At 67.0% G+C, this 55126-nt stretch carries 63 protein-coding genes and 1 tRNA gene (1 of these 64 cut by a window edge); 23 read left to right on the forward strand and 41 right to left on the reverse strand.

Annotated elements, in window-relative coordinates; translation table 11 throughout:
• The first annotated feature begins 263 nt into the window (after positions 1-263).
• Positions 264-665, forward strand: a complete 402-nt coding sequence (locus VMV28_00600) for a hypothetical protein (GenBank protein HUZ79114.1) — start codon at positions 264-266, stop codon at positions 663-665.
• A 76-nt stretch (positions 666-741) separates the two neighbouring features.
• The gene (locus tag VMV28_00605) at positions 742-1572 is read left to right on the forward strand and encodes a hypothetical protein (protein ID HUZ79115.1); all 831 of its coding nucleotides are present in this window, start codon (positions 742-744) and stop codon (positions 1570-1572) included.
• Here VMV28_00605 and VMV28_00610 read toward each other — a convergent pair.
• Positions 1511-3622 (reverse strand): thioredoxin domain-containing protein, encoded by a 2112-nt coding sequence (locus VMV28_00610; GenBank protein ID HUZ79116.1) that lies wholly within the window; start codon positions 3620-3622, stop codon positions 1511-1513. The two genes, VMV28_00605 and VMV28_00610, sit on opposite strands and share 62 nt — an antisense overlap.
• A 137-nt stretch (positions 3623-3759) precedes the next feature.
• On the opposite strand from VMV28_00610, the gene psmA reads away from it, so the two are divergent.
• The 11 genes from psmA to VMV28_00665 all read left to right on the forward strand — a co-directional run bounded on the left by psmA (position 3760) and on the right by VMV28_00665 (position 14177).
• Positions 3760-4515: an archaeal proteasome endopeptidase complex subunit alpha gene (psmA, locus tag VMV28_00615; GenBank protein ID HUZ79117.1), complete on the forward strand. Its 756-nt coding sequence runs from the start codon at positions 3760-3762 to the stop codon at positions 4513-4515.
• Positions 4516-4551: 36 nt separating this feature from the next.
• Positions 4552-5247 (forward strand): ribosome assembly factor SBDS, encoded by a 696-nt coding sequence (locus tag VMV28_00620; GenBank protein HUZ79118.1) that lies wholly within the window; start codon positions 4552-4554, stop codon positions 5245-5247.
• Between the two features lie 37 nt (positions 5248-5284).
• The gene (rrp4, locus tag VMV28_00625; GenBank protein ID HUZ79119.1) at positions 5285-6100 is read left to right on the forward strand and encodes an exosome complex RNA-binding protein Rrp4; all 816 of its coding nucleotides are present in this window, start codon (positions 5285-5287) and stop codon (positions 6098-6100) included.
• 26 nt (positions 6101-6126) lie between these two features.
• Positions 6127-6879, forward strand: coding sequence for an exosome complex exonuclease Rrp41 (rrp41, locus tag VMV28_00630; GenBank protein HUZ79120.1), 753 nt, complete (start codon positions 6127-6129; stop codon positions 6877-6879).
• Positions 6876-7667 carry an exosome complex protein Rrp42 gene (rrp42, locus tag VMV28_00635; protein HUZ79121.1) on the forward strand — a complete coding sequence of 264 codons (792 nt, stop codon included), beginning with the start codon at positions 6876-6878 and terminating at the stop codon, positions 7665-7667. The genes rrp41 and rrp42 overlap by 4 nt, the downstream gene beginning before the upstream one ends.
• The gene (locus VMV28_00640; GenBank protein ID HUZ79122.1) at positions 7664-7933 is read left to right on the forward strand and encodes a 50S ribosomal protein L37ae; all 270 of its coding nucleotides are present in this window, start codon (positions 7664-7666) and stop codon (positions 7931-7933) included. The genes rrp42 and VMV28_00640 overlap by 4 nt, the downstream gene beginning before the upstream one ends.
• A gap of 30 nt (positions 7934-7963) precedes the next feature.
• Complete coding sequence (locus tag VMV28_00645) at positions 7964-8098, forward strand: DNA-directed RNA polymerase subunit P (GenBank protein HUZ79123.1); 135 nt, start codon at positions 7964-7966, stop codon at positions 8096-8098.
• A 94-nt stretch (positions 8099-8192) separates the two neighbouring features.
• On the forward strand, positions 8193-11408 hold the full coding sequence (locus VMV28_00650) for a hypothetical protein (GenBank protein HUZ79124.1): 3216 nt from the start codon (positions 8193-8195) through the stop codon (positions 11406-11408).
• 62 nt (positions 11409-11470) lie between these two features.
• The gene (locus VMV28_00655; GenBank protein HUZ79125.1) at positions 11471-12832 is read left to right on the forward strand and encodes an MBL fold metallo-hydrolase; all 1362 of its coding nucleotides are present in this window, start codon (positions 11471-11473) and stop codon (positions 12830-12832) included.
• A 25-nt stretch (positions 12833-12857) separates the two neighbouring features.
• Positions 12858-13532 carry a DNA repair and recombination protein RadB gene (gene radB / locus VMV28_00660; GenBank protein HUZ79126.1) on the forward strand — a complete coding sequence of 225 codons (675 nt, stop codon included), beginning with the start codon at positions 12858-12860 and terminating at the stop codon, positions 13530-13532.
• 42 nt (positions 13533-13574) lie between these two features.
• Entirely contained in the window at positions 13575-14177 is a 603-nt protein-coding gene (locus tag VMV28_00665; protein HUZ79127.1) for a methylated-DNA--[protein]-cysteine S-methyltransferase, read from the forward strand.
• Between the two features lie 187 nt (positions 14178-14364).
• On the opposite strand, the gene VMV28_00670 is transcribed toward VMV28_00665, so the two are convergent.
• Genes VMV28_00670 through VMV28_00680 form a run of 3 tightly spaced genes read right to left on the reverse strand, consistent with a single transcriptional unit; the run spans position 14365 to position 17692 of the window.
• On the reverse strand, positions 14365-16566 hold the full coding sequence (locus VMV28_00670) for an elongation factor EF-2 (GenBank protein HUZ79128.1): 2202 nt from the start codon (positions 16564-16566) through the stop codon (positions 14365-14367).
• A 20-nt stretch (positions 16567-16586) separates the two neighbouring features.
• Complete coding sequence (locus tag VMV28_00675) at positions 16587-17264, reverse strand: 30S ribosomal protein S7 (protein HUZ79129.1); 678 nt, start codon at positions 17262-17264, stop codon at positions 16587-16589.
• Complete coding sequence (locus VMV28_00680; GenBank protein HUZ79130.1) at positions 17261-17692, reverse strand: 30S ribosomal protein S12; 432 nt, start codon at positions 17690-17692, stop codon at positions 17261-17263. Before VMV28_00680 ends, VMV28_00675 begins: the two co-directional genes overlap by 4 nt.
• A 121-nt stretch (positions 17693-17813) precedes the next feature.
• On the opposite strand from VMV28_00680, the gene VMV28_00685 reads away from it, so the two are divergent.
• Together VMV28_00685 and VMV28_00690 are read left to right on the forward strand one after the other, a co-directional pair.
• On the forward strand, positions 17814-18380 hold the full coding sequence (locus tag VMV28_00685) for a uracil-DNA glycosylase (protein HUZ79131.1): 567 nt from the start codon (positions 17814-17816) through the stop codon (positions 18378-18380).
• A gap of 47 nt (positions 18381-18427) precedes the next feature.
• The gene (locus VMV28_00690; protein ID HUZ79132.1) at positions 18428-20887 is read left to right on the forward strand and encodes a DNA polymerase domain-containing protein; all 2460 of its coding nucleotides are present in this window, start codon (positions 18428-18430) and stop codon (positions 20885-20887) included.
• A 14-nt stretch (positions 20888-20901) separates the two neighbouring features.
• On the opposite strand, the gene VMV28_00695 is transcribed toward VMV28_00690, so the two are convergent.
• Positions 20902-21855, reverse strand: a complete 954-nt coding sequence (locus VMV28_00695) for a DMT family transporter (protein ID HUZ79133.1) — start codon at positions 21853-21855, stop codon at positions 20902-20904.
• Between the two features lie 80 nt (positions 21856-21935).
• On the reverse strand, positions 21936-23021 hold the full coding sequence (gene purM / locus VMV28_00700) for a phosphoribosylformylglycinamidine cyclo-ligase (GenBank protein HUZ79134.1): 1086 nt from the start codon (positions 23019-23021) through the stop codon (positions 21936-21938).
• Between the two features lie 56 nt (positions 23022-23077).
• Between purM and VMV28_00705 the strand changes: the two genes are divergently transcribed.
• Complete coding sequence (locus tag VMV28_00705) at positions 23078-24448, forward strand: amidohydrolase family protein (protein ID HUZ79135.1); 1371 nt, start codon at positions 23078-23080, stop codon at positions 24446-24448.
• A 1-nt stretch (position 24449) separates the two neighbouring features.
• On the opposite strand, the gene VMV28_00710 is transcribed toward VMV28_00705, so the two are convergent.
• The 4 genes from VMV28_00710 to VMV28_00725 are packed head-to-tail and all read right to left on the reverse strand — an operon-like array spanning position 24450 to position 28127.
• The gene (locus tag VMV28_00710; protein HUZ79136.1) at positions 24450-25145 is read right to left on the reverse strand and encodes a DedA family protein; all 696 of its coding nucleotides are present in this window, start codon (positions 25143-25145) and stop codon (positions 24450-24452) included.
• Between the two features lie 35 nt (positions 25146-25180).
• Positions 25181-25432, reverse strand: coding sequence for a hypothetical protein (locus VMV28_00715; protein ID HUZ79137.1), 252 nt, complete (start codon positions 25430-25432; stop codon positions 25181-25183).
• 54 nt (positions 25433-25486) lie between these two features.
• Positions 25487-26386, reverse strand: coding sequence for a thiamine pyrophosphate-dependent enzyme (locus VMV28_00720; protein HUZ79138.1), 900 nt, complete (start codon positions 26384-26386; stop codon positions 25487-25489).
• Positions 26379-28127 carry a 2-oxoacid:acceptor oxidoreductase subunit alpha gene (locus tag VMV28_00725; protein ID HUZ79139.1) on the reverse strand — a complete coding sequence of 583 codons (1749 nt, stop codon included), beginning with the start codon at positions 28125-28127 and terminating at the stop codon, positions 26379-26381. Before VMV28_00725 ends, VMV28_00720 begins: the two co-directional genes overlap by 8 nt.
• Positions 28128-28222: 95 nt before the next feature.
• Between VMV28_00725 and VMV28_00730 the strand changes: the two genes are divergently transcribed.
• A complete protein-coding gene (locus VMV28_00730) occupies positions 28223-28480 on the forward strand; it encodes a MoaD/ThiS family protein (protein ID HUZ79140.1) in 258 nt (85 codons plus the stop codon).
• Positions 28481-28693: 213 nt separating this feature from the next.
• On the opposite strand, the gene VMV28_00735 is transcribed toward VMV28_00730, so the two are convergent.
• The gene (locus VMV28_00735; protein ID HUZ79141.1) at positions 28694-28819 is read right to left on the reverse strand and encodes a hypothetical protein; all 126 of its coding nucleotides are present in this window, start codon (positions 28817-28819) and stop codon (positions 28694-28696) included.
• Positions 28816-30978 (reverse strand): acetate--CoA ligase family protein, encoded by a 2163-nt coding sequence (locus tag VMV28_00740; protein ID HUZ79142.1) that lies wholly within the window; start codon positions 30976-30978, stop codon positions 28816-28818. The genes VMV28_00735 and VMV28_00740 overlap by 4 nt, the downstream gene beginning before the upstream one ends.
• Before the next feature lie 70 nt (positions 30979-31048).
• Between VMV28_00740 and VMV28_00745 the strand changes: the two genes are divergently transcribed.
• Positions 31049-31921 carry an Mrp/NBP35 family ATP-binding protein gene (locus tag VMV28_00745; GenBank protein HUZ79143.1) on the forward strand — a complete coding sequence of 291 codons (873 nt, stop codon included), beginning with the start codon at positions 31049-31051 and terminating at the stop codon, positions 31919-31921.
• Positions 31922-31957: 36 nt separating this feature from the next.
• Here the strand turns inward: VMV28_00745 and VMV28_00750 are convergent, their stop codons facing one another.
• Positions 31958-32611, reverse strand: coding sequence for a DUF998 domain-containing protein (locus VMV28_00750; GenBank protein HUZ79144.1), 654 nt, complete (start codon positions 32609-32611; stop codon positions 31958-31960).
• A gap of 101 nt (positions 32612-32712) precedes the next feature.
• Here VMV28_00750 and VMV28_00755 point away from each other — a divergent pair, with 101 nt between their 5' ends.
• On the forward strand, positions 32713-33060 hold the full coding sequence (locus VMV28_00755; protein ID HUZ79145.1) for a hypothetical protein: 348 nt from the start codon (positions 32713-32715) through the stop codon (positions 33058-33060).
• Positions 33061-33067: 7 nt separating this feature from the next.
• Here the strand turns inward: VMV28_00755 and VMV28_00760 are convergent, their stop codons facing one another.
• Genes VMV28_00760 through VMV28_00770 form a run of 3 tightly spaced genes read right to left on the reverse strand, consistent with a single transcriptional unit; the run spans position 33068 to position 34580 of the window.
• Positions 33068-33859, reverse strand: a complete 792-nt coding sequence (locus tag VMV28_00760) for an ATP/GTP-binding protein (protein ID HUZ79146.1) — start codon at positions 33857-33859, stop codon at positions 33068-33070.
• Positions 33860-34162 carry a signal recognition particle subunit SRP19/SEC65 family protein gene (locus VMV28_00765; protein ID HUZ79147.1) on the reverse strand — a complete coding sequence of 101 codons (303 nt, stop codon included), beginning with the start codon at positions 34160-34162 and terminating at the stop codon, positions 33860-33862. It abuts the gene before it with no gap.
• A 19-nt stretch (positions 34163-34181) separates the two neighbouring features.
• Entirely contained in the window at positions 34182-34580 is a 399-nt protein-coding gene (locus VMV28_00770; GenBank protein HUZ79148.1) for a 30S ribosomal protein S8e, read from the reverse strand.
• A gap of 155 nt (positions 34581-34735) precedes the next feature.
• On the opposite strand from VMV28_00770, the gene rnhB reads away from it, so the two are divergent.
• Positions 34736-35401, forward strand: a complete 666-nt coding sequence (gene rnhB, locus VMV28_00775; GenBank protein HUZ79149.1) for a ribonuclease HII — start codon at positions 34736-34738, stop codon at positions 35399-35401.
• Positions 35398-35733: an SCP2 sterol-binding domain-containing protein gene (locus tag VMV28_00780; GenBank protein HUZ79150.1), complete on the forward strand. Its 336-nt coding sequence runs from the start codon at positions 35398-35400 to the stop codon at positions 35731-35733. Before rnhB ends, VMV28_00780 begins: the two co-directional genes overlap by 4 nt.
• A gap of 2 nt (positions 35734-35735) precedes the next feature.
• Here VMV28_00780 and VMV28_00785 read toward each other — a convergent pair whose 3' ends face one another.
• The 20 genes from VMV28_00785 to VMV28_00880 form a co-directional block, all read right to left on the reverse strand.
• Positions 35736-36239: a pyruvoyl-dependent arginine decarboxylase gene (locus tag VMV28_00785; GenBank protein ID HUZ79151.1), complete on the reverse strand. Its 504-nt coding sequence runs from the start codon at positions 36237-36239 to the stop codon at positions 35736-35738.
• A gap of 50 nt (positions 36240-36289) precedes the next feature.
• Positions 36290-36859 carry an SIS domain-containing protein gene (locus tag VMV28_00790; protein HUZ79152.1) on the reverse strand — a complete coding sequence of 190 codons (570 nt, stop codon included), beginning with the start codon at positions 36857-36859 and terminating at the stop codon, positions 36290-36292.
• Positions 36840-38048, reverse strand: coding sequence for a TIM barrel protein (locus tag VMV28_00795; protein HUZ79153.1), 1209 nt, complete (start codon positions 38046-38048; stop codon positions 36840-36842). The genes VMV28_00790 and VMV28_00795 overlap by 20 nt, the downstream gene beginning before the upstream one ends.
• 102 nt (positions 38049-38150) lie before the next feature.
• On the reverse strand, positions 38151-38792 hold the full coding sequence (locus tag VMV28_00800; protein HUZ79154.1) for an RlmE family RNA methyltransferase: 642 nt from the start codon (positions 38790-38792) through the stop codon (positions 38151-38153).
• 62 nt (positions 38793-38854) lie between these two features.
• Positions 38855-38929 (reverse strand) — tRNA-Pro (locus tag VMV28_00805).
• Between the two features lie 63 nt (positions 38930-38992).
• Positions 38993-39175 carry a hypothetical protein gene (locus tag VMV28_00810; protein HUZ79155.1) on the reverse strand — a complete coding sequence of 61 codons (183 nt, stop codon included), beginning with the start codon at positions 39173-39175 and terminating at the stop codon, positions 38993-38995.
• Between the two features lie 91 nt (positions 39176-39266).
• Entirely contained in the window at positions 39267-39968 is a 702-nt protein-coding gene (locus VMV28_00815) for a hypothetical protein (protein ID HUZ79156.1), read from the reverse strand.
• A 109-nt stretch (positions 39969-40077) separates the two neighbouring features.
• Complete coding sequence (cyoE, locus tag VMV28_00820; protein HUZ79157.1) at positions 40078-41010, reverse strand: heme o synthase; 933 nt, start codon at positions 41008-41010, stop codon at positions 40078-40080.
• 36 nt (positions 41011-41046) lie between these two features.
• Positions 41047-41622, reverse strand: a complete 576-nt coding sequence (locus tag VMV28_00825) for a COX15/CtaA family protein (GenBank protein ID HUZ79158.1) — start codon at positions 41620-41622, stop codon at positions 41047-41049.
• A gap of 13 nt (positions 41623-41635) precedes the next feature.
• Positions 41636-43315: a cbb3-type cytochrome c oxidase subunit I gene (locus VMV28_00830; GenBank protein ID HUZ79159.1), complete on the reverse strand. Its 1680-nt coding sequence runs from the start codon at positions 43313-43315 to the stop codon at positions 41636-41638.
• Between the two features lie 16 nt (positions 43316-43331).
• Positions 43332-43763 (reverse strand): hypothetical protein, encoded by a 432-nt coding sequence (locus VMV28_00835; protein ID HUZ79160.1) that lies wholly within the window; start codon positions 43761-43763, stop codon positions 43332-43334.
• A complete protein-coding gene (locus tag VMV28_00840; protein ID HUZ79161.1) occupies positions 43756-44025 on the reverse strand; it encodes a hypothetical protein in 270 nt (89 codons plus the stop codon). The genes VMV28_00835 and VMV28_00840 overlap by 8 nt, the downstream gene beginning before the upstream one ends.
• Positions 44018-45373: a cytochrome bc complex cytochrome b subunit gene (locus VMV28_00845; GenBank protein HUZ79162.1), complete on the reverse strand. Its 1356-nt coding sequence runs from the start codon at positions 45371-45373 to the stop codon at positions 44018-44020. Before VMV28_00845 ends, VMV28_00840 begins: the two co-directional genes overlap by 8 nt.
• Before the next feature lie 10 nt (positions 45374-45383).
• Positions 45384-46181: a Rieske 2Fe-2S domain-containing protein gene (locus tag VMV28_00850; protein HUZ79163.1), complete on the reverse strand. Its 798-nt coding sequence runs from the start codon at positions 46179-46181 to the stop codon at positions 45384-45386.
• Positions 46178-46360: a hypothetical protein gene (locus VMV28_00855; protein HUZ79164.1), complete on the reverse strand. Its 183-nt coding sequence runs from the start codon at positions 46358-46360 to the stop codon at positions 46178-46180. Before VMV28_00855 ends, VMV28_00850 begins: the two co-directional genes overlap by 4 nt.
• Positions 46357-46749 carry a hypothetical protein gene (locus tag VMV28_00860; GenBank protein HUZ79165.1) on the reverse strand — a complete coding sequence of 131 codons (393 nt, stop codon included), beginning with the start codon at positions 46747-46749 and terminating at the stop codon, positions 46357-46359. Before VMV28_00860 ends, VMV28_00855 begins: the two co-directional genes overlap by 4 nt.
• A 10-nt stretch (positions 46750-46759) precedes the next feature.
• Complete coding sequence (locus VMV28_00865; GenBank protein HUZ79166.1) at positions 46760-47593, reverse strand: twin-arginine translocase subunit TatC; 834 nt, start codon at positions 47591-47593, stop codon at positions 46760-46762.
• 105 nt (positions 47594-47698) lie between these two features.
• A complete protein-coding gene (locus tag VMV28_00870) occupies positions 47699-47920 on the reverse strand; it encodes a twin-arginine translocase TatA/TatE family subunit (protein HUZ79167.1) in 222 nt (73 codons plus the stop codon).
• Positions 47921-48023: 103 nt separating this feature from the next.
• Positions 48024-49064, reverse strand: a complete 1041-nt coding sequence (locus tag VMV28_00875) for an AbrB/MazE/SpoVT family DNA-binding domain-containing protein (protein HUZ79168.1) — start codon at positions 49062-49064, stop codon at positions 48024-48026.
• A gap of 93 nt (positions 49065-49157) precedes the next feature.
• Positions 49158-49883, reverse strand: a complete 726-nt coding sequence (locus VMV28_00880; protein HUZ79169.1) for a hypothetical protein — start codon at positions 49881-49883, stop codon at positions 49158-49160.
• Positions 49884-50029: 146 nt separating this feature from the next.
• Here VMV28_00880 and VMV28_00885 point away from each other — a divergent pair, with 146 nt between their 5' ends.
• Entirely contained in the window at positions 50030-50245 is a 216-nt protein-coding gene (locus VMV28_00885) for a hypothetical protein (protein ID HUZ79170.1), read from the forward strand.
• Positions 50238-50702 carry a cytochrome c oxidase subunit II gene (locus tag VMV28_00890; GenBank protein HUZ79171.1) on the forward strand — a complete coding sequence of 155 codons (465 nt, stop codon included), beginning with the start codon at positions 50238-50240 and terminating at the stop codon, positions 50700-50702. Before VMV28_00885 ends, VMV28_00890 begins: the two co-directional genes overlap by 8 nt.
• A 119-nt stretch (positions 50703-50821) precedes the next feature.
• Here VMV28_00890 and VMV28_00895 read toward each other — a convergent pair whose 3' ends face one another.
• From VMV28_00895 to VMV28_00915, 5 genes are all read right to left on the reverse strand, one after another.
• On the reverse strand, positions 50822-51865 hold the full coding sequence (locus VMV28_00895; protein ID HUZ79172.1) for a hypothetical protein: 1044 nt from the start codon (positions 51863-51865) through the stop codon (positions 50822-50824).
• Positions 51866-51943: 78 nt separating this feature from the next.
• Positions 51944-52807 (reverse strand): CBS domain-containing protein, encoded by an 864-nt coding sequence (locus VMV28_00900; GenBank protein ID HUZ79173.1) that lies wholly within the window; start codon positions 52805-52807, stop codon positions 51944-51946.
• Positions 52804-53397 carry an SIS domain-containing protein gene (locus tag VMV28_00905; protein ID HUZ79174.1) on the reverse strand — a complete coding sequence of 198 codons (594 nt, stop codon included), beginning with the start codon at positions 53395-53397 and terminating at the stop codon, positions 52804-52806. The genes VMV28_00900 and VMV28_00905 overlap by 4 nt, the downstream gene beginning before the upstream one ends.
• Entirely contained in the window at positions 53394-54371 is a 978-nt protein-coding gene (locus tag VMV28_00910; protein ID HUZ79175.1) for a GHMP kinase, read from the reverse strand. Before VMV28_00910 ends, VMV28_00905 begins: the two co-directional genes overlap by 4 nt.
• Positions 54368-55126 carry the 3' end of an ATP-dependent DNA helicase gene (locus tag VMV28_00915; GenBank protein ID HUZ79176.1) on the reverse strand. It continues 1302 nt past the right edge of the window, so 759 of the gene's 2061 nt are visible here — the last part of the coding sequence; the start codon falls outside the window, past its right edge; its stop codon occupies positions 54368-54370. The genes VMV28_00910 and VMV28_00915 overlap by 4 nt, the downstream gene beginning before the upstream one ends.

The following is a 55126-nucleotide window of genomic DNA, read 5'->3' on the forward strand; positions in this document are numbered from 1 at the left end:
GGGCGAGGGAGCTCGGGGTGGGGGAGGAGGTAGAGGGAGGTGCTGGCGGTAACGCAGGGCCTGGGCGCGGGCTCGGGCCCACTGGAGCTGGTCGGGAGTCGGGGCGAGGAGGGGGGTCGGAACTAATTTCCGTACTCCAGATACGTGCTTCTGCCGGCGGGTCCTCCGACGTCGAGCCGCGTTTCCGCTGAAACGGTCGTCTTTTACCCCGGGCCCCCGCTCCATCGAGTCGACCGCGGGGGCCGTAGGACGGTGTCGGGGCGATGAACGGTATACTGATCCTCTGGATCGGGGTGGTCGCCTTCGCCGCGATCCTCGTCTTCGGGACGGTGGTTCCCAGCCTCTTCCTGCGGCGGCGCCGGGGACGGGCCTCCGGGCCCTGGATCGCTCTTGCAATCTTTGCCGCCGGCGTCGTGCTCGTCGCCATCCTCGCGGTCGTTCTCGCCGATCAGCTCTCGGTCGTGCTCGCTTCGTACTGGGTCTGGTCGTTCCCGTTGTTCTTCATCCTCATCACGGTGTTCGTGAGCTGGTTCTTCCGCAACGCCGGATACCGCACCGACACGAAAACGCTCGGAATCCTGCTGGTCCTCGCGTTCGGTTCCGGCGTTTTCGCCTATCTCGTTCAGCCGGTGCCTTGGAACCTCGGCCACGTCGGGATCCCGTAACCCCGGCTCGCCTCCGCGCGATCGGGCGGTCCAGCGCGCCACGTTTCATGCCCCTATGCCGTTGCGAATCCTTGCCATGGTCGATCTCCGCCCGGTCCCGGACGCTCCGGCGCTGCGGCTCGCGAGCGCACGTCGCTCCGCACCGGTCGACCTGATCGTCTCGGACGTCCACCTCGGGCTGGGAGCGACGCGCGACCGGCCGTCCGGTCCCCCCGAGGCGTCCTCGGCCCATATCGCCGACCTCGTGATCGGCTGGGCGAGAACCGCCGGGGCGGATCGGATCGTCATCGCCGGCGACGCCAAGCATCCGATCGTCGGCACGCCGCCTCCCTTGCGTCCGGTGGTGTTCGCATTCTTCGGCCGTCTGCTCCAGGAGGACCTGGACGTCGAGCTCGTCCCGGGGAACCACGACGTCGGACTGACCCGCTACCTCCCGCGGGAGGTCGTCGTCCACGGTGCGGTCGGCATCGCTCGGGAAGGCGTGGGGATCTTCCATGGACACCGCTGGCCCTCGCCTGAGGTGCTCCAGTGCGAGCGGCTCGTCGCGGGCCATCTGCATCCCGGAGTCCGCTTCGCACCCACACGTCGCGATCCCCTCGCGAAGCGTCGATGCTGGGTGCGGGTGGAGTTCAGCGCTGCCCACCCGCTCCCGGCGCGACGTCGTCGGGATCCGCCGATAGGTGCTCGCGAGCTGATCGTGCTGCCAGCCCTGAACCCGATCGCAGGAACGGAGGCGCTCAACCGGGACCGCCCCACGCGCGGCCGGACCTTCCTCGTGAAGCGGTTCCTCGCACGCGGAACCGTGCGCGCCTACCTGCTCGATGGGACGGATGTCGGGCTGCTGCCTATCCCACGCTCGATCGACCGGCCTTCCCGATCGTCTCGCGCAGCGCGGCGCCGTCGGTGATCGGCGCAAGGCACGAAGTTCCGACGCATACGAGGGCCCGGACCGCGCTCGTACCGGACCGAGTCAGCCCTGGAGGAGAGAAGGGCGGAGGAGGAGTTCCGCGGAACACCCATCGGTTCGGGTGCCACGTGCGACGTGCGATCCTCTCGAGTTCGTGGGCTTCGGGGCCGGATCCCTCCACCACGATGGTGACGGCCGGAGTGTCGAGGAGGCCCGCCGCCCATGCCGCTCCGGCGCCGAAGATCCCCGCGCCCCCGATGCGGGAGGAGATCGGGAGGAGCAGAGCGGCCGCCTTCTCGCGCCAGCGGTCGTCGTGGACGAGCGCGGAGTAGCGCAGGAACGTGAGCGCGGCTGCGGAGTTCGCGGCGAGATGCGGGCTGTCCTCGAGGGGGTACGAGGGCTCTTGGAGGGAGCCGATGGTCGGCCCATCGTAGAGCGCGGGGACCAGATCGCGCAAGAGCCCGTCCTCGCCCCGGAACTCTCGGTCGACGAGCGATAGGATCTCGTCGGCGTGCCGGGCGTACTTCGGTTCGGCGGTCACTCCCGCGAGTTCGGTCAGCGCGCGGGCGATCTGGACCTGGTCGTCCAACAGGCCGAACCCGCTCGAGCCGGTCGGTTCGAGCCGGTGGGCCACTCCCCGGTCGGGTCGGTACGCCCCCTCGAGGATCCGATCGACCGTGGCGCGCGCATCGCTCACGATCTCGGCGTCCCCTAGGAACTCCCCCGCCCGAGCGAAGGCGAACGCCATCGCCCCGTTCAGATCGGCATGCCGCGCGTGGTCGACGATGGGTTGCGGCCGCCGGGCCCGGGCCGCCCGGAGCTTTTCGATGGACCGATCGAGCGACGCTCGGGCGCTCGTCTCGCTCACGCCGAGACTCGAGGCGACCTCGGCGATCGGCATGAGCCGGAAGAGCACGTTGCGCTGCGGGTCCTCGGGCATCCGCCCGTCGCTGCCCGCTCCGAAGAACCGGCTCGCCACCTTGAACTCGGGCTCCTCCAGCGCACCGCGCATCTCCGCTCGCGTCCACGTGTAGAAGCTCCCGTCGTCGCCGGGTGCGTTGTCGGCGTCCTGGCTCGCGCCGAAGCCGCCCTCGGGATCGAGCAGAGTTGCCCGCACCCAGTTGACGATCCCGCCGATCACCTGCTCGAAGCGCGGATCGGCGAAGCGCTGCGCGCCTTCCACGTACGCCGCGAGGAGCGCGGCGTTGTCGGAGGCCATCTTCTCGAAGTGGGGGATGTGCCAGGCCTCATCGACCGAATAGCGATGGAACCCTCCGCCGATCTGATCGTAGATACCGCCGTCCGCCATCCGCAGGAGGTTCTCCCGGGCCCGCTCGCCCGAGACGGGGGTCCGGCGAGAGTACTCCTCCCAAAGGAGTAGCGAGACGGCGGTCGGATGCGGGAACTTCGGCGCGAATCCAAACCCACCGTTCACGGGATCGTATCCCTGGTGGACCTGGGCGAGGATCCCCGAGACGAACTCCTCGAGGGATCGGCCGGCGGCTGGACGGGCCGAGCGCATCCGCTCGAGCGCGTCGCGGATGCTCTGCGCGTGCCGATGGAGCTGATCGGGTTCCTCCGTCCACAGGCGGGCGATCTCCGCGAGCAGCCGCCGGAAGCCCGGACGACCATGTCCGTCGGTCGGAGGGTAGTACGTTCCGCCGAGGAAGACGTCCCCGTCGGGGGTCAGGAACCCGGTGAGAGGCCAGCCCCCTTGGCCCGTGAGCGCGCCGACCTGGCGCTGGTAGCGCCGATCGATCTCGGGATAATCGTCCCGATCGACCTTGATGGCAACGAAGTGCGCGCCGAGCAGGCGAGCGACCTCGGCGTCCGAGTACGTTCCTTCGTCCATGACATGGCACCAGTGGCACCACGAAGCCCCGATGTCAAGCAGGATGGGGCGGCCCGTCCGTCGAGCGACGTCGAACGCCTCGTTGCCCCAGGGATGCCAGTCGATCGGTTGGTCGGACGCGGCGCGAAGGTAGGCCGAGGAGGAGCCCTCGAGCCGCCATCCACGCGGGCGACCGGGCTCCGGAGGACCTTCCGCCATCGACACGTACCGGGCCCGAAGGGACTTACAGTTGTCGCCGCGGTCTGCGGTACCGGCGCTACCGGCTGGTCTGAGTGCAACCGCCCTCGTTCCGCTTATAAGGGGCGCCCGAGTGTCCCGCGCCGGAGTAGCCTTCGATGGAGATGCAACCGGGCCAGATGGCCTACGACCGCGCCATTACCGTCTTTTCTCCGGACGGACGCTTGTTCCAAGTCGAGTACGCCCGCGAGGCGGTTCGCCGGGGAGCCACCACCGCCGGTGTGGTCTATGCGAACGGGGTCGTTCTGATCGCCGATCGGCGGATCCCGAATCCAAAGCTGGCCGAACCGGCGAGCCTCGAAAAGATCCACCAGATCGATGAGAACATCGCTTGCGCCACGGCCGGCCTGGTCGCGGACGCCCGCGTTCTGGTCGATCACGCGCGACTCTCGGCCCAAGTTCACCGGATCACTTACGCCGAGTCGATCCCGGTCGAGGTGCTGGTCCGCAAGATCTGCGACAACAAGCAACAGTACACCCAGTACGGAGGGGTCCGCCCGTTCGGGACCGCGCTCCTCGTCGGCGGCTACGACGATTCGGGCATTCATCTCTTCGAGACCGAACCTTCCGGCTCCCTAACGAGCTTCCATGCCACGAGCACGGGCGGCAACAAGGGCCCGGTCATGGAGCTCTTCGAGGCGAAGTACAAGCCCGGTCTCGATCGCGACGCGGCGATCCTCCTCGCCCTCGAAGGGCTGCGGACCGCTCTCGATGAAGGGGCGAGCCTGGCCCAGGTCGAGATCTGCACCGTTCAGCCCGGCGAGGGAATGCGCCGGCTCTCCGCCGAGGAAGTACAGAAGTACTCTAGCCGACTTCCCCCGGCCCCGAATCCCCCCAAGAGCGGCCGACCGTAGGCCACACCGCACCGAGAGGGGGGCGGGATCCGAACGATGGTCAAGGTCGACGACGCGGTGATCGCCCGATGGGAGCACGCGGGCTCGCGCTTCGAGGTCCTCGTCGATCCGACGGCGGTCCAGGACATCAAGGACGGCAAGGACATCGATCTTGCCGACAAGCTCGCCCTCGACCAGGTCTTCAAGGACGCGAAGAAGGGCGACAAGATCTCCGAGGAGCACCTCGAGAAGATCTTCCACACTCGCAACATCGCGGTGATCGCCAAGGAGATCGTCCAGAAGGGCGAGGTCCAGGTCACCACCGAGCAGCGCCACCAGCTCCAGGAGGTGAAGCGCCGGCAGATCGTCGCCACGATCGCCCGCAACGCGATGAACCCTCAGACGGGCGCGCCCCATCCGCCCGCGCGGATCGAGGCGGCGATGACGGAGGCCAAGGTTCACATCGATCCGTTCCGCCCCGTCGACGCCCAGGTCCAGGAGGTCCTCACCAAGCTCCGTCCCCTCCTCCCGATTCGCTTCGACGTCGTGCGGGTCCGCATCAAGGTCCCGGCGCAGCACTACCCGCGCGTCATCGGGGAGATCAAGGGAATGGGAAAGCTCTCGGACGAGCAGTGGGGCAGCGATGGATCCTGGAGCGGGATCCTCGAGATCCCCGCCGGCGTGCAGACCGATCTCTACGAGAAGCTCAATGCGCGCACGAAGGGGACCGCCGAGACCGCTTTGGTTAAATAGAGCACCATCGTCCAACGCGCCCGGTGCAGCATAAACAATGGACAGTGGACATCTGCCGGGCCACCGTACTCGTGGCCGCGAGGGTCGTTCCTCGCATCCCTCTGGGGATCGGACACTAGTACTTCCCGGGGAAGAGATCCCTTCCGATGGCCTTCGACCGGGCTCCGGTACCTACCGGGTCCACGGCAAGGTCTACGCGAGCGTGCTCGGTCTCGTGGCCGAGCGGCCGCCGTTCATCCAAGTACTCCCGCTCTCGGGACGCTACATCCCCAAGGCCGGGGACGTGGTGCTCGGGACCGTGACAGACGTTCAAGGTACATTCTGGCTGCTGGACATCGGCGCTCCCCGGTGGGCCCCTCTCCACATGACCGGGACCCCATGGAAGATCGAGATTGGTGAGACCGACCGCTACCTGCGGGTCGGCGACGCGGTCGCGGTGCGGGTCGAGAACCTCGAAGCGACCGGGCGCATCGGAGTGACGATGGTGGGCGATGGCCTCGGACGGCTCGAAGGCGGGACCATCATCACCGTCTCCCCCGCTCGCATCCCCCGTGTGATCGGCCGTGGAGGGTCGATGATCCAGTCCATCCAGAGCCTGACGGGCGCCAAGATGACCGTCGGCCAGAATGGCCGCGTGTGGGTCGATGGGACTCCGGAGGCCATCGGCCGCGTGCGCCAGGCACTGCGCATCATCGATCTGGACGGGCACCGCCCGGGGCTGACCGAACGGATCCAGGATCTGCTCGGATCGCGCTCGCCGGACGTTACTGTCCCGCGCCTGCCCGCTCCCCCGGCGGAACGGGAGATGGCGATCCCCGACGACGACGTGCCGGAACCCCCCGACGAGCCGTGAACTGATATTCCAAGGAGAAAACTACTATGGGAAACGTAGGTGCGAAAGAAGTCCCCGTCCTGTTGAGCCCCGAGGGGATCCGCGTCGATGGTCGCCGGCTGGACGAGCTGCGGCCGCTGAGAGTCGTGGCCGGGCCGCTCCATCGGGCCGACGGCTCCGCGTTCGTGGAGTGGGGAGCGAACAAGGTGATGGCCGCGGTCTATGGGCCCCGAGAGGTCCACCCGCGCCATCTCCAACAGAACAACAAGGCGATCGTCCAGTGCAAGTACAACATGGCGGCGTTCAGCGTCGACGAGCGCAAGCGCCCCGGCCTCGACCGCCGCTCGCAGGAGATCAGCAAGGTGATCGCCGAGGCGTTCGAGTCCGTGATCTTCGCGGAGGAGTACCCGAGGACGAGCATCGACGTCTACATCGAGGTGCTCCAGGCGAACGCCGGGACGCGCTGCGCCGGTCTCGTCGCGGCGTCCGTCGCGCTCGCGGACGCAGGGATCCCGATGGCGGACCTCGTGCCGGCCGTCGCGGTCGGCAAGGTCGCGGGCGAGATCGTGCTCGATCTGAACAAAGCCGAAGACAACTTCGGAGAGGCCGATCTTCCGATGGCGCTCGTGCCGCAATCCGGCCGCCTCGTCCTCCTCCAGATGGAGGGCCACATGACGCGCGAGGAGCTCTCCCGCGCCCTCGACATGGGCGTGAAGGGCTGCCATGTCATCTACGACAAGATGAAGGCGGCGCTGCGGGACCGCTATAGCGGGACCCGCCCGACGGAGGTCGCTGCATGAGCGAAGAGATCACCGCCGACATCCTGACGACGCACATCCTCGACCTCGCCGCGAGTGGCAAGCGCATGGATGGGCGGAGCGCCGATCAGTACCGCCCGGTCTCGGTCGAGATCGGCTTCGTGACGACCGCCGATGGTTCGGCGCTCGCGCGGATCGGAGACACCGCGGTCCTCTCGGGCATCAAGCTCGAGCCGGGCAAGCCGTTCCCGGACACCCCGAACGCGGGCGTCCTCACGACCAACGCCGAACTGATCCCGCTCTCCAGCCCAACGTTCGAGCCGGGGCCGCCGCAGCCCTGGGCGATCGAAGTCTCCCGGGTGGTCGACCGGGCGATCCGCGCCGCGGAGGCCATCGACCTGACCAAGCTGTGCGTGACGCCGGGGGAGAAGACGTGGGTCTGCTACGTCGATATCCACGTGCTCGATCACTCCGGGAACCTGATCGATGCGGCGATGCTCGCCGGGATCTCCGCGCTGCACCACGCGATCTTGCCGAGCAAGCGCTTCGGCATCGGGGAAGCGGACACCCCGCTCGACGTGCAGCACACCCCGATCGAATGCACCTTCGTGCGCCTCGGTGACGCGATCGTGGTCGATCCGAGCTTCGAGGAGGAACGCGCGGCGCAGGGCCGCCTTACAGTCGCGACCGATGAGACGGGACGCGTCGTGGCCATGCAAAAGGGTCTTGTGGGCGCCTTTTCTCCAGACGACATCCGCGCCACCGTCGAGCGGGCGTTCCACCACGGGGATCGCCTGCGCACCGTCGCCCGGAAGGGAGGCACCCTATGAGCAAGCGCACGAAGAAGGTCGGAAACACCGGCTGGATGGGGGCTCGCTACGGGATCCGCATCCGGCGTCGGGTCCTCGAACTCGACCGCAGCCGGGGCCACCGTGCGGCCTGTCCCCGATGCTCGACGGTAACGCTCTCACGGATCTCGAGCGGGGTCTTCGAATGCGGGCGCTGCGGCACCCGGTTTGCCTCGGGTGCCTACTTGTTCGCCCCACCGGGGCCCGTCAGCCGAGCCGAACGCGAACCCGTGGCGGGCAAGCCTTAAGGCCGCCGGGTTTCGTGGTAGGAGCGAGCCATGTTCCGGTGCATCCGGTGCGGGGAGGCCCTCCCCTCCGACGCGAACCTCTTCGGGGTTCGTTGCGACAACTGCGGCGGCAAGATCTTCACCAAGGAACACCCCAACGTCAAGAAAGTGCTGAAGGCACGCTGAGCCCGCCACCGCTTCCCGGCTCCCGCAGGGGGGTAATATACAGGTGGCCGGCCTAGTCGCGCGATCCGCGCGCTCGAAAGCGGGCGGGCGCTCGATGATGTGGCGAACCGACCGGCGACCCCGCGCTCCATTCGCAGTCGCCGCGGTTAGCGCGACGGCGATCCTGATCGTGCTCGGAGGCCTTCCGGTCGTGGGGGCGCCGGCTCCCGCCGCTCCCTGCGCGATGTGTTCTCCGCCTCCGGTGCATGCGCCCTCGGTGCCCGGCTCGATCAACGTCTACTCGATCACGCCGGGGGTCCAAACCCTAGACCCCGCCGTCGCGTCCGATCCGACCTCCGTGGAAGCGATCCTGAACATCTACCAGACGCTGATCACGTACGACGGCAACGCGACCTCTTCGTTCGTGCCCGAGCTCGCGGCGTGCGTGCCGGGGACCGCCCAGTGCCAGCAGCTCTTTGGGACTTCCCTCATCGTGAACGGATCGATGGGCTCGCCGCAGTCCTATACGTTCCCCATCGATCCCGCGGCCCGGTTCTACGACTCCAAGACCGGGGTGGGCTGGCCCGTCTACCCGTCCGACGTGCTCTTCTCCTTCGCGCGGCTTGAAGCCTTCGCGAACCTCCCGACCCCCGGGAGCACGCCGGGCTGGATCATCTCCCAGGCGCTTCTCCCGGTGGGAAACCCGAGCTGGGACGATGGGATCCACTATCCGTACAACAACACCCCCCAGAACGTCCTGTCGTCGATCCTCGTGAACGACTCGACCTATTGCCCGGCGTCCGCGCTCGCCGCGAGCGGATGCGTGACGTTCGTTGCGAACGGTAGCGGCACCTCCTGGCCGGCGTTGCTGAGCATGCTGGCGAGCCCGACCGGCACGAGCATCGAACCGTGCGGCTGGTTCTCGTTCGTCGGCGCGGGTGTCGATGGGTTCAATGGGACCACCGCCTCCTACGGGGATGGGCCGTGTCTCCTCCCGGGTGCCGCGACCGGCTCGAACGCGACCGGTTTCCAGGACTACCTCCGCACCGTTCCCTCCACCGCCTGGGACCGACTCGAACTCCTCGCGGATGTCCACCCGCTGACCCCCCAGCCGTCGGTAGAGTGGATCGCCGTGGGATCGGGTCCGTACTCGCTCGAGAGCATCGATCCGCGCACGGGCTACGTCCTCGGAGCGAGCCCGGTGTACCGATCCCCTACGGGCTGCGCCGGCACCATAGGATGCGAGCCTCTCCCGGGAACGTACTTTCCTACCGTGAACATGTTCTACGAATCAAACGATACCCTCGGCGTGAAGGAGTACCTCTCCGGTCGGGCCGCGGTCGCCACGATCGATCCTGCGGATGCCGCGGCGTTCGATGCGCTCTACACGGCCGGCAAGATCGGCGAGATGAGCGTCCCGACCCTTCGGACCAACTTCCAGACGTACAATCTGAATTTCGACGTGGTGAACGAACGCCAGATCGATCCGACCGGCTGGCTCAACGTCCCGGCGGATTTCCTCAGCTTCAACGGGCTGCGCGAGTTCCTCAGTCTGACCTATCCGTACACCTCCCTCGCGCCCACCCTTCGGACGAGCTACGGGGCGCTGTACGGGCTCGACTACGGTGGCGCGATCCCCCGGTACCTCGGTAACGAGTACCCTGCGAACGTCACGTGGCCGTCCGCCGATCCGGTGGCCAGCGCGAACGTTCCGGGGAGCGCTGCGTGGTACTGGGCGCAGACCACGCTGTCGACCTCGGGACTCTACGATCCCGAATTGAGCCAATGCTCCTCGGCCCACCCGTGCCGCTTCCCGATCATGTACTCGACCTCGCCCAGCGGGGCCGACTCGGGACCCCTTACCATCGGTCAGCTCACCGCTTGGAGCCAATCGATCGCCGACCTCAGCAATGGAGCCCTCCAGCCGTACGTGCTCGGGCCGGAGTGCGGAGCGTACAAGGTGGGTCCATCTCCCTGTACGTTCGCCCCGGGCCAGTCCCCGTACACGACCATCGGGGCCGGATCCACCGCCGCGTTCGCGGATCCAAACGCCGTGGTCGGCCGGCTCTATACGTCCAACGAGTCGTGGCCCTACTCCGACTCCTTGGCCCCGCAGCTCGCCCGCCCTCAGTTCGACAGCCCCACGTGCGGCTACGACGGCGGCTCGTGGGCGGATCTGATCCACTGGGCCGGCTCGTCGTTCATCGCCACGGAGTGCCAGGGCGTGGCGTACCGATCAATGGCGACATGGATCTCGACCGGGAGCCTGCTCGCCCCCGGCACGTACCGGACGCTGGTCTACAACGAGATCGAGCATGTCGCGAACCTGCTCGCGCTCTATGTGTACACCTACCAGGGATCCGATCCGCAGACCTACGCGTCGTGGGTCAATGCCGCGAGCCTTAACATGAACCCCGTGCTCGGCGGCGAAGGCATCGAGCCGTGGTACTCGCTCCGGGCGGTGGGTCCGGCCCCACCGACGGAGTACCCCGTCGCCTTTCACGAAGTCGGACTGCCCGCGAACGTGAACTGGTCGGTATCGGTGAACGGCTCGACGATCCGATCCGCGACCCTCTCCATCGTATTCGATGTTCCGAACGGTACCTACGACTTCTCGATCCAGGGCGTCGGAGGGTACACCGTGACGCCGGCGGCCGGAACGGTGGAGATGAATGGGACCTCCCGGACGATCTTCGTCTCCTACGTCCTGACGCCGGGCACCTACCTCGTCCAGTTCGAAGAGTCCGGCCTACCGACCGGGACCATCTGGTCGGTGACCCTGAACGGATCTCCCGAGGTCCGTACCTCATCCACGTCGATCTCCTTCAGTCTGACGAACGGTCGCTACACCTACGCCTTCGGGAGCGTGCGCGGGTTCACCGTAGCGGGGGCCACAGGTTCGTTCTGGGTGATCGACCTCGAGGAGAACATCTCGGTCCGGTATCTGGGGATCGTCGTGACGTACACGTTGCATGTGGAGGAGACCGGTCTGCCCGCCGGGACCCCGTGGAGCGTATCGGTCGGGCCGGCCACGCGCAACCTCTCCACCCCATCCACCGACTGGATGATGCCGAACGGGACGTACTCCTTCGCAGTGAATTCGAGCGGGTTCGACGCGACGCCAACGTACGGATCGATCGCGATCGACGGGAAGAACACGACCCTGAACGTCACCTTCGTCGCCTACCGATCGACCAACCCCTCGAGCTCGGGATCGGGCAGCGTTCCGTCCTGGGCCTGGGCCGCCCTGGCCTCGGCGGTCACCGTGGCCGCGGTCGGCGGCGCGTGGCTCCTGGTGCGACCGCGGCGGCCGCGGGGACTGGGGCCATGACCGTCCCCGATCGGCTCGAGCGCTAACCGCTAAGCGTCCACGGAGATTCCCCGGAACCGATCATGGCCCGCTCCACCGTCTCCTTCCTCGGCGGCGTTCGAGAGATCGGAGGGAACAAGATCGTCATCGAGGATAGCGGCGAACGCATCCTCTTTGATTTCGGCCCGTCCTTCTCGCCCGCGTTCGAGCAGTTCTATGTGGATTTCCTGCAGCCCCGGACCGCGAGCCCCGCCAAGGACCTGCTCGAGTTCGATCTCCTCCCACGCGTCGAGGGGCTCTACTCCGAGGCCGCGCTCTCGGGGGCGGACCTCGCGTACCGCGCACCGGAGTTCCAGGGGATCTTCCTGACCCACGCGCACGCCGACCACGCCGGGTACCTGCAGTACATCGACCCCGAGATCCCCGTCTACGTCGGGAAGGGAACGCGCGCGCTGCTCGAAGCGATCTCGCAGTCGACGGGACAGAAGTACGGGGAACACGACTGGCGGATCTTCGAGGACCGCACGCCCGTGCACGTCGGGGGGATCGAGGTCGTACCCCACCCGGTAGATCATTCGATCCCGTTCGCCTACGGCTACATCGTCCGGACCTCCGAGGGGTCGATCGCCTATACGGGCGACTTCCGCCACCATGGACCTCGCGCGGCCGACACGCACGCGTTCTTCGAGGCGGTCGAGGCCGAGAAGGTGGACGCGATCGCCATCGAAGGAACACGGGCGGGCAACGACCCGCGCATGAACTTCTCGGAGGACGGGGTGCGTCGCGAGGTCGACCGGGTCCTCGGATCCACGCACGATATCGCGCTCGCCTGCACGTACCCACGGGACGTGGACCGTCTCCTGACGCTCCACGCCGCCGCCCGGGCCGCCGGTCGCGAGCTCCTCGTCTCCTCTCGAACCGCCTTTCTGTTGAACTCGATGGCGCCGCTCTTTCCCGCGGGAGCGGTTCCGATCCCCGGGAAGAGCCCGGGCCTATCCGTCTACGCGCGCAAGAAGCGGATGACGTACCTGTGGGAGCGCCCGTTCCTCGATGCCGCGCTCCCCGCGGAAGAGGTCCGGCGGACCGGGGACCGCTACCTGCTGGCCCTCGACTTCTACCACTTCCCGGAGTTGATCGACCTGAGACCCCCCTCGAACAGTCCGTTCATCCACTCGATGAGCGAGCCGTTCAGCGAGGACGACGTCTCCGACGAGGTCCTGCACCGATGGCTCGATCATTTCGGCCTGACGTTCGTCCAGGCGCACGCGAGCGGGCACGCGAGCGGCCCGGAACTGATGTCGCTGCTCGATCAGGTCCGGGCCGGGACCGTCTTCCCCATCCACACGGAGAACCCCGAGGCGTTCCGGACCCACTCCGGCCGAGTGGTCCTGCCAGAGCTTCGTCAGTCCTATCCCATCGGTGGATCGGCCGGCGTGAGCCGTTAAGCTCACGTCCTGTGTAGTGGCTCCCGTGCCGGCCGATCGTTGCCCGACCGGAGCGGAGGCGATCGATCGCCTCCTCGGCGGAGGTCTCGAGACCGATTCGGTCACCGAGATCTACGGGGAAGGCGGCACGGGGAAGACGATCTTTTGCCTCGCCGTGGCCTGCCGCGTCGCTCGCACGGGTCGATGGGTGTTCTACATCGACACCGAGGGGGTCAGCGCGGACCGCCTGACCGCGACCGCCGGAGAGGACTGGGAGGCCGTGCTCTCTCGCCTCCTGCTCTCCTCCCCGAAAAGCCTGGAGGAACAGGGACGAGCGGTCGCGACCGCCTGCACACTCGCGCGGGAGGCGAAGCGACCGGTCGGACTCATCGTGCTGGACTCCGCGACGCACTACTACCGCCTCGCCCGCCCGGACGCGGTCGAGGACGAGGCGCGCCAGGCGCTCTCCCTCCAGATCGCGGACCTCGTCGCCACCGCGCTCGGGGTCGGCGTCCCCGTGCTCTTCACCAACCAGGTGTACCGGAGCATGCGGGAGGGAACGATCGAGCCGCTCGGCGGCTCGTTCCTCAACCACGCCGCGAAGACGATCCTTCGGTTCGATCGCGGGTCGGGGGATCGGCGTCGAGTGGTCCTCCTCAAGCACCGATCGCTGCCCGAGGGTTCGGCGGAGTTCCGCATCACCCCGTCGGGCGTTGCATGACCTCCCGGCAATGGAGATAAGCGCCCGAGACCTCCATCGGGCATGGTCGAACCGCTCGAGGTCGCGGACGTCGCGACGCAGATCGGGATCTTCCGCGTCGTCTACCAGGGACGATCGGTCCGGGTCGTCGACCTCCTCGAGAAGGGACTGCCCCAGACGGGCGTGCCCGTGGGAGCGGTGCGCCGCAAGCCCCCGTTCCCCGCCGGCAGTCCTCCGAAGCAGCTTCAGGAGTACTTCCGAGGCACCCGGGACGATTTCGACCTCGATGTCGACCCCGAGACGACCTCGGAGTTCGATCGAAAGGTCTGGGCCCGGCTGCGCGAAGTGCCGGCGGGACGGACCGTGACCTACGGCGAGCTCGCCCGCCGGGCGGGTACCACGGGTTCGGCGCGGGCCGTGGGCGGGTCGATGGCCCGCAACCCGATCCCGATCGTCATCCCATGTCACCGCGTGGTCGGGAGCGAGGGCGCGATCACGGGCTTCGGCCTCGGTCTGTGGCGCAAGCGCTGGTTGCTCGAGCGCGAGCACTCCTGGCCGCTACGCTCCCGTTCCGCCGATGGACCGCGGCCCCGCCAACGGACCCTCGACTCCCCGACCGAAGGCGCGTCCAAGAACTGGGCCCGGCACCGGTCGACCAACCACTGATAGCGGACATCGCCTCGCCGATTACCAACTACGATTCGTAGTATCTTGCGAACAGTATACCTACTACAGTTCGTAGTTGGTAATCCCCCCCCCAACGCCAACCTACTACGACATGTAGTAGCAACCTCTCCACCGATGGAGGGGTCACGGCGCGTCTGCGGTTCGAGGCACAGGCGGGGAAGAGGGCCTATCCAGAGTAGTACGCCGCGTCGTACGGCTCGGGCTTGAGCCCACGACGCTGGCGGATCTCCGAGACGACCTTGGGCTGGAGCTCGCGCGGGACCGGCTCGAAACCCATCGACTCCGTCGCCCAGAGCACCTTCCCGGCCGCGGCGCTGCGGATGTCGGACGCGAATCCGAACATTTCGGCCACCGGGACCTTCGCGACGACCGTCTGTAGATCGCCGACGTTCGTCATGTCCATGATCTCGCCGCGACGGCTCTGGAGTTGGCGCGTCGAGCCCGCGAGGACCTCCTGCGGGACGTTGATCGTGACCTTCTGGATCGGTTCGAGGAGCATCCGGTCGCCGAGCACCATCGCTCCGTAGATACCGGAGCGGGAGGCGGGGATCGTCTGGGCGGGGCCGCGGTGGATCGAATCCTCGTGGAGCTTCGCGTCGACGAGGCGGACCTTGAGGCCGTACACGCGCTCGTTCGCGAGGGGGCCGCGCGCCATCGCCTCCTTGAACGCATCGACGATGAGGTCCATCGTCTCGTTGAGGTTCTGGATCCCCTTCGTCACGTCGAACAGCATGTTCGTGCCGTCGACCGCGACGAGCCCTCGCCCTTCGTCCCGCGAGATGCCGAGCTGTTCCATCCGGGTCACGAGGGCCTTCATGTCCTTGAACGACTTTCCCTGAGGGATATCGCCGTCCTTGAGCGCCTGGATAAGCGCGTCCGGGAGCCTCTCGACCTCGAAGAAGAACCGGTTGTGCTTGTTCGGGGACTTGCCCTCGAAGGGACCCCCCGGCTGGCGCACCGTCTCTCGGTACACCACGATCGGCTTCGATGCGACGATCTCGACCTTGTAGTCGTTGATGATCCGGTACTGGGTGATCTCCAGGTGGAGTTCGCCCATCCCCGACATGAGGTGCTCGCCCGTCTCCTGATTGATCTCGACCTTGAGCGAGGCGTCCTCCTTGCCGACCTTGCGCATCACCTCGATCAGCTTCGGCAGGTCGCCCATGTGCTTCGGCTCGATGGCGACGGTGACGACGGGTTCGGAAACGTGCCGGATCTCCTCGAACGGGATGATCGTGGGATCGGTGGACATCGTGGTCCCCGCGAACGCGTCGCTGAGGCCGATGACCGCGGCGATGTTGCCGGCAGTCGCCTCCTCCACCATGAGCCGCTCGGGTCCCATGTAGAGCGAGACGTGCTGCACGCGGTTCTTGATCTTGGTGCCGGCGACCGTGAGCTCCATGCCTTTCGTGAGGCGCCCGGAGAACAGACGGCCGGTGGCGATCTCCCCGGCGTTCGGGTCCATGGTGATGTCCGTGACCATGAACGTCGTCGGTCCATCGGCCGCCGTCGCCGCCATGGCCAGGCCGACCGGGCTCGTCGGGTCTCCGCGCCAGATGTTCGGGATTCGGTACTTCTGAGCGATCGCGGGGCTCGGGAGGTGACGAACGACCATGTCGAAGATCACGTCGTTGATCTTAGCCTTCTGCGCGATCTCCTTCTGGCGACCGGTGCTGACGTACTCGATGATGTCGGGGAACTTGACCCCGGTGCGTTGCATGTACGGGACGCTGATCGCCCAGTTCTCGTAGCCCGAGCCGAAGGCGACGGAGCCGTCCCGAGGATCGACGCTCCATTCGTCGATGAATTCCTCCGGGGCCATTCGGCGGATCAGCTCGTTGACCTCGCTGATGATCGCTCCGAAGCGGCTTTGCAGCGATTCCGGAGTGAGCTTGAGCTCCTTGATGGCACGGTCGACCTTGTTGATGAACAGGACCGGCTTGACCTTCTCGCGCAGCGCCTGACGCAGCACGGTCTCGGTCTGGGCCATGACCCCTTCGACCGCGCAGACGACCACGATCGCGCCGTCGACCGCGCGCATCGCGCGCGTCACGTCTCCCCCGAAGTCCACGTGGCCCGGGGTGTCGATGAGGTTGATCAGATAGTTCTGCTTCTCGTACTCGTGGACGATCGTGACATCCGCGTTGTTGATCGTGAGCAGGCGGGCCTGCTCCTGCTCGTCGAAGTTGAGGTAGAGTTGCTTTCCCGCGAGTTCGTTGGAGATCATCCCGGCGGCCGCGAGCAGGTTGTCGCTGAGCGTCGTCTTGCCGTGGTGGATGTGGGCGACGATGCCGATGTTGCGGATCTGGTTGATGTTCCGCATCATGCCGGGGATGGCGGCCGCCAACTCGCTTCGAACGTGCGTCATCGCTGTTCCTTCCTGTCTGCCTAGCGGGCCGACTGCGCCACGCGCTCGACTTCTTCCTTACGGGCGACGGCGAAGCTCGCCTGGTCGCCCTTCGCGGAGAGGATGATCTCGTTGGCGAGACACGTTTCGATCGATTTGGTGCTCTTGCGGGACGCCTGAATGGCTCCCTGGGTGATGTTGCGGATCGCCACGTTGAGTCGGCGTGCGGGCGAGGCATCGACCGCGCGCGGGACGGAGATGCCTCCGAACTGAAGTCGCGTGACCTCTTCCTTCGGAGCGGCGTTCTCGATGGCGTCGACGAGCTGCTGGAGGGGGTTCTTCTTCTCCCGCTCGGCGACCTGGTCGAATGCCCGGCGCACGGTGCGCAGGGCCTTCGATTTCTTGCCCGTGAACTTCCCGCCCTTCATGAGGCGGTTGGCGAGCCGTTCGACGAGGTGCATGTGGCTCTTCATGAACGGTTTGCCGCAGAGCTTACCCTCGGTGTGCGGGGCGTAGATCGGGTGGAGGTAGAGGTACGGCATCAGGCCCGGATCGTGGACGACGATCCCCTCGAACGAGTACTTCCCGAACAGCGGAGGGATCGGGAACGGAGGGGGTGGCGGGGGGACCGGGCGGACGATGATGGGCCCGGGGCCCTCTTCGTCGACCGGCACGGCGAGCGCGGCGGATGCGCTGGGGGGATCGCGTGGCCCCTTCATCGTTGCGGCTTCTCCTTGCGCCCGCGCACGAGTTCGTCGAGCGATACGCCGTTCACTTGGATGACCTTGTAACGGACGCCCGGGATATCCCCGTAGGACCGGCCCATGCGGCCCCCGATCCCTTCGACGAGGACCTCGTCGTGCTCATCGATGAAGCTGATCGCGCCGTCGCCGACCGCGAAGGCCGTGATCTGTCGGCCGTTCTTGACGAGCTGGACCTTGATGCACTTGCGGATGGCGGAGTTCGGTTGTTTCGCTTCGACCCCGACCTTCTCGATGACGATCCCGCGGCCCTGGGGCGCCCCTTCCAGCGGGTCCGAGCGCTCCTTCAGATGCAGCGTTCGGCGCTTGTAATACCGATCGGACCAGCGTCGCCGCTGGCGGAGGCGCGCGAGTTTTCCAGCGGTATTCAACCCCGACGGCGGCATATAGGCTTGAGAGGGTCGGTGCCACCAGGCACTGCTATTTAAGTATGCCTCGGCGCCCGCTACCGGCACCTCGAGAATCGTGAAACCTCGGCGATAATTCAGGGTGTCGGTACGGTCGGCCATGGCAGGAGCGGTCGGGTCGGAGTGGAGGGCGCTCTCCCGGGAGATCCGCGGATGCGTGCGCTGCCCGCTCCACCTGGGGCGCACCCACGCGGTCGTCTATCGGGGCGGAGAGCACCCGTGGGTCGTCTTCATCGGGGAGGCGCCGGGAAGGGCCGAGGATCTCGCGGGCGAGCCCTTCGTGGGCCGCGCCGGCGCGAAGCTCGATGAGGGGATCAGGCGCCTCGGTCTCGGTCCGACCGAATTCGGGATCGTCAACGTCCTCAAGTGCCGCCCCCCCGCGAATCGGTTCGTGGTCGAGGCCGCTCGCATCTGTCGGCCGTACCTGGAGCGCCAGCTCGCCCTTCTTCGACCGCGGGCCGTCGTCACGTTGGGTCGATGGGCGCTGAGGTCGATGGACCCGGGAGCGGCCCCGATCATGACCGCGGCGGGGATCCCGCGCTCGGTCGGGGCATGGGACGTCTATCCCCTCCTCCACCCCGCGGCGATCCGATCCCACGCCACCGCCCAACGCTGGGAACGAGATCTCGGGACGCTCGCCGAGTGGCTGAACGAGAAGCGGCGCTGACCGGACCGCTCCGAACGGTTTTCCCCCCAGGCGGCCTGTCCACAAGGATGCGCACGGTCGACCTGTTCCTCATCGAGGGCTCCTATCGGGCCGCTGACAACGGGGTCGTCGTCGAGCTGTTCGGCAAGACGCGGGACGGGACCGCGCTCGTGGCGCGCTACTACGGCTTCCGCCCCTACTTCGTACTCCTCGAACCGGCCGCGGAGGTCCTCGACCGGTTGAGGGCCGACCCCGAGGTCGTGGACATCCAGCCGATGCCCGTCTGGCTGGGGGGTCGGGAACGCCCGGGCGCCCGCATCACCATCCGCTCGCCGTGGAAGGTCCCCGAGTATCGGGACCGGCTGCGCCTCCCCGGGGACGAACCGAACGTGCTCGCCTGCGACATCCCCTTCGTCCATCGCTTCCTGTACGACAAGCATGTCGGGCTGACCCTCACGTTGGACGTCGAGGACGAACCGGACTCGATCCGGGCGCTCTACACGTCGGCGAACGTCGTGCGGGTCGTCTCCGCAGGAGGGAAGGACATCCGGCCCGCCGAGGCGTTCCGCCCCCCGCTCCGCACCCTCTCCTTCGACATCGAGAACGCCATCCGGGAACGGACGATCTTCACCATCTGCGGCGTCGCTGAGGGCGGTGGACGCGAACGGCGCACCTTCCGCTTCGGGGATCGGGACGAGCGGAGGATCCTCGAGCGGTTCGTGGAGTTCGTCCTGGAGGACGACCCGGATGTCATCACCGGCTACAACATCGCCGGGTACGACATCCCGCTGCTCCAGGAGCGGGCGATGGTCCATGGGCTCGAACTGCGGATCGGCCGGGACCGGACGACGCCGCGCGACATGGGCGAGCGCCTGTGGCGGGTCACGGGCCGAGTGATCGCGGATGCCTGGTGGTGGGCGCACCGGGAGCTTCGGCCGAAGCAGGAGACGCTGCAGTTCGTCGCCCGGATGCTCCTCTCCGATTCCAAGCTCGATGTCGACCGGCGCAACATCAGCGCGGAGTGGGAGAAGGATCCGGACCGGGTCATGGAGTATTGCGAGCACGATGCGGACCTCGCGCTGCGGATCCTCCAGCGCTTGCGCTCCATCGATCGGGGAGCCGATCTAGCGACCGTCGCGCACCTCCCGCTCGAAGAGGGCCTCAACGGCCGCACGTCGCTGTTCATCGACGCCCTCTTGATCCCCCGGGCGGATGCCGAGCACGTCGGCGTCCCGCCCACGCACCGGCTCCGTCGCGAGGCGGCGATCGAGGGTGGCTACGTCCACACGATCCGACCGGGGATCTACCGCTGGGTCGTGGTGCTCGACTTCAAGTCGATGTATCCGTCGATCATCATCGCCCAGAACATCTGCTTCACGACCCTGTCCGACCGGGGGACGAACGTCAGCCCTACGGGGGCCCGCTTCCTCTCCGCGGACGTTCGTCCGGGTCTGATCCCGGGGATCCTGCGCGAGCTCCTCGCCGACCGGGACCGCTTCCGCTCCCTCTCCCGGAGCGCGGCGACCCCGGAGATGCGCCAGTACTATGACGGTCTCCAGAACGCGGTCAAGGTGCTGATGAACTCCTTCTACGGCGTTCTCGCGTCGAGCTTCTATCGCTTCACGAACAAATCGATCGGCGCGGCGATCACCTCGTTCGCCCGTGAACAGATCACCTCGATCATCCGGGCGCTCGAGGCCGACGGTCACGAGGTCGTTTACTCCGACACCGACAGCGTGTTCATCCGCGCCCCGGAACCCACCTTCGAGGGAGCGAAGGCCTTCGGGGAGGCGATCGCGGCCCGATTCACCAAGGAGAACGTCGCCTTCGAGTTCCAGTCCGTTTACGAGTCGTTCTTCTCCCACGGGGCCAAGAAGCGGTACGTGGGCCGCCAGGTCTGGCCGCGCGAGGAGCTCGTCGTGCGAGGCTACGAGACCCGGCGGAGCGACTCCTTCGAGTACCAATCGCAGGCGCTCATGGAAGTGTTCGATCTCGTGCTCAAGGGCGACACGGAGGGGCTGCTGCGGCGCTCGCGCGAGCTCGTGCTCGCGGTGCGGCAGAAGCAGGTCCTGCCGGCGCAGCTCGTCATCGCCCGCAGCGTCCGGGCGGAGGAGGAGTACAACGAGGGGACCCGCGCCGCGCTCCCCTTCCTCCGGGTGTTCAAGCAGCTCCAGAGCGAGGGATACGACGTCATTCCCGGCATGAAGGTCGCCTGGATCGTCACGAACTCCCACGTCAGCCCGCAGGAAATCGAGCCGTGGATCGACGGGCGCCCGTTCACGAAGGAGCCGGACTGGGCATACTACGCGGACCGCGTGGCGCAGACCCTCGCACGCGTGACCGAAGTCTTCGATTGGGATGCGCAGGCTCTCCTGCAGGGGACGCACCAGCAGCGGCTCGGGCACTCCCCCGGATCGACGCCCGATCGGAGCGGCCGGCCGTCGGCGACGCTCGATACCCCGATCGCCGAGATCGCGGGGCCCAAGAAGCGTCGGACGAGCACGCGCTCGCTCAGCGAATGGGACTAGCGCGGTTCGGGTCGCTACCCTGCGCTCGCCCCGCCGCCGGATTTGTAGTCCGGGGTCCAGGGTGGGTGGTTTCCCTGGATCGCGAAGATAGCCCCGAGGAGAGCCACCGGCACTCCGAGCGCCCCGAGCAGCGTGGGAACGATCCCGAGCACCCCGACCGAGAGCGCGAGCGTGAACACCGGGATGGAAGCCATCAGCAGCGCGGCGAGGATCAGGCCGGCCTTCTCCACCGCTAGGAAGTAGAACAGAGGAGCGAGGAAGAACGTAATCGCACCGAGGACGACGAGGAGGCCGGTCGAAGTGATATCCAGCGTCCACAGGCCCGAGACGCCCCCCGGGAGCACGGGCGAGAGGACGAGCAGCACGATCCCCGCGCCGAGGAACGCCTGGGCGTTCAGCGCGCTGATCGGGACCGATCGGGCGGCACGCGCGGTCGTGACGAAGTACAATGCGACCGAGATCGGGAGGATCGGGATGACGAGCACCGCCCACCCCGTGATCGGAGCGATGGCATGACCCCCCACGATGGTGAGGGCCCCGCCCACGACGCTAAGGGACAGCCCTGCGATGAACTCGCGAGACCGCAGACGGTCTCGACCTTCCAGATAGAGCACCATGAGCACGAGCGGGGCGACCACGACATCGCCGATCAGAGCGAGCAGGGAGGTGTCGATCGGTCCGGCCGTGTACGTGGCCGCTAGCGTCGAGATCTGCATCCCCACGGCGAATAGGATCCGCAACCACGCCGCGGGGTCCGCCCAGAGCCTGCAGAACGCAGCTCCCTGGCCCTTCGCGACCGCGTAGAGCGCGAAGAGTCCGCCGCCGACGAAGAACGGCCAGATGAGGACCGCGGAGGCTGAGGTGGACGGAGCGAGCCAGAGGACGAAGACGTAGTACGTCGCCCACAGGAACGCGGCGAGGGTGGCGAGCGCGATGGCGACGCTGCGCCCTCGAGAGCCTGGGACCATCGGGTTCCCACTCGGCGAACTCGCATATAGCTTCGGGAACGAAGGCGATCCGCGCCCGATGTATCCCGAGCGCCCGGAGTTCAGGAGTATCCGGAATACTCCAGTCCGAGCTCGGGGATCCGCACGCCACTCCCCCGTTCCACGTGCCCGACCGGGAGGGCGTCCGGAGCTCCGGCCCGGGCGAGCCGCCGCCGCACTTCTGCCAGGCGGTGGGGGGCGACGACCACCACGAACCCGATCCCGACGTTGAACGTTTGGTACATCTCCTCGTCGGAGAGCCCGCCGAGCTCGCGGATCCAGGCGAAGAGGCCCTCGGGACGCGGCCAGCGATCGAGCACGAAGGCAACGTTCCGGTTCAGTCGGGACAGATTGCGGACCCCACCGCCGGAGATGTGGGCGAATCCACGCACGTCCGGCCGGTCCGCGAGCGCCTCGGACATCGGTGTGTAGATCCGCGTCGGACGCAGGAGTTCCGCACCGAGGGACCCGCGCGCGCCCTCACGCGGCTGCGTCAGATCGATTCGACACTCCGAGATGATCCGGCGGACGAGCGTGAACCCGTTGGCATGGAATCCCGCCGAGGGGATCCCCAACAGGATGTCTCCAGGGCGGATACCCCGGCCGACAATCGGCCGGCGGCCCCGCGGGAAGAATCCGACGGCCGTGCCGCCGAGGTCGAACCCGTCGAGCAGATCGGGCACGACCGCGGTCTCCCCTCCTAAGAGCGTACACTCTGCCGTTCGCAAACCTCGTCCGATGCCGCGCCCGATCTCCGCGAACACCTTCGGGTCGGGTACGGCACACGAAATGACGTCGACCAGACCGGCCGGGCGCGCACCGACCGCGGCGAGATCATTGACGTTCACTCCGACGATATCCTCTCCGACCTCCTCGAAGCGTCGCATCTCCTCCGCGACCAGCACCTTCGTCCCGACGGTGTCGGTCGTCACGGCAATCGTCTCCTTCCCGATGCGTAAGAGGCCGGCGAAGTGCCCGGGCGCATCGACCGCGCGACCGTGCGAAGGCGGAGGCCGGTACGGAGCGCCTCCCACGAGCGCTTGGAGCGCCTCGCGTACCGCGGATCGGTCCACGCCGCTCTGAGCGTAGGTTTTCGGGGTCGCCGGACGGACCAGGGCGCTCACGTTCCCCACGAGACCCGCGACCACATAGCGGTTCGCCGCCCTCGGCGCATTCTTTAGCAGGACGGGTCTTCGGAGGTACGATGACTGCGTCCCGGCGCGCCACTCGCCGATCGAGCCCCGAAGGCGGTCGTTCCCGCGAGCTCGCTTTGATCCTCGCCGGCCGGACATGGCTCGAGGGCAAGATTCGATCGATCGAGATTGGCATCGATGAGGAAGGAACGATCCGCGCGATCGGCCGCAGCCTCCGAGGGGCTCCCCGCCACGACGTCGGCGAATCACTCCTCCTCCCCTCCGCCACCGACCTGCACGTCCACTTCCGGGACCCGGGCCGAGAGTCCGAACCGGAGGACTTCGCGACCGGGACGCTGCAGGCCGCCCTCGGGGGTGTGGGGCTCGTGGCCGACATGCCCAACACCCGGCCTCGTGTCGATACGCTCGACCGACTGCGGGCGAAGGAGGCCCGAGCCCAGGGGCGCGCGCTCGTAGACGTCCTTCTCTACGCCGCCGCGACCCCACGGGCCCCGATCGATGTCCTCGCACGTCGGGCCGGCGCTTTCAAGCTCTATCTGAGCCCGACCACCGACGTCGACGAGGTCCCCACGAGCGCGGACCTCGATCTGCTGCTGAAGCGGGTGGCGGCGACGAACCTACCGCTCTCCGTTCATGCCGAGAATCCGGACCGGTTCCATCGAGAGATCGAGCCCGCGAACCCTCCGGACTGGAACCGCGTCCGTCCCGTGGACGCCGAGCGCACCGCGGTCGATGCCCTCCTGCGCGGGCCCCGCAGCCTGCGCCTTCACGTGGCACACGTGACGGACGCGACGATCGCCGGACGCCTCCGGAAGGAGGGGGACTCCTTCGAAGCGACGCCCCACCATCTCCTGCTCTCGGAGCGCTCGGGCGACGGAACGAAATTCAAGGTCAATCCGCCGCTGCGCTCGGAGCGGCAGCGCCGTGCGCTGTGGGAAGCGTTCGTTCGCGGAGGGATCCCGTGTCTCGCGAGCGATCACGCCCCCCACTCCTCGGAAGAGAAGCAGCGGCCCTTCCCGCTCGCCCCGAGCGGAATGCCGAACGTCGAAACGATGCTTCCACTCCTGCTCGCCCGAGTGCGCGCGGGCGACCTGCCCCTCCCCGTCCTCCTCGCGGCCGCCTGCGATCGCCCCGCCCGCTGGATCGGACAGCCGCGGGGGCGGATCGCCATCGGCCACCGCGCGGACCTCCTGGTCGTGGACTTCCGAGACCGCCGCGCCATCGCGGCCCGCGACCTACACGCGCCGTGCGGCTGGACGGCCTTCGAAGGGTGGCAAGGGATCTTCCCCCGAGAGCACTACCTACGAGGAAGGCGCATCGTCGAGGGTGGGGAATTCGTTGGGGGCCTGGGCGGGACGATCGTTCGTCCGGAGTTCGCCCCGGCTCGATCCGCCCCGCAACCTCGCTCGATCGCCGAGTGACCTACTCGGCCTTATCCCGCGCCGGGGGCGAACCGTCCTTGGTCTTCGCCGGCCCCGGGATGCGCCGCGGGGGCCACCCCCACGTGATCTGGTCGGTGAACACGAGCAGGAAATAGATGGCCGCCAGGACGACGGCGACGATGAAGAAGTAGTTGAGGACGGTGAAGTATCCCTGGATGATCGTCCAGCTGCCCTCCAGCCGGATGCCGGCGTAGATGAAGGCCAGGGTGAACGGGATCGCGCCGAGCAGGGTGTAGACGCCGAACTTCCACAGCTTCATCCGGGCGAACCCCGCCGGGTAGCTGATGTAGCTGCGGATGACCGGGACGAGCCGGGTCACGGCGACCGTGACTTCGCCCCTGCGGGCGAACCAATCGTCCACGCGCGCCATGCTCTTCGGGTCGAACTGCAGCGGTCCGAGCGATCGTCGTGCCAGCCATTCCCGGCCCCACCGACCGACCGCATACGCGGCGAACGCCCCCACCAAGCCCCCTGCGAGGGCGACGAAGATCGTCGGCTCGAGCCCGAAGACCCCATCCGCGACCAGGAACCCCGCGAACGGCAGGATCACCTCGCTCGGCAGTGGCGGTATGCCAAAGCTCTCGGCCACCATCAGGAGGAAGAGCCCGGGCAGGCCGATGTACGTCATCGTCGTGACGACGAACCAGGCCAACGATCCCACGATCGATATCGACATCGCGATCGCTCCGCGCCCGGGACCGTCGGGGGCTCTTAAGATGAGGCGGACGGCTCGAAGAGGAGCCGAAACGGGGTCCGCATCCCGGCGTTCGTTCGGGCCGGAATCCCCTCGAACTCGAGCGGGGTGGAACACCCTCCGCAGGAGACCGACGGACGCTGGCGGCCAAGCGCGATCGACAAAGCGATGCCCACCTCGATCTCGCGGGGCTTCGCGGGAGCCTGCGCGAGCGCCCGGTGCAGCTCGTCCAGGAGCTGGGCCTCTTCGGAATCCCCGGGAGCCGTCATCGTAGGTACCAGCGCGCGGGGGTCCTAAAGCGATTGTGGCCGCGAGAAGTACGGCTAGATGAACTCGTCCAGGACCTTCTCGTGGCCCTTGAGTCCCGCAGGCTGGGTCCAGAGCGGGCCGCCCTGCAGGACCTCCTCGAGGTCCTCGTACGTCGGCTTGGAGGTCGAGTAGAACAGTCCAATCGGGATCTTGTCGCCCCACTCGATCGATCGCTCGAACGCCTTGGGTAGGCTCGTCGGGTCGTGACCGGCGGCTTCGAGCTTGTAGACCCGCTGCCGGAAGTAGTCGAACGTGTTCAGTTTGTTGTACGTCACGCAGGGGCTCATCGTGTCGATGAGCGAGAACCCCTTGTGCTGGATGCCGTTCGCGATGAGGTCCGCGAGGTGCTTGACCTCCGCGGAGAATCCCCGGGCGACGTAGGTCGCGCCGCTCGCGAGCGCGATCGAGATCGGATCGATCGGGTTCTCGATCACCCCCTCGGGCGTCGACTTCGTTCGCTGCCCCATCATCGAGGTGGGGCTCGCCTGGCCGGTGGTCAGTCCGTAGATCTGGTTGTCCATGGTGACGTACGTGAGGTTGACGTTGCGCCGCATCGCGTGGACGAGGTGACCGATGCCGATCCCGAAGCCATCCCCGTCCCCCCCGGTCACGATGACCGTGAGGTCGTGGTTCGCCCAGTGGATCCCTTCCGCGACGGGGACGGCCCGACCATGGATGCCGTGGAACCCGTAGCTCGAGAGGAAGTGCGGGAGGTTGGAAGAACAGCCGATCCCCGAAACGATCACGACGTTGTGGCTGGGGATCTGCAAGCGCTTGACGGCCATCTCGACCGCCGCTACGACCCCAAAGTCCCCGCATCCGGGGCACCAGGTCGGCTTGGTGTCGGACTTACCGATGAGCGGGAGTGCGGGCCCCGTCGTGCTCGGGACCGGACGGGCGCTCGTTTCAGCCATGGGTGAGTACCTCCCGAGCTCGCGCGACGAGCTCGTGCGGATAGAAAGGTTCCCCGTCGTACTTGAGTAGCGTGTTCGGTAGGTGGATCCCCGTCTCCGCCCGAAGGAGGCGCCCGAACTGACCGGTGAAGTTCCCCTCGACCAGGAGGGTCTTCTTCGTCTTCGCGATCGCCGCGCGCGTCGCCTCCGCGTGCAGCGGGAACACGGTGGGGAAGTGCAGCAGGTTGGTCGAGCGGCCCTGGGCCGCGAGGAGCGGCATGGCATCTCGGATGGCGCCGATGGTCGATCCCCACGCCACGAACGTCAGCGCCGCATCCGCGGGACCCTCGAAGACCGGAGGACGCGAAGCGGCCATGACCCCGGCGAGCTTGCGCATGCGCTTGTCCATCATGTGGGTGCGTTCCGCGATCCAGACCGGAATGCCGGACCTCACGTCGGAGATGAGGTGACCTTTGGTGTCGTGCTCGTCCGACCCCGTCACGTACTGGAGACCGGGCTGGCCGGGTAGGGCGCGGGGCGATACACCGGACTCGGTGTAGGCGTAGCGGTGGTAATCCGCCGTCCCCGACGGAACCGTGAGAAGCGAAGGGATCGGGACGTCGGTCGGGATCTCGTCCCGATCGACGGTCGCGATGCTCTCCGAAAGGTGCAGATCGCTCGCCAAGAGCACCGGGATCTGCCAATCTTCAGCCAGCCGGAACGCGTCGATCGTTGCCCGATACGCCTCTGCGGGGTTCGAGGGAGCGAGGATCGCGCGTGGGAAGTCGCCCTGTCCCGCCCCGAGCATGAGGTTGAGATCCCCCTGTTCGGTCTTCGTCGGGAGCCCGGTCGATGGACCCGCACGTTGGGACTCCACCACGACCAGCGGGACCTCGGTCATACCCGCCATCCCCAGCGCTTCGACCATCAGAGAGAATCCTCCCCCGCTGGTCGCGGTCATCGCACGAACCCCGCCGTAGGAGGCTCCGATCGCCATGTGGATGGCCGCCAGCTCGTCCTCGGCCTGCTTCACGACGATCCCCAGCTCCTGGGCGTGGGCGGCGAGCCAATGCATGATCGACGTCGCGGGAGTCATGGGGTACTGGGCCAGGAACTTGCAGCCCGCGGCGGCCGCCCCGAGGGCGATCGCCTGGTTGCCGGTCATGAGGAGTTTGGGAGGCCCGGCCCGATGGACGGCACGGTCGCTGATGCTCGCGTGCTGCCGGGTGTACTCGTAGCCGTCGGTGCTCGCGCGGAGGTTCCACTGGAGGATGTCTCCGGCTTTCTTGCCAAACGAATCGGTCAGGACGCCGTGGAGCACGTCAAGCGGGATGCCCGAGATGAACGCCGCGGCCCCGAGGCCTACCGCGTTCTGGAGGATCGGCTGCGTCGTGTACTTGCGGGCGAGCTCCATCGTCGGGAGGGAGAGGGCTCGGGTTCCCACGGGAAGTTCCGAGTCCGCGATCTTGAGCCGCTCCGGGTCATAGATCACGGTCGCGCCCGGACGCAGCGCGGGAGCGTGCACGTCGAAGGTCTCCCGGTTGAGGCAATAGAGCAGATCGGCGCCGTCGCCCTGGGAGTACGGACGTTCGGAGGAGGTGCGCGCCTGGAACCAGACGTGGCCGCCGCGGATCACCGACTGGTAGGCGTTCAGGCCGAAGACGTGCAGGCCCATCCGGGAGAACGATCGGGAGAACGCGTCCCCGATCGAAGCGATCCCATCGCCCGCTTCGCCTCCGGCGCGTAGCGAGATTTCCGGCACGAACCGAATGGAGCGGGCGAGCGTAATTAAGCGGTTCGGGAACCCGGGCGCCCGGTGGGATAACGATTAGTCTTGGCGGGGGACTAACACGGTCCGTGAATCGACGCCTGAAGGTCCTCCTGTTCTCGACAGCCCGGGAAGCCGTGGGACGGCCCCGGGTCGATGTCGACATCCCCAAGAGCGGGTCGACCGTGCGCCAGGTCGTCGCGCTGCTGGCCCGAGACTACCCCCGTCTCGCCGGGATCCTGACGAGCTGTCGCTTCACCCGCAACGGAGAGTACGTACAGGGTTGGTCGGCGCGCGTCCGGCCGGGCGATGAGTTCGCGATCCATCCGCCGTACAGCGGGGGATGATCGGTTGTCGGTCCGGCTCTCCGCCCGGCCCCTATCGTCGGCGCGGGCGTTGAAGGAGCTCGGAGTCCACGGCCTCGGAGGGATCGTCCTGTTCGTGGGCCGCGTTCGGCCCGATCGGACGCGGGCCGGAACGGTCCGGGCGCTCACTTACGAGTCGCACCGCGCACTCGCGTTGGAGGAGTTCCGGGCCCTCGAGGCGGAGGCCCGGGAGCGCTACGGGGTGGGTCGGATCGTGATCTGGCATCGCATCGGGACCGTCCCCGTTGGCGAACCGTCGGTGATGATCGGGGCGGCGAGCGCCCACCGGCGCGCGGCGTTCGATGCGACGTCGATGCTCATCGAGCGGTTGAAGTCCGACGTTCCGTTGTGGAAGTCGGAGCGAGTACGACCCGGGCGTCCACTGCGACGGCGCCCTTCCCGCGGGCCCGTACGATCAGCGGGTTGATGTCCAACTCCGCGATCTCGGGGATCTCCACCGCGAGTTGGGAGATCCGTTCCAACGTCTCATATAGGGCCGGCAGGTCGCTCGGCGCCTCGCCTCGAACTCCGAGCAGGAGGGGAAAGGCCCGGATCGACGAGACCATGTTCTCTGCCGACAGCGGCACGATCGGGGCGAGCCGGAAGGTAACATCCTGAAGGACCTCCACGTAGATCCCGCCCATCCCGAAGACGAGAATCGGGCCAAAGTTACGGTCCCGCTGGATCCCGATCAGGACCTCCTTACCCCCGGAGATCTCCTGTTCGATCTCGAACCCGTCGATCCGTGCCTTCGGAGCGTTCGCGGCGATTGCCCGCTGCATCCGGTCCCAGGCGCGCCCGAGCCCCTCCGCGTCCGCGAGATGCAGCGCGACCCCGCCGACATCGGTCTTGTGGGAGATGTCCCGGGAGGCGACCTTGAGAACGGCGGGGTAGCCCACCGTCGCGGCGAGCCGAATCGCCTCCGTCCGCGACCGGGCGCGGGCGTGGTCGGGGAATCCGATGCCATACGCTTCGAGGAGCGTGCGGGCGACGTACTCGGGGAGCACGGTCTCTCCCCGTCGGAGGGAGCTTCGAACGAGCGCGCGGGCACGGCGGGAGTCCACCACGAACCGTCGCGCCTTCGTGCGCCGGCGGGCGCGCCAGATGTTGTACTGCTGGAGGCTGGCGAGTCCCTGGATCGCCTCCTCGGGGAACGTGAAGGTGGGCACGCCCCGCTCCTCGAGGTACCCGACCTCGCGGGAGAGATCGGTGAGGCCGAAGAGACAGGCCGCCACGGGCTTCTTGGACGGCCCGCGGCCTTCCAAGATCGCGGCGGCGGCGGCCGAGCCCGTGAGGGGCCCGGTCGGGGTGGCGATCACGAGGGCTCCATCGATTTGGGGGGAAGAGAGGAGGCTCCGCAAGGCGCGCCGGTACTGCTCGGGCCTCGCGTCCGCGGTCATGTCGAGCGGGTTCGCGAGGCTGGCCGAGGGAGAGAGATGGGGAGCGAGGGATCGCTGGATCCGGGCGGTAGGAACGGGAAGCTCGAGATGGTTGCGCGCACACGCGTCCGCCGCGACGATCCCGGGTCCGCCGGAGTTGGTGAGGATGGCGAGCCGCGGGCCGGCGAGGCGCGCGTCGGTGGCGAAGATCTTGGCCGAGCGGAACAGCTCGCCGATCGTCTCCGTTCGCAGGACGCCCGATTGGGCGAACAGCGCGTCGTAGAGTCGATCCTGGCCGGAGTGGGCGAGCGAGCCGGTATGGCTCAGTGCGGCACGTTCGCCCGCCGGGGTGCGACCGCTCTTGATGACGAGCACCGGCTTGGTATCCGTCACCTCTCGGGCGGTCTCGAGGAAGCGACGCCCGTCCGCGAGGCTCTCGACGTAGAGGAGCACGACCTTGGTCGCCTCGTCGTCCTTGAGCGATAGGAGGAGATCGTTCTCGTCCACCCCGGCTCGGTTGCCCATCGATACGAACCGGGAGAAGCCGATCCGCTCGGCGATCCCGTACTGCAGGATCCCGGCGCACAGCGCTCCGCTCTGCGAGACAAACGCGATGTTGCCGCGGGGAGGAAGTTGTTCGCTGAAGGTGGCGTTCAGGCCGACGGTGGGGTCGGTGTTGAGCACACCGAAGCAGTTCGGTCCGACGATCGACATTCGATGGCGTCGCACCGTTCGGATCAGGCGGTCCTCGAGGATCTCCCCCTCCGCTCCGATCTCGCGGAAGCCAGCCGAGATGACCACGACTCCGCGGGTCCCGCGCCGGCCCAACTGGTCGACGACCCGCTCCACCTTAGGTGCGGGCACGATCACGATGGCGAGCTCCGGGGCCTCGGGAAGATCGGAGACGCGGGAGTAGCAACGCACGCCCGAAACGCTCTTCCACGCGGGGTTGACCGGGTACACGACTCCCCGATATCCGGCCGCGAGGAGGTTGCGGAACAGGGCCGCGCCCACCGCTCCCGGCCGGTTCGATGCGCCAATCACGGCGATCGAGCGAGGACGGAACAGCTCCTCGAGTGCCGGCGATCGACCCACTACCATGCGCGCGGCTCCCCCCGGCGGGACACGGGAGCGCGCGTAATATAGACACGGCATCGTTCTCCGGTTCGATATGGCGACCGATCCCCCGGTCGAGGGCGTCCACCCTCCTTCCACGCCCCCGATGGGTCCTCAGCCTCGCGGCCCGAGCCGCGGAGTCCTTCAGCGGATGGACAAGGGCCAGATCCGGCACGTGGTCGCGATCGGGAGTGGAAAGGGTGGTGTCGGGAAATCCTCAGCGACCGCCCTCCTCGCCGCCGAGCTGCGTCGCAGGGGGTTGCACGTCGGGGTCCTTGACGCCGATGTGACGGGGCCGTCGGTTCCGAAACTGTTCGGCCTGACCGGCCCGCTGGTCGACCGAGGCGAAGGCATCGAACCGTCGACCTCTCCGAGCGGGGTTGTGGTCATCTCTTCCCAGTTCCTCGTTGAGGACGAGCAAACTCCCGTGATCTGGCGGGGACCGCTCGTGACGCGGCTCATCACTCAGTTCTTCGGCGGTGTCAACTGGGGAGCGCTCGACTATCTGCTCATCGACATGCCGCCGGGGACGAGCGACGTGCCGCTCACCGTCTTCCAGACGATCCCCATCGACGGAATGATCTTCGTCTTCACGCCGCAGGACCTCGCCGCGCTGATCGTCAAGAAGGCGATGAACATGGCGCGCGACCTGCACGTCCCGCTCATCGGAATCGTGGAGAACATGGCCGAACTGACGTGCCCCCAGTGCGGCCACCATATCGCCCCGTTCGGACCGAGCCACGTCGAAGCGGTCGCCCGCGAGTACGGCGTCCCGGTAATCGCGCACCTTCCTCTCGATCCGAAGCTCTCCGAACTATGCGATGCCGGCCGGGTCGAGCAGTACGCTGCGCCGGCCGTCGCGGCGTACGCCGACACGTTCCTCGCGGCGATCGACCGCGCCGAGAAAGCGAAGCTCACCACCCTGTAGACGGGTCCGGATCTCCGGTCTCGGGCGATGAACCGCCTAGACGCGCGAAACGAATCGGGAGGGAGCGCGTGCGGGCAGCCGGAGGAGGTGGGTGCTGATCACGATCGCCCACAGGAGCACCGGAGCGACGATGATCCGCTCGACCGTGCCGGGCCCGAGCGGACCCCAGAGGCTGAACAGGAAGATCACAAGGGCTACGAGCGTGACGGCTCCGAGAACGATCGTGAAGGCGCGGAACGGGGCCCAGTGCGTTCGTGCCGGCATCGCACCGCTACCGAGGATCAGGAGGCCGAGACCGCTCGGCGCGAAGACGAGCAGGGAGGCGATGGAGTGGACGGTCCCGTTGAGATTCTCGGGGAAGGCTCCAACGAAGATCGCGGCGACGCCAGCAATCAATAGCAGCAGCAGCCCGATCGCGCGGGCGGAGCCGGGGGCGAAGGAACTCCAGATGAGCAGGATCCCGATCGCGGCCAGGACCCCGAGCACCGCGATGGAACCGTCGAAGACGTAGTACCACGGGGACTGGATCGTGTTCCCCAGGTCGCTGATGTAATTCTGGGCGAGAGAGTAGTTGGGGTACCCGAACTGGGCGACAATCATCGCGGCGATGAACTGGAGGACCGCTCCGATGAGAACGATCGCCCCGTAGTGCACGGTACGATGCATGAGGGGCCGGCTGGAAACCGTCACCGAGGGCTGCTCCCAAGTGAAATCCGGCGGCTCCCCCATAAAGACATGCGTGCACGCGAAGTCGTCCGGTCGCTCTCGAATCTTGACGATCCGTTTTCGGGATGGCCGCCCGCATCAACCCCAAATACGCGGTCGGGGTCGGTCTAGAGATGGCCGCGATCCTGTTCGCCGTTCCCAGCACCCGGCGGGCCGAGCTCGACACGATCCTGAAGGAGGATCGTATCTCTCGACAGAGTCAGAAGATCCGCGATGCGGCAACGCTCGGGGGAAAGGCAGGCGAGCTCTTCGTCCTGGTGGAGGGCTCGGAGGAGGCCGTCAAGACCGCGGAGGAGATGTTCGCAAAGATCGGGACGAAGCTTCCTCCCGCCGAGCACGAGCAGGTTCTTCGCCGCATGAAGGAAGAGGACGAGTCCGCTTCCACAGGCATGGGCCTGTTCTTCACCGAGTAAGCTGGGCTTACTCTTCGCTCGGGGCGTGCGAGGGCTCGAGATCCTCGCTGCCCGCGAAGATCGCCTGGCAGGAACGGTAGAACACCTCGAGCCCCGTTCCCTCCTTGGCCGAGACGGGCAGGGCCCCCGCGAGCGCGCCCATCGATTCGAGCGCTCGGAACACCTCGGTGGACATCTGCAGATCGGGGGTCGGGGTCTCCGCGGTGATCGCCTCGTAGAGCGCCGAAGAATCCTCTACCCACGAGGCGATCTGGGCGAGACGGTCCGCCGGCAGGATGTCCGCCTTGGAGAGCACGTGTATCATCGGGAGCCGAAGGCGGAACTCGACCGTCGCGGCGAGCATCAACAGGGAGACGTAGCCGGTCGGTCGGGCGGCGAGCGCCGGATCGAACAGGAACGCGATCGCCGAACGGTCACCGCTGAGCGCCTCGACCATCGCCTTCGAGGATTCGCGGAACGCGAACAGCTCCACCTGGCCGGGAGTGTCGACCAGGACGTAGTCGGTCTTCAGCTCCTGGATGGCCTGCTTGATCTCGAAGATCTTGATCGTGATCAGGTCGGCCGCCGCGACCTGCGCTCCGTTCGGCCCGAGGCCGTACTCGTCCATGACATCGGCCAGGCGCACCCATTCGCGCACATCGACGTCGGGCTCGAAGTTCGTCGCCTCGCTTCCGGGGTCGAGGTTGACGATCGTCGCGTCGTACCCCGCGCTCTTGAGCCAAGCTCCGTACGCCTGGACGAGCGTGGTCTTTCCCGCCCCGGCGGTGCCGGTGAAGTATACCGTGGCCGGTTCCTCCATCTACGCGTGTGCTCCCGCCGTGGGGCGAGCTTTGTGGATCTCCGCGGCGATGGCCGTCAGGAACCGGGCCTTTGTTGTGCCCTTGGATTTCGAGATCTTGACCCGACCAGCGTACGTGTGGAACTGTCGGGGGTACTGCTTGTTCGCCTCGATCTCCGCCGTAAAGCCGAGCCGCTTCGCGGCCGCCACGATCTCCGCGGTCGAGACCTGCGCACTGGCCATCGCCGTCGGGACCCGCCGCCCGTCGCGGCGCGACAGCTCCACCGACAGGTAGGCCGGATACACGTAGAAGTGGTCGGGCACGGCGATCGCCGTCCGTGATCTACGCCGCCGACGCGCCGGCGTCGATGCGGACGCCGTTCAGGACGCCGTCCTGGCCGGGGCGACTGCGAACGCGGACGCGTCCGAGTTCCGTCTCCAGGATCGCGCCCTTCGTGATGACGTTCCGCTGAACGTAGTTGGGGTTCGCGGGATTCTCGCGAACCGTGACGACCTTGACATTGCGCGTGAGCTTGGTCGAGGGGTCGTAGACGTTGATGGTCGTGGCCGTGAGGATCCGCATCTTGCGGTTCCCGCCGCGGACGCGGTACTTCTTCACGGTGCCCGTGCCGACGGTCGCCAGCTGAAGCTCTCGGCCGATCTCATGTCGGCGCTTCTTGCGAATAGGGCGGAGCCGGCCTCCGGTGCGCTTGCGTCGGGATCGTCCTTGCCAGATTCCCATGGTGCGGGTCGCGGGCACGCGGGAGTTCATATATGACCTTTGTCGAGGGGAATCGCGGGTCGCGCCGTGAGCTGGACACGTCCATCCCGCGGTTCGGGTGGCCTCACCGCCGCGACTAAGACCCCGTGTGGGCTTGTGTCCTGCGAAGGAACCTCATGACCGCTCGGACCGTGCTCGGAGTGGACGAGGCCGGCCGTGGCCCGGTCCTGGGTCCCTTGATCGTCGGCGGGTTCGCCATGGACGAGGAGCGCCTGGAGAGCCTCCAGGAGCTCGGGGTCCGGGACTCCAAAGAGCTCGCTCCGAACCTTCGGGAGGAGATCTACGAGCAGCTCGGCCGGTACGGCCGTCGCGAGACCATCGCGCTATTGCCCCCGGAGATCGACGCGGCGGTGGCGCGCGGCGCCTTGAACCAGCTGGAGGCCCGCGCCTTCGGGGAGATGATCGGCAGGATGCGCCCCGACCGGGCCTACATCGACGCGTGCGACGCCAACGCGCCCCGTTTCGGATCCCTGGTCCGCCGGCTCTCCCGCTGGGAAGGGGAGGTCGTCTCCCGGCACAAGGCCGATCGGGACATCCCGCTCGTGGGCGCGGCCTCGATCGTCGCGAAGGTCGTCCGCGATCGGGCGATGGTCGCCCTCGGCAAGGAACTGGGAGCGGATGTCGGCAGCGGATATCAAACGGACCCGGTCACGATCGCGTTCCTGAAGGACCACCTCCCTCGCGCCGGTGAGCGGCCGTACTGGCTGCGCTCCTCCTGGCGCACAACGGCTAGACTTATGGCCGAACGATCGGCTCGCACGCTGGACGACTTTGCGCCATGACGATCGAAGAGGAACTCGCGCTACTGGTCGATCGGTTCAACCGTCGCGCGGAGACGAACCCCGGGGTCTCCGAGGAGCTCTCGGGCCTCGAACGCACGATCCGCCTTCGGCTGACGGACGCGGGATCGTACGCGGTGGATCTGCGCGGAGGACGTCTCGGGAATCTGCGGACTTCGGCCACCGGCCCGGCGGACATCACCATCACGACGGACGTCGCGACGTTCCACGGACTCGTCCGCAAGGACATCGGCCCGATGAAGGCGATCTTCTCTCAGAAGCTCAAGATCGAGGGGAGCCTCGACGATAAGCTCCTGTTCCGGCGCCTGCTCTAGGGCTACGGCAGGAACACGCACGCGGCGATGCAAACGCCATAGTGATCCATGGGGATCACGAGCTCTTCGGTCCGGTAGTAGATCCGTTTCAGCTCCACGCCACGGAAGTGCGCGATCTCTTCCATCCGCCACTTCAGGAACTCCTTGAGCGACTTCTGCGTGCCGTGCAGATGGCCCTCGGCGACGTACCCACCCTCTCCGTCGGTCCGGAACCCGAAGGCGATGCCGGCGCTGATGACCTCGCCCTCTCCCCCGCTGTGGCGGGCGAGAACGCAATGGGTGATCGCTCCGCGCGCGATCTCGGCGCGGTCGATCTGCCGGATGCCGATCGGCAGGACGCTCGATACGCTGACGAGGTTCTGCTCCCCGATCCCGGCTTTCAGGAGCGCGAGATCGAAGGCGTTGAGCTCGCTCGTCTTGTTGATCCCGCGACCGCTCGTCACGAAGAAGCGGGTCGGGATCGGGACGAGCGTCTCCGACTTCGGTTTGGATGGCCGGCTCGGCACGCCGACGAGGGAGGATGCCTATCCCATAAAGATTCGGGGACGGCGCGGGTCTAAACGATGATGGCGTGACGACGGCGCATCGACTCTTCCGTCTCTCCTCGCGTGCGCATCGATTCGGCCACGAGCGCGTCCGTCAGGCGCAAGCTCGCCGACTCGAACAGCGTACCGAGCGGGGCGTAGCGGGGACGCTCGGCATCCTCCGAGAACTCGAGCGCGATGAGCGCCGTGGCCGTGTGGGCGAGCTTGGACCGCGCGTGCGCCGTGATCACCACGAGCTCGGCGCCCTCGCGGCGAACGATGTTGGCGGTCTGCATGCTCGAGTAGCTCTCGCCTCCACCGGAGAGGATGAAGACCGTGTCTCCCCGCTTCACGATCGGCGTGACGCTCTCCCCGATCACGTACGCCCGCAGCCCGGTTTGGACGAGGCGCATCGCGAAGGCCCGGCCGATGATCCCGCTGCGGCCCGCGCCGTAGACGAAGATCGCCGGAGCGTGGTCCAGCAGATCGACGATCTTGACGAGGATCGCAGGATCGATCCGTTCGAGAGCCGCGCTGACGCGGGCTCCGATGTAGCGCTCGGCTGCGAGGAAGAGTTCCGGGTCAGCGGTGTCGCGCGGCATGGCGTCGACCCTCCCGGCGCTTCTGCTTCTTCGCACGGCGGGTCGGCCCTCGCTTCGGGCGGCCGTGGGATTTCGATACGGAAGGGCGAGTACGCGACGCGGGCCGAGCGTACGGCTTCGTCTTGCTCGGGATCGGTGCGGTCGCCTTGGGCTTGGACGCGAGTGCGGGAGGCGGGCTGTGCTTCTTCATCCAGCGCCGCGTGAGCGCCCGTTCGTACAGGACTTTCATGTACATCGCGTCGTGCTCGAGCAGCGGCGAGCTCGAGATCACGGTGGCGTCGTAGTCGCGCTCGGCCAAGAGCTCGGCGAGCGGGTCGAACCGAACCGTTCCGCGCTTGATCGGGGTGAGCCGAAACTCCCCGGGGCGGTAGATCTCCACCCCGGAGAAGTTCAGGTAGAGGGACCCGCCGCTCGCTCGGAGGAACTCCTGGAGCACCGGGTCGAGGTCCTCGGGTTTCTCGAACGTCTTGCCCTCTCGGGCGGCGAGATGCGGGAGATTGAGGATCGGGACCGTTCCTTTGACCCGTCGGACGAGCTCGAGCACCTCCTGCTGGGAGCCGAAAACGTCCGGGTGTCCGCTCGGCTCGATCCCGAGGCGGACCGTGCCCTTGCTGTACTGGTTGAGCCAGGTCGAGAGCTCCTGAACGATCTGCGTGATTGCCTCGATCGACTGGTCGTGGCCGACCGCGCCGTAGAACCCGAGGTGGGTCATCACCATCCGGGCGCCGAGGCCCTCGGCGAGCACCGCCGCCCACTGGATCTGGCGTTGCGAGCGTTCCCGAGCCTCGTCGCTGCCGAAGAAGTCGACGTAGTACGGGGCGTGCAGCGTGAGATCGACGTCCAGTGCCCGCGCGAGCGCTTTCGTCTGCTGGAGATCCGTGTAGTCCTTCGCGAGGCTCGTGCTGATCGTCGTGACGTTGTCGCGACGCTTGAGCGGGCTCGTCAGCATCGCCAAGGTCGGTTGGGCCCCCGCGGCGCCGTTGTTGCCCACCGTTACGACCAGCTGCTGGAGGAGTTCCCGCGGGCTCTTCGCCACCTCCTCGTCCATGGCGAGCCGCGAGAGCGGATTGACCTTGATGAACTGGATCTCCATGGCGGTGAGGCCGAGATGGTGAATGTCCGCGATCCCATCGCGCAGGGTTCGGCCCTTGCACGAAAGAGGGATCCCCGCAGGTCCAAAACGGATCACGAGTAATCGACCCTCAAAAACAGTGGGCCGAGGTCATATCGTCCCTCTATTTATCGGGGCTCCCGGCGCACGGCCGCCTCGCTTCGGGTCCGTCGAGAGTGTCTAGAGGGGGCCGGGCGGCACGGAAGTGGGTGCGCTCGGACGCCCGCGCTTCGCCGAGAAGCCGAGGCCGATCAGGTACATCTCGGAGGACTGTTCGCGCGAGGCGGGAGGCTTCGTGCGGGCCCATCGGGCGAAGTACGGGCGCAGTTCCTCCTCGAGCTCCCCGCGCATGTCGCCGTCGAACACCTTCGCGGCGAAGGAGCCGTTCTCGCGGAGTACCTCGCGGGCGAGCGCGAACGCCGCGCGAACGAGCTCCACGCTGCGGGCGTGATCGGTCGCGTACGCCCCGCTGATCCGGGGCGAGAGATCGGAGAGCACCGTGTCGAACCCGACGCGTCCGAGTCGCGCGAGAAGTCTCGGGTCACCGACCCGGCCGTGGATCGGGTGGATGCCCTCGGCGGCCTCGAAGGCGCGCTGGTCGACCGCCACGACCGTGCCCCGAGGGCCGATGAGGTCGCGCGCGACGAGCGACCAGCCGCCGGGGGCGGCCCCGAGATCGAGGACCCGGGCCCCGGGCCGGAGGATGGGAAATCGGGAGGCGAGGAACGTCAGCTTGAACGCCGCCCGCGAGCGCAATCCCTCCTTCTGCGCCGCGCGGTAGTACGGATCGCGCCGACGCTCTGCCACAAACCGTCGGACCATGGGAACACGGCCGAGGAATCGACCGTACTTGAAGCGGCCCCGAGCGGGAGCCGGGCGGCCGGTGGGGCCGTCCGAATTTGAATCGGAGTCTCTTGCACCCCAAGCAAGAAGGATGGTCCAAGCTACCCCACGGCCCCGAAACCGCGCCGGCGGGTTCGGGACCGGGGCCGCTTAGATAAGGTTGCCCCGAGAACGGCGAGCTAATGCACGAGGAGCCAGGCGACCGTGCCTGCAGCGCCGATAATCGCTGTGCTGGCGATGGCGAGCCAGAAGAACATCCGGAGCTCCTGCCTTCCCCACTGCGGGCTCACGTCCGGCGATGGGGTCGAGCTTCCCGGAGTGGTCCCGTAGGGCGTCTCCCAGCCGGCCGTAGAATCGCTCATGCTCGTTAGCACGAGGAGGCGCGGCCGTTCTTAATCCCTGCGTTCTTTCGCCCCGGCTCCCCCGGTGCCGGGGCGGTACTCGAGCGCGGGCTCACGCCGCGAACCAGGGCAGGCGGGCCGAGGGGCCCGTCGGCTTGAGGACCAAGAGGTGCAGGTTGGCGCCGGGGTCCCCCGGGGCGTAGGAGTCCTTCATCGCCATCTGGTAGATCAGGAAGAGCGCCTCCTCGTCCGTTCTCACGTCGAGCGAGCGGTGGACGTCGATGCCGAATCGCGTACGCAGGAGCGTCAGCATCTCCTCGAAGTCGATCTGCGCGGCGCCCTCGCTGTCCTGAGCGCGCTGGAACATCCCCACGACGACCCCCGTGGCGATCCGCAGGACCTCCCGGCGGTCAACGACGCGCGGGTGCCAGTGGGGGGCGATGTCCCCCTGCACGGGGACGGGGACGACGAGGATCGCGAGCTCGGAGTCGATCGGCGAGTACTTCCCTCGGGCGATCCGGTCCCAGGCCTCATCCGCGGCACGATCGGAGTGCACGACGAGGATCGCGCGATCCTCCCGCATCCGCGCACTCTTGGGGCGCGTGTTCCACCGCCCGAGCCACTCGGACGATGTGCTCGCGACAAAGACCGGCCAGGTCCGACGGGGCACGCCCGCCTCCTGGACCCAGAACGTAGGAGAAAGGCCCGCGTCGCCCTGGTCCGGTTGGATCCGAGCGTAGCCGAACTTCCGCAGTACGTCCTCGGCGGCGCGCTTGTGCTCGGCGGGCTCGACGGGGCGTTCAGGAGATGTCATCGATAGCGATAGGGTGCGGGTCGAAATAAGGACGTTGGCGGACCGGCGGCACGTTTCCTACAGGTAACTTGCTCCGGCGAGTCCCGGCCCCGCGGGGGCTCCGGCGGGCCTAGCCGAATCCCGTCGGGATCCCGAAGCGGAGGAGCGGCACGTTCACGATCAGCGCCAGGATCACGAACAGGAGGTAGGGCCCCGAATAGATGAACCCGCGACGGGCCGTGGCCCGGTCGACCCGCTTCCACAGGGGAAGTGTGAACATCACGAAGAGCAGACCGAGCACGACGAGGACGACGAGGATCGGCCAGGTGATCGCTCCCGTCCAACCGACCAAGAGCGCCGCCGGGACGAGGAGCGCGGCGGAGATCACCACGACCTTTCCCGAGTACGCGGCGTCGTTCATCCGAGGCAGCATCGGCAGCCCCGCCCGAGCGTAGTCGTCCTTGAGCAGCAAGGCGAGGCTCCAGAAGTGCGGAGGGGTCCAAAGGAAGACGAGAATCGCGAAGGCGATCGATCCCGTGGACCAGTAGCCGACCGCGGCGGCGCTCCCCGCGAGAGCGGGGGCGCTCCCCGCGAAGCCTCCGATGACGATGTTCCAGCTCGACCGGCGCTTGAGCCAGGCCGTGTAGACGACGACGTACGTGAACCCGCCCAGGAAGATCGAGAATCCCGTGAGGGGGTTGAGGAGCGCGCTCGCCGCGCCGATCCCCACCGCGAGGAAGGCCAGGCCCGCGATGAGCACCGCGGTGCTCGATGCGATCCGTTCGGCCGCCAGCGGCCGGTCGGAGGTCCGGTGCATCTGCGGGTCCACGTCCCGGTCGAGGTAGTGGTTCAGCATCGCCGCGCCGGCCGAGGCGGCGGCCCCGGTGAGGACGAGGAGGAGGAGGCGGTACCAGTCGATCGCGGTCGGGTTCGCAAGGAAGTATCCGCCGACGGCCACGAGGACGATCAGCAACGTGATCCCCGGCTTCGCGAGGCTCACCGCGTCAGAGAAGCGGGAGCTCGTGGGGAGCGCGGATGTACGGGCGGATGCGACCTCGCTCATCGAGACACTTCGGGCGCAGCGAATCCGCTCGCTCGCTTAGCCTTCCGGGCCGGGCGAGGAGCCCGGCCGAGCGGCTCCATCGTCCGCGGGGTCGGCTCCGGCGAGCGCATACGGGTCCACCTCGCGCTCCTCGCCCGCTTTCACCGCCCAGGTGACCCAACGCCGAGAGAGCGAACGCAAGTTGGACAGGAGCACGAGGATGAGCAGGACCCCGAACAGGATCGTGGCGAGCGCGAAGTGCAGGAGGACCAGGGCGAGGTTCAGGCTGGAATCGACCACCGCTCCTCCGAGCAGAGCGAGCGCGACGACCAGCGCGAGCGAGAACAGGCTGAGCTTGAGCAGGACCGGCCGGCGGCGCTCGTAGGCGAGGGCGAAGGCGCTCAGGATGACGAGCGCCACCGCGAGGAAGAACGCGCTGACGCGGTGGGCCCACTCGACCGCACTGGCTCCCGAGACCGTCGGGAGCGGGGTGAACGACCCGTTGCACGCGGGCCACGATGGGCATCCGAGGCCGGAATCGCTCGCGATGACGTTCCCGCCCAGAATGATCGTCACGTAACAGGCGACGAGGGCGGCGACGGCGGCGTACCGAAAGAGGTCGTGCCCGCGCATCGGCCCTCCCGGTTCACACCCCGCCTTCCGACTCGGCCGAGACGGGGACGGGGGTGGGCGCGGGAGTCGGGACGGCGACGGGCCCGGAGATGGTGCTCGGCAGCGGCTCGCCCCACGGGTCGCGGCTCGTGACGGGCTCGCCGTAGTAGTAGCTGTGGACCATGTTGTACAGGAAGAACAGCTGGCCGATCCCGAGGATGAACGCGCCGAGGGTCGAGATGAAGTTCAGCGCCTGGAAGTTCCCGGCCCAGAGATAGTCGTACACGCGGCGCGGCATCCCTTCGGCCCCGAGGATGAACATCGGGAACAGGAGCACGTTGACGCCGATGTACGTGAGCGCGAAGTGGATGTGACCGAGCCGCTGGTTGTACCAGCGGTGCGTGATCACCGGGAAGTAGAAGTAGATCCCCGCGAAGAGCGCCATCAGCGTCCCGCCGAGCAGGATGTAGTGGAAGTGCGCCACCACGAAGTACGTCCCATGGTAGAGATAGTCGATCGGGATCGAAGCGAGGTAGAGTCCCGATAATCCTCCGATCACGAACCCCGTGATGAAGGCGAAGCAGAACCACATCGGCACCGCCATCCAGATCCGCCCGCCCCAGAGCGTCGCGACCCAGTTGAAGGTCTTCACGGCGGATGGCACTGCGATCGCCATCGTGCTGAGCATGAAGAAGAACGCGACGTTCGTGTCGATCCCCGTCAGGAACATGTGGTGGCCCCAGACCGCGAAGGAGAGGATCGCGAAGGCGCCGAGGCTGATCGCCATCGCCGCATAGCCGAAGATGTCCTTGCGCGCTAACTTCGGGATGATGGTGGAGACGATCCCGAACGCGGGCAACACCATGATGTACACCTCGGGGTGCGCGAAGAACCAGAATAAGTTCTGATAGAGGAGCGCTCCCCCGAGGGGCGTGCCGTTCACGCTCGCGAGGATGTGGGTTCCGAAGTTCCGGTCGCTGAGCACGAACGTCAGCGCGATGGACAGCGACGGGAGGGCGAATAGCAGGAGTACGGAATTGATCAGCGTCGCCCAGACGAACAAGGGCATGTTCCAGTACTCGACCCCGGGCGCCCGGTGCTTGATGATCGTGACGAGGAAGTTGACCGCGCCGAGGATCGAGGAGATCGTGAGGATGTGCAATCCCAGGACCCAGTAGTCGAGCCCGTACGGGTTCGGGCCGTACGGCTGGAGCGACAGGGGGACGTAGCCGGTCCAGCCGGCGTACGCGTTCGAAAGGATCAGAATGACCCCCGCGGGGGGGATCAGCCAAAAGGCGATGGCGTTGATCTTGGGCATCGCCATCTCCTTGGCGCCGATCATCGACGGCACGAGGAGGTTCCCGAACCCGGCGAGGGTCGGGATGATGAACATGAAGATCATCAGCACGCCGTGCATCGTGAACAGCGTGCTGTACACGTCCGGCGTGATGCCGAGGGTCGTCTGGGGATCGAGCCCGAGCCCTTGGACGAAGCCGAGATCGGTACGGATGAGGACCGCGTAGATCCCTCCGATGAAGAAGAACGTGATCCCGGTGGCGATGTACATCAGACCGATCCGCTTGTGATCGGTCGTGAACATCCAGAGCTTCGCCTTCCGTACGAACCAGCTCCCCTGGTAGCCCAGGAAGATGACCGCGAACGCGGTGAATGCCGAGATCAGGCCGATCACGATGTAGGTCGTGGTGGCGTCCATTACGACCTCCGCGCGCTCATGTGAGAATCAAGCTCCCGAGCAGGTAGCTCGAGGCGGCGGCCGCGGCGAGGACGAGCACGATGCGCAGGAAGCGCGCCGTGGAATCCGCGGTGATGGGTGCCGGCCGAGGCGGGGTCACCCGGCGGCCGAGCGGCCAGACGCGGTAGGTGCGATCGACGATGTGGAAGAGCAGCGCGGCCATCAGGAGCATGAGGGCGAGCGCGAGCCCGAACGACTCCGTCCCGCCGGGAGTGACGAGCGGGTTCACGGCCGGCGCGCAGTTCGTCCCTCCCTGGAGCGCGCAGAGGAGCGGGGAGATCGGATCCGCAACGTAGAAGACGTACCCGACGAGCGCGCCGATGCCGATCAGCATCAGGAACGTGACCGCGTCGTAGAGGTCCGTTGTACGGCGCCGGACCGCCCGAAGGCTCGCTTCTTCGCTATTCAAAGAACTCGACCCTCCGGTGGGTAGCGCCCCGATACCGGTCCACGCGGTACAGGATCCCGGCCATGAACAGGAAGGAGAGGAACGCGACGACCGCTCCCCCGACGAGCGCCGCGATCGCGACTACGGAGGGGCCGATCCCGAGCGTGAGCAGGAGCCCGTAGACGAAGAACGCCGCGCCCAGGGTTCCGATCGTTAGGAACGCGCCCAGGATCGCCCAGAGCACGCCTGTCTTCCACTGCGGGGCCTCCGAGGGATCAGTCAAGGGGGTTCACCTCCGACGTCGACATCGGGGTCCCAGCGGGCGTGCCGGCTCCCACACGCTTCGGGTAGATGCCGGGCAGCCCGCTCTGGCGCGCCGCGAGGCGCCGCCGGTAGCCCGCCTGGTAGCGATAGTGGAGGAACACGACCAGGACCGCGTTCACCACGACCATCGGCGCGAGCGTCATGACGATGGTCGGCAGATCGATCTGGGCGCCGGGGGTGACCCCGCCCCAGACGCTCATGATGATGAAGAACTGAAGCAGGGTCGTCCCGATGAAGATGAACAGCGGGCGGTCCCTCGGGTGGGTGCGCTTCGAGCGGTCGAGGTACGGCAAGAACAGGAAGAACAGCGCGAGCACCGTGCCGATTCCCACGGCGAGCACGGGAGTGACGCCCGTGAAATCCACCAGCTTGAACAGCCACAGGAAGTACCAATCGGGTTCCGTCACCACCCCGACGGCGGCGGTGTTGCCCACGTACGTCGGGAGCGTCCAGGGCCAGAGCGCCGCTATTCCGAACAAGACGCCGAGATAGAGCAGGGCCCACTTGGTCATGTAGAAGAAGATGTGGGGCATGAACGGGACGTGCTCCTTGTCCTCCTTCTCGGTGAACCGACGGCGCTGGGTCGGATCCGAGGTGGACGGCGGAGCGATCCCGTGCGACTCGAACAGCGCGATGTGGGCGTAGAGCAGTGCGCCGAGCGCGAGCGGCAGGAGCAGCACGTGGGCCGCGAACATGCGGCCTAACAGTCCCTGGGGCGTCCCGTCCCCCATGATGAACGGCGCCGTGACCGGACCGAGCACGGGGAGTCGGATGGCGAGCACGATCCCGACGTTGGTGGCGTTGTAGCTGATCTGCGTGTAGGGGAGAAGGTAGCCCGTGAACCCCATGCCGAGGGTCACGAGCATCAGGAGCGTCCCGACCATCCAGGAGAACTCGCGGGGCGCCTTGTAGACCCCGAGATAGTAGCCCCGGAAGAAGTGGACGAACATCAGGAAAATCATGGCGTAGGCGCCGTAGAGATGGGTCGACAGGAGCAGCGACCCCATCGGGATGGAGTGGATGATGTAGTACGTCGAGCACCAGGCCGCCGGCGAGAACGGAGTGCCGATCGCTTGTCCGCATGCCGTCAGGGTCGAGCCGACGCTCGGCTGGTAGTACAGGAGCAGAAGGATGCCCGATACTACCTGGTACAGGAACGCGGTCGCCACGAACGCGCCCGTCCAGTACGACGGTTTGAACGTGAACGCGGGCTGAGGCCGGAGGGCCCACTTGCGCATCCCGGTACGGTTCTCGACGTATCCCCAGATCCGGTTCAACGTGCGGTTGTACCAGGTGCTGAACGACACTTCGTCCCCCCTACTGCGGGAAATTGCACAGGATGACGGGAGGCTGCGAGCTGACCTGACTGGTAGAGGCGACGCCGTAGCCCCCTTGCAGGGTATTGATGTGCCCGTTGACAGCCGGGCTCGAGGGGGTTATCCCGATCGCGAAGATGTTGCCGTTGGCGTCCGGCTCGAGGACGACCTGGGGGAGCGGCAGCACCGCGGGTCCCGTCAGGTTCGATGCGCCGTTCGTCGGATCGTAGGTGGAGCCGTGGCAGCTGCAGTGGATGTAGACCGACTTTCCCCCGGGGGTGTTCGGGCAGGTTCCCGGCGGATAGTAGGCGATGGCGGGCGCGGGGCAGCCCAAGTGCTGGCAGATCGCGCTGAACGCGACGATCGTCTGGGGACCTCCTGCGGGTCCAATCCCGTTGAGCGCGTGATCGACCGCGGGATACAGGTTCAGGAAGAAGTTGGGCTCGTTCAGAAGCGGGTAGGCGAACGTGAAGCACTGCGTGGAATTGGAACTGTAGTTCTTCATCACCGAGTCGACCGTGAGCGGTTGGCCCGAAACGTCGAGCAGCTGGACGCGTGGGTAGCTCGAGATCCCGATCGTGGGAGGCTGGGCGTACTGGAGCGCCCCGGCGATACCGCCTCCGATCCCGACGCCGACGATCCCCGCGACCGCGAGGAGCTTGAGCATGTTGCGTTTGGTCTCGTCGACCTCCTCGCCCTCGCTCGCGACGCGGTGGACCTGGCCCACGGGGAACGACAGGGCCTCCTCGCGCGCCACGGCGAACGGGCAGCTCGACGGGCAATCGAGATCGGGGCTCACAGCGTCCTCCCGCGGGTGTCGGGCAAGGTGTCGTCGACCTGGCTCGGGTCGGGAACGGTCGCGTCTCCCGGCAGTTCGGCCCGGTCGCTGCCGTAGTAGACCGCCCAGAAGATCCCGACCCCCATCAGAATCACCAGGACCTCGACCAGGTCCACCGATTGCGCTGGAGTGAGGCTCATGGCGTGCGCTCCGGCTCTACGATCACCGAGGGGATCGCCATCGACCAGGTCGGCACGGGATAGGATCCGGCCCACGGGACGCTCGGCTCGAGCGCCGGCCGGTAGGGAGCGCTCGGGGCGGTGCTCACGGCGATCGGGATGCCTCCCATGGGGGAGGAGAGCGGCTCGAGCCCCATCAGAGCGCTGCGGATCGAGAGCGGCTGCCCCGGGGTAGGGAGCGGAATGTCCGCGGCCTTGGTGAACTCGCCGAGCATCTGTTGCTTCATGCGGATCGCCCGCCCGTACCACCGGCCGATCGTCCGCATCGTTCCGGCGCCCTTGGTGCCGAAGAGGAGGAGCGAGGCGACGCCGGCGATGATGACCCAGTCCATGTCGGAGGCCAGCGCCATCGCAGCTAGCTCACCCCGCTCCCACCACGGGGACGACGGCCTGCCGTCGGTCGCGCTTGCGCTCGTACCGAGCGGCGAAGTACGCGCCTCCGAAGTAGAGCGCCATCATCGGGAGGGCGATGAGGAGCATGGTGATCCCGGAGTTGTCCGGCGTGATGATCATCCCAAAGATCAGTGCCCCGAGTACGGCTCCGCGCCAGTGCTTGGTCCAGGCGGCGGCCTTCACGACCCCGAGGCGCGTGAGGGTGTAGACAAAGATCGGGAGCTCGAAGACCACTCCGAACGCGAGGGAGTACAGCAGCGCGAAGGTGACGAAGTCCTGGACGCCGACGATGGGAGCGAGGCCCATCGCCGCGACGTACTTGAACAGCAGAAGGAAGGTGAACGGCGTCAGGAGGAAGACGCCGATCGCCGTCCCCACGATGAACAGCGCCGTCGCGGGGATCCCGATCAAGCGGAGCAGGTCGCGTTCGTTCTTCCTTAGCGCCGGGACGAGGAACGCTCCGACCTCGTGGATGATCCACGGCATTCCGAGGATCAGCGTGACGAGGAGCGCGATCTCCATCTGGATGAAGACGGAGTCGCCGACGCCGACGTTCAACAGCTGGACCCCCGAGGGAAGCATGTGGGTCGACATCCATCGGAAGACCTGCGCGCTGGCGTTGTAGAACAGGTTGAACTGCGGGTACACCATCGGAACGGTGTGCCCCATCCACGTGACCGTCGTCCACTGCAGATTGAAGGTGATCATGAACGCGAAGATCGGGACCAGCACGAAGGCGATGCGGATCACTCGGCGTCGAACCTCCCCCAGGATGCCGAGGAGGCGCTGCAATTCCCGCATCAGTCAATGGGAGCCTCCTCCGCGCGAGAGGGGGGGCCTCCTCTCCCTAGCGGGTCGCTCCCCGGGCGTAGCGCCGTTCGCATGCCGCGATCGATGCCGATCCGTCTAATGGGACGGTCCCGTAGTAGTCGGTGGGCTCGGGGCGGTCCCCGCCGCGAGCGCCGCTTGCTCGGCCTTCAATTCGCGGTCCACTTCGAGTCGCCCACGCTTGAACTCCCCCATCGATCGCCCGAGGCTTCGAGCGAGCTGTGGGATCTTCGTGGACCCATAGAACAGAATCCCCGCGACCACGGCAATGATCAACCAATCGTCGATAGAGTCGAACACCTAAGTTGCCCCCACGTGCTCGACCAAGGGTGGGAGGATATGGCGTTCGTACGGGAGGGTGCGATTGGTACCGACCGTCCGTACGACGGAGAGATAAAGGCCCCTACGCGGCCTCGACCATGACGGTCTCGTGGCCGCTCGATACGGCCCGATCGATCGCCATCTCCGCGAGCAGCGACAGGCAACCCGCGCCCCGCCCGAGCGCCACAATCGCCTGGTAGATCCCGTTCTTCCGGGCGAGCCCCTTCGAGCGCTCGGCCGCTTCGACGCTCGCGTGCCAGAGATTGATCGAGTCCTGGTAGACCTCGCAGGCGCGGTCGAGCGACGGGCGCATGAGGGCGTCCACGACCTCTTTGAGCTGGTCCTTCAGGCGCGGGAGCAGCGCGATGAGGGCGCCCTCGGTTCCAGCGAGCTTGGAGTGGTTCTGGTTGAGCACGGTGAGCGTCTCGTTGAACAGGTCGGAGAGCTCACCGAGCGTGTGCACCACTACCCGCCACTCGAGGAGCTGGCGGGGATCGGGCGAGCCGATGCGTCGCGCGAGCGACCAGTCACGGCTGGCGAGGAAGAGCTGGCGGACGAGCAGCGCGAGGACCTTGCTGCCCTCCTCGGAGAGGGTCGTCAGCCGGCGGGTCCGCACGTGCCGCGCGAGGATCTCCTGGGTCTCGTCAATGGACGCGACGAGGATCATCTTCATGCGCTGGACGAGCTGGGGTAGCTCGTACTTCGACGGGTCGATGAAGTTCTGCAGGACGATCCGGGTCGGTTCCTGAGCGACGATGCTGACCCCGAGGAGACCGCGCGCGGTCTGCACCGTCTCCTCCACGCGCTCCGGCGTGAGCGGGATATCGGTCCGGATCTCGATCGCGTCGTGGCCGACGCGGTAGGCGCCCACGATCAGCCGCTCGAGGACCCCCGGGGTGTCGAAGGAGTGGGCCTGCACGAGGTACGGCGTTCCCGACGGCACCGCTCCGGGAACCGGGGCGGGCTTGAGGAAGAGCGTCCCATCGTCGTTCTGATCGAACACGATCAGATCCCCGGGATGGAGGTTCATCGCCTCCGCCCACGGTTTAGGTAGGGTGACCGCGATCGAAGAGTGTCCGGCCTTGAGTACGCGCCGCTCTCTGCTCGGTGTGGCCCATGCCATTTTGGATTCCCAACCTACTACGCGGTCCGTAGGTATGGATATCTCCTCGCATTTGAACCTTGCGGCGCGGGGACGGGAGCGCGAGCGCGATGCCTATACCGGGGGTTTGGGCCCCTCGGGCGGAAGCGGCGGAGCCGCGGGGGGACGCTCCGGATAGCCGAGGCGCTCCGGAGGCATCTCATGCTTGGCTCCCTTGCGCCCCCCGACCACGAATCCCAGAACGATGGTGATGATGACCAGCGTGACGATGGTTCCCGTGATCACGTAGACCGGCCAGCCGGCACCGACGTTGGGGCTGGACACCGTGAGGTTGGAAGGCAGCGCCATTCCGAAGGCGATGAACCCGTACATCGCCTGCTGGAAGTGCCCGGGTTCCATGCAGACGAACTCGTACCATCCCTTCGCCGGAGCCTGGAACGTCGCGGGGTACGTTCCCGTCCCGCTCGCGTTGATCCATACGATGGCGCCCCATTGCGTCGCGTAGGCGTTGAGCTGCGAGGGACTGTAGCTGGTCGGGATCACCTTGCCTTGAACGGCGATGAGCGTGTACGTGTGCGCGATCACGTCCGCGTTGACAAAGGAGATCGAGACCGTGGTGTTGGGCTGCAGCTGGGTGGTGCTCTCCTGGAACGCGTAGCCGGGGACCGCGGTGACCGTATAGGTCTGCGCGCTCGCCGGGGGATTCGCCGGTCCCGGGACCTCGGCCTTGGCGCCCGGGGCGCTCCATACGACCCCCCCTCCGATAGCGAGTCCGAGCAGGATCGCCACGAGGGCGACGGCGGGGACTACGGTTCGCAAGCGAAATTTCGATGTGCGCATCCAACCCCCGCGATTCTCCGGGTGGCAGGCTCACGGATGGCCCGGTTAAAACCCCCTGCGTACGTACCTCCCGCGTCGGCGCGCGATGCTACGGACCCTGCGGTTCGTACGTGAGGATTATGTAGGTGCGCTCCCGGTTGCGCATCGTGGTCGGCTCTTGGTTCGCCGGTGGGCTCGCGCATTTCGTGGGGTCCATAGCCGTGAACCCGTGGTTCGGGGAGACGAACCTCCAGATGACCAACGACCTCCTCTGGGTGATGACCGGATTGGCCGTCGGTGGTGCCGTCGTCACGTTCGCGTTCCTCGTCTATGCGATCGTCCGCTTCCGCGACCCGAAGATGAAGAGATACCGTCATGGTTAAGATCAACAAGCTCGAGATCGCTTGGACACTCGGGGTCGTGGTCATCCTCGCGGGCGTCGCATTCTACTCGACCTTCCTACTGTACAATCTCGACGCGCTCGCTCCGAACCCCGGAGAGTACGTCAACGTCATCGGCCACCAATGGTACTGGGAGTTCTGCTACAGCAACGACACGTGCTTCAACTCGACCTACGACGCGAGCACGAACACCGTATCCGGCGGCGCTTTATGGGCCACGCCCGGATCCGTCGTGCAGATCAACGTCACCGGCGCCGATGTGATCCATTCGTTCAACATCCCCGGCATCGGCGTTCGCATCGACGCGATCCCCGGTCGGACGAACACGATCCAGTTCTCCGTTCCCAACGTCCCCGCGGGAAGCGAGTATCTCATTCAGTGCACCGAATTCTGCGGCACGTTCCACGGGACGATGCGTTCGTTCCTCGTGGTCACGTAGCGCGACGTCTGGCGCCCTCCCCATCGAGGCCCGTCCGGCATCGCCGAGACTCATCCGGGGCCGGATGAGACGGCGATCGAGGAGGGGGCCTCTCGATCCGGGGGCCCATTCCCGAAGTGTTAGTGGGGTCCTTCGGGAGCCTTCGGCGGGGGTGGCACCCGCCCGGTCAGCGACGCCACGATCACGACCGCGATCCCCACGCCCAGGAGCGCGGCGACTCCGACCAGTATCCAGCCTTGGACGATGGCGGTGCTCAGGGGCGGAGGCAGGGGAGGGATGGGAACCCCGACGTACAGGAAGCCGTACATGCCGTTCGCAAAGTGCCCCGTGATGGTGCAGATGTACTGGTAGACCCCCGGGCCGTAGACGGTGAAGTTCGCCCACGCGGCGTTTCCCGCCCCGGAGGGGATCGGAGCGTTCGTGAGCGGGGAATGCTGCTGGAAGAACTGGGTGAAGTTGCTGGGGAGCAAGGTCACGTTGGAGAGGGGGCTCATGGTGAAGGTGTGCCCATCGTTCCCGAGGTTCGTCACGAGGACATCGACCGTGATGGGATAGGAGGAGGGCGTAAGGTCCAGGATGTTGGGAACGAAGGAGAGCGAATCGGTCGTGTTCTCGGAGAGTTGTAAGCCCGGTCCTCCCTGCACCAGGATCCTTCCGGACATCCCGGCCTGGAACTGGTACGGGATGAGCGAGTAGACCTCGTAAGCTCCGGGAGAGGTCGACGCGTTGAGCGTGAGGTTGGCCCAGGCGTGCTGGCCCGCCGAGACGTTCACGTTGGCCAGGGCGCCCTCGGTCGCGTAGAAATGGTCGAGCTGGGATGGGGTCCAGTTCTGGGGGAGTACGTAGTTGGGGATGGGAGAGACCGTGAAGGTATGGGCCAGCGAACCGTTGTTGAACAGATCGACGCTCAGGTTCGAGCTCACGTTCGCCGTGAACGATGCCGGCGAGTACGCCGGTGCGTCGGACATCACGACCTGCACCACTTCCGTTCGGTTGACCGCCGGGATTGCGTGACCCTCCCCGATCAGCGGACCGGCTCGAAGTCCGCTCTCCGCGAACGCCGACCCGGGAAGGCCAATGCCCGCGAGGAGAATGCCGGCGATGAACCAGGGCAGAGCGCGACGGAGGGGACTCGGGCGACTCCTCGTCGTCTCGAACTTCACAGGATCCTCGGCGGCGTTTGGACCTGGGATCGGTTGATATGGATATTGTACGAACGCTCGGGAGAGCGCCTTCGGGCTCTAGACCGGGGGTCCGTCCGAGCGCGAGGAAGAGGATTCTTCGGCGTCGGCGAGATCGAACCGACGGAGGAGTTGCGTCGTGACCTCGATGAGCGGGTGGTGCGCGGATCGATCGATCTCGATATCCGACAGCGACCTCAAGTGGTGCTCGCGCGCCGTCCGCTCGAGCCCCGTTTCGAGCGTGGCGAACCGTGCCGGATCCTCGGGGACCAGGATGTAGGCCTGGATCTGGGCGAGCCCCATCTCCCGCGCCGCGAGCGCACGGTGGTGGCCGTCCACGAGGATCCACGCCTCGCCCTTGCGTACGACTAGCAGGGGCTCGGCGAACCCGCGCTCGAGCTCGTAGCGGCGGCCCTCGAGCTCGTCCTCGTAGACCTTCGCCTGCGTGGGGATCAGGTGGTTGAGCGGCACCAACCCCCGCTGGTAGGAAAATGCGATCCCGTAGCGCTCGGCGAGCAGCCGTTTCAGGGTGTCGGCCTTCGCCGGAGAGCTCCGCTCGAAGTGCGAGCGGACGATGTCGAGGTTGGCGAGGACGCCGACGAGAATACCGGCCTCGTCGATGATCGGAAGATCGCGTAGGCCGAACCTGAACATGATGCGGGCGGCATCGTCGAGCGCGGTATCGGGCCGTGCCGTGTACGTCCCCGGCCGAAGGATCTTTGCGAGGGGCGTCCGACGCTCCCCCGCGTTGCGGAGGAGCTCTTTCGCGCTGACGAAGCCCACGAGCTTTCCGTCGACGTCCGTCACGGGGAGGCCGTGGTGACGGGTCTTGAGCAGCTTTTCGATCGCCTCCGCGATCGTGCTCGTGTCGGAGAGCTGCTCCACGCGCAGGACCATGTAGTCCCGGACGAGGACCGGGCTCATGCGGAAGCGCTCGGCGCCTCGTCCCGAAGATAGGCGGTGAGGAGGTGGCAGACGAGGAGGTGCACGTCCTCGATGTGCTGCATCGAGTTCGAAGGGACGACGAGCGGGATGTCGACCGCGCCCCGCAGCTTCCCGCCGCCCATGCCCGTCAGTCCCACGGTGCGCAGACCCATCGTGCGGGCCGTCTCGACCGCCTTGAGCACGTTCGGGGAGTTCCCGCTTCCCGAGATCCCCACCGCAACGTCCCCGGCCTGCGCAAGGGTGCGCAGCTGCTCGCTGAACACGACCGCGTACTCCGAATCGTTCGCCCAGGCGGTGACGGTCTCGACGTTGTCGACGAGTGCCACGCAGCGGAACCGCTTGCCGTCCCCCCGGATCGTGGCCTTGCCGATGTCGACCACGAAATGCGATGCGGTCGACGCGCTTCCGCCGTTCCCGAAGAAGAAGATCGTACATCCGTCCTGACGAGCCTTCAACAGGACCGGGACGATCCGTTCCATCGCCTCAAGCAGGTAGCCATCCTGCAGGGCCGCCTTCGTATCCGCGACGTACCGGGTGACGTATGCGGGGAGGCCGGGGGCTTCGCTCATCGGCTCACGAACAGTATCCGCGACCCCTCCGGAGCGATGCGCACCGGTAGCCGCATCATGGGGGAGAGGGCCTCCGATATTTGACGGGTCCGCTCCGGCGGGTGCACGAGCAGTAGGAAACCGCCGCCGCCGGCACCGGCGATCTTGCCTCCGTAGGCGCCGGCGACCTTCGCCGCCGCGTACCGCTGGTCGATCTCCGCGTCGGAGACCGCCTCGGAGAGACCTCGCTTGAGCTGCCAACCTTCGTCCACGAGCGCTCCCAGCCGGGCCCAATCGCGGCGCATCAACGTATCCCGCGTCTCACCGGCGAGCTCGCGCATCCGCTCGAGCGATTCGCGGTTCTCGTGCGCGTGGTCGCTCAGGTCCGTCAGAATCCCCTGCGCCTTTCGGGTGCGCCCCGTGTAGAAGAGGGAAAGGTGGTCGCTGAGCGACTCCCGATCCTGCGTGGTGAGCGGGATCGGAGCGCACCGCACGGTGTCGTCCGCCCGGAACTCGATGTAGTCCACCCCACCGAACGCCGCGACGTACTGATCCTGCTTGCCGAGGGTACCATGGAGGACGTCGATCTCGATCTCGCAAGCCTGGGCCGCGAGGACGGCCGGATCCTTCAGGATCCCTTGGTAGGCATAGAGCGCATGGAGGAGACCCACCGCAAGGCTCGAGGAGGACCCGAGCCCCGTGCCTTCGCCGGGGATGTCGGCGATCGTGTGGATCTCGAGCGCCTCCGTCACGCCGGTGAGCCGCATCGCCTCTCGGATGATGCCGTGCTGAAGCTGATCGAAGTGCGAGACGTTCTCGGTCTGGGAGTACGTCGCCCGGATCGATCGGTCGAAGTTTGGATTGACGAGGACGTGGACGTACCGGCCGATCGCGGCGCTGGTGACGGCACCCCCGCCGTGATGGCGATAGTACGATGGGAGATCCGTGCCTCCGCCGGCGAAGCTGATCCGCAGCGGGGTCCGCGTGATGATCACGAAGGCGGGAGCGAGGAATCTCCTCTTAGGGGTTGCGGCGCGGGGCTCCTGGGAGGGGACCCCGACCAACGGGCGCGCCGACCGTAAAATGCCCGCGCGCTCGCGGCCAGGTTCCCGATCGGTTCGAGCCCCGGGAAGATGTCCGCGAATGCCGGAGCGCGGTGGTCCAGGACGATCGCGATCCCGCGGTCGTGCTCGGACCGTATCATCCGACCGATCGCCTGCTGCATCGCGCGTCGGGCCGGAATCTCCATGGTGTACTCCCAACCCCGTCCCGTGCGCGCGTCCAGGAACCGGCGGAGCGCCTCGCGGCGAGCGGTCGGTCGGGGGTAGGGGATCCCCACGATCACCACGGCCTCGAGCTCCTGTCCGGGGAAATCGAGCCCCTCAGCAATCCGGCCTCCGGATACTCCCAGGATGACGCCTCGGCTCGCCCCCTGCTTGTGCGCGTCGATCGACCGCCACAGATCTGCGGTAGAGACCCGTGGGGACTCGATCACGCTCGTAGACGGGATCGTCAGCTCGAGCCCCGCGTGGTACACCTTCTCCATGAGATCGAAGCTCGGGAAGAACACGGCCGTGTTCACCGGCAGGCTCTGCAGAACGGAGGATACCCGATCGGAGATCCGCGGGATCGCCCTCGGATCGGCCCGGATCTCTTCGAAGCGCGTGCTGACCGTCGGATCGTACAGATACTTGATGTGGGAGGGCGGAAAGTGCGATGGTACGCTCAGCCATCGGGTCCGTTCGCCGAG

This window comes from Thermoplasmata archaeon (assembly GCA_035532555.1).
Lineage (GTDB): Archaea > Thermoplasmatota > Thermoplasmata > Lutacidiplasmatales > UBA184 > Lutacidiplasma.

Bases quoted from the DNA above. Each gene is read 5' to 3' on its own strand.
- VMV28_00695 (HUZ79133.1), bottom strand. From the start codon at position 21,855: ATGGTCCCAGGCTCTCGAGGGCGCAGCGTCGCCATCGCGCTCGCCACC.
- VMV28_00655 (HUZ79125.1), top strand. From the start codon at position 11,471: ATGGCCCGCTCCACCGTCTCCTTCCTCGGCGGCGTTCGAGAGATCGGA.
- VMV28_00860 (HUZ79165.1), bottom strand. From the start codon at position 46,749: ATGGCGCTGGCCTCCGACATGGACTGGGTCATCATCGCCGGCGTCGCC.
- VMV28_00650 (HUZ79124.1), top strand. From the start codon at position 8,193: ATGATGTGGCGAACCGACCGGCGACCCCGCGCTCCATTCGCAGTCGCC.
- VMV28_00790 (HUZ79152.1), bottom strand. From the start codon at position 36,859: ATGCCGCGCGACACCGCTGACCCGGAACTCTTCCTCGCAGCCGAGCGC.
- VMV28_00825 (HUZ79158.1), bottom strand. From the start codon at position 41,622: ATGCGCGGGCACGACCTCTTTCGGTACGCCGCCGTCGCCGCCCTCGTC.
- VMV28_00745 (HUZ79143.1), top strand. From the start codon at position 31,049: ATGGCGACCGATCCCCCGGTCGAGGGCGTCCACCCTCCTTCCACGCCC.
- VMV28_00720 (HUZ79138.1), bottom strand. From the start codon at position 26,386: ATGGCTGAAACGAGCGCCCGTCCGGTCCCGAGCACGACGGGGCCCGCA.
- VMV28_00890 (HUZ79171.1), top strand. From the start codon at position 50,238: ATGGTTAAGATCAACAAGCTCGAGATCGCTTGGACACTCGGGGTCGTG.
- VMV28_00665 (HUZ79127.1), top strand. From the start codon at position 13,575: ATGGTCGAACCGCTCGAGGTCGCGGACGTCGCGACGCAGATCGGGATC.
- VMV28_00755 (HUZ79145.1), top strand. From the start codon at position 32,713: ATGGCCGCCCGCATCAACCCCAAATACGCGGTCGGGGTCGGTCTAGAG.
- VMV28_00670 (HUZ79128.1), bottom strand. From the start codon at position 16,566: ATGACGCACGTTCGAAGCGAGTTGGCGGCCGCCATCCCCGGCATGATG.
- VMV28_00900 (HUZ79173.1), bottom strand. From the start codon at position 52,807: ATGAGCCCGGTCCTCGTCCGGGACTACATGGTCCTGCGCGTGGAGCAG.
- VMV28_00810 (HUZ79155.1), bottom strand. From the start codon at position 39,175: ATGAGCGATTCTACGGCCGGCTGGGAGACGCCCTACGGGACCACTCCG.
- psmA (HUZ79117.1), top strand. From the start codon at position 3,760: ATGGAGATGCAACCGGGCCAGATGGCCTACGACCGCGCCATTACCGTC.
- VMV28_00830 (HUZ79159.1), bottom strand. From the start codon at position 43,315: ATGGACGCCACCACGACCTACATCGTGATCGGCCTGATCTCGGCATTC.
- VMV28_00760 (HUZ79146.1), bottom strand. From the start codon at position 33,859: ATGGAGGAACCGGCCACGGTATACTTCACCGGCACCGCCGGGGCGGGA.
- VMV28_00770 (HUZ79148.1), bottom strand. From the start codon at position 34,580: ATGGGAATCTGGCAAGGACGATCCCGACGCAAGCGCACCGGAGGCCGG.
- rnhB (HUZ79149.1), top strand. From the start codon at position 34,736: ATGACCGCTCGGACCGTGCTCGGAGTGGACGAGGCCGGCCGTGGCCCG.
- VMV28_00735 (HUZ79141.1), bottom strand. From the start codon at position 28,819: ATGAGCATCGACGTCGCATCGAACGCCGCGCGCCGGTGGGCGCTCGCC.
- VMV28_00780 (HUZ79150.1), top strand. From the start codon at position 35,398: ATGACGATCGAAGAGGAACTCGCGCTACTGGTCGATCGGTTCAACCGT.
- VMV28_00715 (HUZ79137.1), bottom strand. From the start codon at position 25,432: ATGACGGCTCCCGGGGATTCCGAAGAGGCCCAGCTCCTGGACGAGCTG.
- VMV28_00685 (HUZ79131.1), top strand. From the start codon at position 17,814: ATGGCAGGAGCGGTCGGGTCGGAGTGGAGGGCGCTCTCCCGGGAGATC.
- VMV28_00605 (HUZ79115.1), top strand. From the start codon at position 742: ATGGTCGATCTCCGCCCGGTCCCGGACGCTCCGGCGCTGCGGCTCGCG.
- VMV28_00800 (HUZ79154.1), bottom strand. From the start codon at position 38,792: ATGGTCCGACGGTTTGTGGCAGAGCGTCGGCGCGATCCGTACTACCGC.
- VMV28_00680 (HUZ79130.1), bottom strand. From the start codon at position 17,692: ATGCCGCCGTCGGGGTTGAATACCGCTGGAAAACTCGCGCGCCTCCGC.
- VMV28_00740 (HUZ79142.1), bottom strand. From the start codon at position 30,978: ATGGTAGTGGGTCGATCGCCGGCACTCGAGGAGCTGTTCCGTCCTCGC.
- VMV28_00620 (HUZ79118.1), top strand. From the start codon at position 4,552: ATGGTCAAGGTCGACGACGCGGTGATCGCCCGATGGGAGCACGCGGGC.
- VMV28_00705 (HUZ79135.1), top strand. From the start codon at position 23,078: ATGACTGCGTCCCGGCGCGCCACTCGCCGATCGAGCCCCGAAGGCGGT.
- VMV28_00610 (HUZ79116.1), bottom strand. From the start codon at position 3,622: ATGGCGGAAGGTCCTCCGGAGCCCGGTCGCCCGCGTGGATGGCGGCTC.
- VMV28_00865 (HUZ79166.1), bottom strand. From the start codon at position 47,593: ATGCGGGAATTGCAGCGCCTCCTCGGCATCCTGGGGGAGGTTCGACGC.
- VMV28_00645 (HUZ79123.1), top strand. From the start codon at position 7,964: ATGTTCCGGTGCATCCGGTGCGGGGAGGCCCTCCCCTCCGACGCGAAC.
- rrp41 (HUZ79120.1), top strand. From the start codon at position 6,127: ATGGGAAACGTAGGTGCGAAAGAAGTCCCCGTCCTGTTGAGCCCCGAG.
- VMV28_00855 (HUZ79164.1), bottom strand. From the start codon at position 46,360: ATGAGCCTCACTCCAGCGCAATCGGTGGACCTGGTCGAGGTCCTGGTG.
- VMV28_00710 (HUZ79136.1), bottom strand. From the start codon at position 25,145: ATGTCGATATCGATCGTGGGATCGTTGGCCTGGTTCGTCGTCACGACG.
- VMV28_00815 (HUZ79156.1), bottom strand. From the start codon at position 39,968: ATGACATCTCCTGAACGCCCCGTCGAGCCCGCCGAGCACAAGCGCGCC.
- VMV28_00600 (HUZ79114.1), top strand. From the start codon at position 264: ATGAACGGTATACTGATCCTCTGGATCGGGGTGGTCGCCTTCGCCGCG.
- cyoE (HUZ79157.1), bottom strand. From the start codon at position 41,010: ATGAGCGAGGTCGCATCCGCCCGTACATCCGCGCTCCCCACGAGCTCC.
- VMV28_00675 (HUZ79129.1), bottom strand. From the start codon at position 17,264: ATGAAGGGGCCACGCGATCCCCCCAGCGCATCCGCCGCGCTCGCCGTG.
- VMV28_00905 (HUZ79174.1), bottom strand. From the start codon at position 53,397: ATGAGCGAAGCCCCCGGCCTCCCCGCATACGTCACCCGGTACGTCGCG.
- rrp4 (HUZ79119.1), top strand. From the start codon at position 5,285: ATGGACAGTGGACATCTGCCGGGCCACCGTACTCGTGGCCGCGAGGGT.
- rrp42 (HUZ79121.1), top strand. From the start codon at position 6,876: ATGAGCGAAGAGATCACCGCCGACATCCTGACGACGCACATCCTCGAC.
- VMV28_00875 (HUZ79168.1), bottom strand. From the start codon at position 49,064: ATGGCATGGGCCACACCGAGCAGAGAGCGGCGCGTACTCAAGGCCGGA.
- VMV28_00690 (HUZ79132.1), top strand. From the start codon at position 18,428: ATGCGCACGGTCGACCTGTTCCTCATCGAGGGCTCCTATCGGGCCGCT.
- VMV28_00880 (HUZ79169.1), bottom strand. From the start codon at position 49,883: ATGCGCACATCGAAATTTCGCTTGCGAACCGTAGTCCCCGCCGTCGCC.
- VMV28_00640 (HUZ79122.1), top strand. From the start codon at position 7,664: ATGAGCAAGCGCACGAAGAAGGTCGGAAACACCGGCTGGATGGGGGCT.